The following is a 57,671-nucleotide window of genomic DNA, read 5'->3' as shown; positions in this document are numbered from 1 at the left end:
CCCCAGGATCTCCCTGGATACATCATTTATATAGATGATCCTGTGTGGATTTAATTGTATTATATAGAGAAGGTTGGGATTTAATTTGTGGACTTTTTCCAAAAAATTTAATTGCTCCCTGAGGTTTTCCCCCTTTGGATCATTAGATGAAGTATGGTTTTCTTCCATAAAACTGAAATGCGAAATATTTAAAGCTGTTATCCTATAGAGATTATCTCAAAAAATCTGAAAAAATGAAGTAATAATCTTAAGGAAGATGTTCTGCGCAATTTAATGAATTCTAATAACGTAAAAGGAATTAAAGCAACCTGAAAACCTATTAAACAGTTACTTTAACTTGTTTTAAGAAATAGAAATTGCTGGAAAGAAGAAAATTTTAATAAAAAGAGCAGATGTGTACATTTGGAAAACTTCATTTGCTCATTGCTATTTTCCATAGATCTCACTATGCTATACATGCAGGTAAATGCTTAATCAAATTATTGTTTCCTGTATAATACCAGGTTTTGAGAAAGCAATTTATTTCCAATTAATAGCAGGAAGAAATTTGTGCATTCGCTCCAAAACAATCATTCCCAGATAAATGAAATTTTATGGCTCTAATTACAAATTATTAGTATCAACCAATAATTATTATCAAAAATTGGTAAGATAAATTACATATTTTATGTAAATTTAATGCTAATTACCATATTGTTGCCCCGCCGATATTCAATCCCGAAGTGATGAAAAAATTGGGGTTATATATCTTCCTTCTTTTGCTTTCTACGAAGGCCGGGCTTGCTCAGGAAATTTTTCAGACAAATAATGCAAGGATAACCTTCTTCTCCTCAGCACCAATCGAAGACATAAAGGCTGTTAGCAAAGAAGGTATTTCAGTTTACGATCCAGGTACGGGAGAAATAATTTTTAAGGTGCGCATGAGAAGCTTTGAATTCGCAAAGGAGCTCATGCGCGAACATTTTAATGAAAATTATATTGAATCCCATAAGTATCCTGTAGCGATATTTCGAGGAATTATCTCTCCTGTGCCGGGTATTGATTCGCCGGGGGATTACCAGGTCATTTTTAAAGGGGAACTTGATATTCATGGCAGGAGCAGGCCCCGGGAGATCCCGGGGAATATCATCATCCAGGATGATCAACTTCAACTAAGAACCGAATTCTTTGTGGCCAACAAAGACCACGAGATTAAGATCCCCGGCTAATGTTCAGGAACATTGCCGAGGTTATAAAAGTTACCGTGCACGCCAACTATAAAAGACGCAGCCCATGAGAGCATTAATCCTAATTTACGTGTTTTTAATTTGCATGTCGCTAAAGTCACAAAGTCTGGATTCCCTAATGCTGGAGATCAACCCGGCACAGGAGGAAGTTGTTATGGCTACCTTTAAGAGCCCTAAACTCGTGTTGCTCCAAACTAATGAAACGCAAAAAAAATACGCATTAACTTTTTGGATAGGACATAGGTTTGGGGATATTGGAGGCGAATTTGGCGGTTCCCATACCTTATATGGGCTCGATGCCGCTACAGATATTCACCTTGGTCTGGATTACGGTATTACCAACGATTTTACAGTAGGAATAGGCAGGAGTAGATTTAATGAAACCTATCATGTTCTGGCAAAATTCAGGCTTTTGAAACAAAAGGAGGAAGGTATGCCTTTATCGGTTACCTTATTCGGGCAAAGTGGCTGGATCACGAGGAAAGAAAATTTTCAAAATGAATTTCCAGCAGAAACTGACAGGATCACACATTTCCTGCAGGTGATCCTTGCAAGGAAATTCTCACCTTCCCTTTCCCTTATGCTTAACCCGGGATATCTTATAAGGCCGGTGGTTACCGATGCCTTTGATCAAAACAATTTCCTGGTTATAGGAATGGGTGGCAGGCTTAAGATCACCAAACGCTTTTCCCTTATAGCAGATTATACCCTGGTGAATGGTCTTGACAGGCCGGAAGATACTGAATTTACCTATTACAATCCGCTAGGGATAGGCCTGGAGATTGAGACCGGGGGGCACGTCTTCAGTCTTAATTTCCAAAATGCCACTTATATCACCGAAAATAATTTTATTCCCTACACTCAAAAATCATGGGAAGACGGCGGGGTCAGATTCGGATTTACCATTTCACGAAACTTTTATCTGGGCCCAAAGAATGGTCCTTCCGGTACGGGAGGATACTGAGAACGTTCTACTTGAATAGAACATTTTAACCTTTAATTCATTAGTCATGGATAGAAAAACGTTTATCAGAAAAACATCGGCAGGGATCATTGTGGGTATTCCCATGATGTCAATGTTAGGTTGTTCCTCTTCAGATGATGGCGGTGGACCCAATCCCGGCCCAAACCCAAACCCGAACCCTAATCCTAACCCGCAGGCCAACTGTGTGGAGAACGGAACACAAAGCAGTATTAGTGCAAACCACGGCCATAACCTTACCGTCTCCAAGGAGGATGTAGAGGCGGCTGAAGAGAAAACCTATACCCTTAGCCAGGCAAGTACAGATAATCATATACATGAGATCACAATTTCTGCCGACCAATTTAATACCCTTAAAGGCAATAATTCAATTTCTGTTACTTCCACAAATCAGGCAGGTCATACCCATAGTGTATCAGTCTCCTGTGCGTAAATTGTGCAGACCGGGCTTGGGGTCCATAGCCCGGTTTTTCTTTTTAAATAGAGAATAAATTGATGGGCAGGAAAAAAGTCATTTCCGCAAAATTCATTAGTAAAATTGGCTTAGAATATTTTTATTTTTTGGAAACTAATTTTGATTAAATTGTCATAGTTAAAATTCTAAGCTTGAAATCACTCCTTATCTCAATAATATTCTTTGGTTGGTTCTACCCGGCTTTTAGCCAGCAGGTACAATTGCTCACTGTTGATAAGCTAAATGAGCGGCTGGAGCAGGGCAGGGATACTACGTATGTCATCAATTTCTGGGCGACCTGGTGTGCGCCTTGTATAAAAGAACTTCCATACTTTGAAAAATTGCAGCAGGAAAAATCCAGCGAAAAACTTAGAGTTCTGCTTGTAAGTGTGGATTTTAAATCCCAACTGGAGAAGAGGGTAATTCCTTTTGTTGCGAGACATGATCTTAAGAATGAGACCTTTTTGCTGGATGAGCGGGACCAACAGGTGTATATAGACAGGATCAATAAGGATTGGAGTGGGGCTATCCCTGCCACCTTATTCGTTAAGGGAGGAAAAAAGAGGTTTGTTGAAAAGGAATTCACCTATAATCAATTACTTTCAGAATATAACAATTTCAAATAACAAGCTAACACTATGAAAACTTCAGTACTATTTGCATTTCTGTTTTGCAGCCTTCTGGCAACGGCACAGGTTACTACCCTTGAACCTGGGGATACCGCTCCAACTTTCAGCTTAAAGAATATCGACGGTAAAAAGGTCTCACCAGATGATTTTCCAAATGCCAAAGGTTTTATCCTGGTCTTTACGGCCAACACCTGTCCTTACGCGATCGCTTATGAAAAGCGCCTGGTGGAGCTCAATGAGAAGTTTTCCAGGCTGGGATATCCTGTGATCGCCATTAATCCAAATCCGCAGAAGCTTTCCGCAGGAGACAGTTTTGAAAAGATGCAGGAAAAAGCAAAAGAAGCTAATTTTTCCTTCCCGTACCTGCTGGACGAGGGGCAAACCATTACCAATCATTATGGAGCACGGGTAACCCCTCATATCTTTCTGCTTCAAAAGAAGGAAGATAATTTGAAGATCGTTTATACGGGAGCCATAGATAATGATACCGAGGATAAAAATCCAGATAAGATCAAGTATGTGGAGAATGCTATCGCCGCTCTTGAAAGTGGGAAGAATATTGAGGTTGCTTCTACAAAGGCCATTGGTTGTACCGTTAAACGTCCTGCTGCAGATTAGTACTTAGATGTACTTTAAATTCCAGGTATTCGTGGTTTTTAATAAAAAAAACTCCCGTAGAAATTCTTTCTCTACGGGAGTTCTGGTTTTATTAAAGGTGATATTTCTTATGGTGCATTGGCTCCAACATCACCCTGGGCAACAATCACATCAAGAGCATCTGCGCTTAGGTGTACATTGATATACCCGTTATATTCCAACAGGTCTCCATATGTGATATCATTACCTTCATCATCCATTCCTACCTGGGTCATACTCATTCCTGTATCACCATCTACAGGGGTAAGTGAAATAGCAATATCTCCTCCTGTAGCTGCATCATTTTCATGAATATGCGCAGGATGTGACCCTCCCTGTGGTGTACCTGTCAATTCCAAAGATATAAGAGTGGTGCTATTCCTTCTCTCCATAAAAGTGGCCGTACCACTTATACCGGGAACATCTGTTTCCTGCAGGTTATACGTGACAGCCTCTCCCGTAAGTTCATTTTGTCCTATGTCGCCCTGGGCAACGATGGTTCCAAGATCCTCTGCACTTAAATGTACATTGATATATCCATTTACATTCATTACATCATCATAGCCAAAAGCAGTATCATCATCAAGAGCAGCTACATTGGTCATACTCATCCCGGTAGTACCGTTTACCGGGTTAAAGCTGAAGATAATATCCCCACCTTCTGCCGCAGTATTTGCATGAATGTGAGCAGGGTGCATTCCCCCCTCTGGAGTGTTTTCAAGCTGCAGGGTAGCAAGGGCTTCCCCGTTCATTCTTTCTTCAAACGTAGCTGTACCGCTAATTCCCGGAACGGCCACCTCATTAAGATCGTACACCCTGGATTCCCCGGTTAATTCATTTTGTCCTATATCTCCCTGGGCTACAATAGTTCCAAGATCATCGGCGCTAAGGTGTACATTTATATATCCGTCCACCGCAAGGACATCATCATACCCAAATGCAGTTCCATCATCAAGTGCCGTCACATTGGTCATGCTCATACCGCTGGTTCCATTAACCGGATTAAAGGAGAAAATGATGTCTCCACCTTCTACTGCAGTATTTGCGTGAATGTGTGCAGGATGACTTCCACCATTGGGTGTGTTTTCCAGTTGCAAAGTTGCCAGGGCATCTCCGTTCCTTCTTTCTGCAAAAGTTGCTGTACCGCTTATTCCTTCAACGGCAACTTCATTAAGATCATAAACTTTGGTCTCACCTGTAAGTTCATTCTCACCTATATCTCCCTGGGCAACGATTGTTCCCAGATCATCTGCACTAAGGTGCACATTGATATATCCATTTACATCCAATACATCCTCATACATAAAAGCGGTCCCGTCATCCAGCATGGCCACATTGGTCTTGCTCATCCCGGTTGCTCCATCAACAGGATTAAAACTAAAAATGATATCACCACCTTCAACCGCAGCGTTGGCGTGAATATGGGCAGGGTGCATTCCATCCTCCGGAGTGTTTTGTAATTCAAGGGTGGCCAGTGCTTCCCCGTTCTTTCTTTGTTCAAAAGTGGCAGTACCATTAATTCCTTCAACAGCTGCTTCATTGAGAACATATGTTTTGCTTTCTCCAGTAAGTTCATTTTCCCCTATGTCTCCCTGGGCTACAATAACTCCAAGTTGATCTTCACTTAAATGAACATTGATATATCCATCAAAATCAAGTAACTCCTCGTAGCTTATTGGTGTACCATCATCAAGGGTAGTCACAGTAACTGTACTTTCTCCTGTAGCTCCATCAACTGTTCCCAGGCTCAGGGCAATATCACCACCCTCTGCCGCAGTGTTATTGTGAATATGGGCGGGATGGCTACCATTTGCAGGTGTGCCGTCGATCATAAGATCAATGGTAACAGAATTATCTGAATTTTTAATAAAAGTGGCAGTTCCTGAAATGCCGGGCTCTGCGACTGAACTTAGCTGGTAAGTTGTTGACTCCCCGGTAGGTTGCGGGACAATAATCCCATCGTCATCAGACGTGCTGCAGGAAGGCAGCAGGGCACTCACAAAAATTGCAATAAAGATTCGGTGTAAAATTTTCATTATAAATAACTTGTTTAAGGTTTATAGGAGATAAAACTATATGAACTTAAAAGCGACGTCACCATGTTTAACATAGTTTTTGTTTTGTTAAACAAGAGAATGTTAAAATTTTTAAACGAAATAAATGAATATTGTGCAGTACAGGAATACGATCACTTTGCCTATGGGGCGTTCTGTTGGGCTCCTTGAATCTGGGGCCTGGGCTAAAACCGGAATATTTAAAATGATTATTCAGATTCTTTTAAGCTGAAAATTTCTCAATTATCTTTAAATCCCAAACCACCCATATGTCGAGGTTAAAATGACTTTGATTCTATATAAAAGGGACAGCTTAAAATGATCTCTTTATAATGCACAGGCAAAAGCAAAAGCCACCGGCATCCCATAGGCGCCGGTGGCTTTTTTCTTTAAGGCAGTATTAGGCTGTATAGCCTTATCACGGCATATACCTGGTTATCCTCGTGTTAACCACCCTCTCCTGCTGGCAGTTGCCATAGCATAAGGAGTGATCCAGAATAAACCGAATGTGTAGAAAATACTATAGGAGTAGATCCAAAATGCCTCGGTTATATTATACTTCTTAGCATAGAAAAATGCCGGAAGACTGGAAAAGATAAGGATGCTTAAGAGAGTTGAACATATAAACAATACCGGGTGGGCGATAAGTAATATGATCATCATTAGAATAAGAGGGTACGCTGTTATCATTCCCATCCACTGGTTAACCAATAAAAGCCTGGTACCTGCTCTTGAACCGTTCCTGAAAGGTTTAAAGGCAAATTTTGTCATCATTAGGTTCTCCCTAACATTACTTCTTTCCCAACGGGTAAACATCTTATGTAAGCTGCTGTATTTTTCCGGAATATTGGTAAGCACATAGGCGTTTCGCTGGAAGAGGACATGGAAGCCCTGTTTCAGGATCATATTGGTCATCGCACGGTCCTCTCCAATATCTGTTGGCTGTCCCATAAAAGTTTGGTTCATCCATTCTTCAAGACAGTTCATTACCGCATTTCTTCTATAAGCCGCCAGCGCACCTGGAGTACATAATACAGATCCCATAACGCTTTGAGCAGATCTTATGAACTCAAAGCTAAATACAAAGCTCACATTAAGCATACGTGGAATAATGGCTTTTTGATTGTTGAGTACCCTTACGTTACCTGCCACTGCACCACAATTTTCATTGGTAATAAAAGGGGAAACAAGGTTACGCAATGTATCGACCTCCACAATGGAATCACTGTCTACAGTCACGAAAACCTCACCTTTACCCAATTTGAATCCACGGTAAAGCGCATGTCTCTTCCCCATGTTCTTAGGTTGCTGAAAAATGGAAACCCTGTCTCCAAGTTCTTCCTTGGCTTTTTCCATCCAGGCCCAGGTATCATCTTTACTACCATCATTAATGGCTATCAATTCCAATTTTTCTGCAGGGTAACTGCTGTTCACCAAACTCTTTAAAGTAGAGTAAACCAATTTACCTTCATTATATGCCGGGACGATCACGGTACAGGTTGGTAGTTCCTCATCTGTAACAGAAGACACCGGCTTATAGCGGAAAAATTGTCTGGCAATAAAGGCTAAAAACCCAAGACGGAATAACAACAGGAAAATCCCTGTGATAAGAAGTATCATTCCCCCAATTGTATCCATCCTGTTCAGGTTCATTTCCTGGTACTGTGGCTGCAACAAATAAAAAGCATAAGCTGCCCCTATAAGTAGCATAAATGTACCCACCAGTATGGAGACGTGTCTTTTGGTAAATGTTGCTTTGCTGTAATTGCCGGAAACCTGTTCTTCCCCGGTATCCATTGTAGGTTTGTTTTCGAAAGCTGTATTATTCCCGCCCAGTTTATTATCTGCTGAAGCTGCAGCGGGGAATTTAAGATCTTGTGTTATCATATTTTTTCTTGTTTTAAAACTAACTCTGGTGTTGCCTTTTCATAAAGCAGAACAAACTAGTTCTATGAGTTTGCAGATACCAATTATTGTACCGCTGTAGAGGGAAGCTGATAATGAGATACAATCAGATTCTATATGTGGAGAAAATTGTGGTGCACGCATAATAAGTGTAGATGTGTTCTACACTTTAGGAGAGGAATAGTGGGGATTGGGGTGTTTTTTAGAAGCAAGAAGCAAGAAGCAAGAAACAAGACCACAGAAAAGAGAGAAGAGAGAAGAGAGAAGAGAGAAGAGAAATTAGAATCCTGGGACACTATAAAAGACATAAACAACCACAGAATTCCAGGAGGTTGGCTATGCGATTTTTAAGGGTTGACTTTCCTCTTTCCACTCTCCTCTTTCCACTTTTTTTCAAACCTACAACCTACAACCTACAACCTACAACTTTTTTTAACCCACAACCCACAACCGACAACCGACAACAGACAACCAACCTCACTTCCACCACTTCCTCGTAAGGAACTTTTCTGCTTCAATGATGATGAAAACCAGCAAACCGGCAAGTCCGGGGTAGAGCCAGTAGATAAGCGGAAGCTGCCGGGTGTCGAAGAAGTTGTTCATAAAGGGAGTGTAAACAAAGAATATCTGAAGCAGCGTGAGGACCCCCACGGCATAGAACACATATTTATTCCTGAAAAAATCCTTACTTATCGCGGGGCCTTTCATCCTTCGGCAGTTGAAGAGGTAGAACAGCTGGCAGCACACCAGGGTATTTACCGCTACAGTCCTGGAGCCCACCAGGTCGAGCCCCGTTTCCTGCATATAATAGAAAACACCAAGCGTAAGGGCTCCAATGAGCAGGGAAACCAATATGATCCTCCATACAAAATGTTTGCCCAGGATGGGCTGGTCATTGGGGCGGGGTGGCCTTTTCATGACATTTTTCTCCATGGGTTCAAAGGAAATGGCAAGAGCCAAAGTGACGGCAGTTACCATATTTACCCACAGGATCTGGGCAGGGGTGATGGGCATCACGATGCCCAGGAACACTGCCGCCATAAGCACCAGGGATTCGGCACCATTGGTGGGTAAAATGAAGAATAGTGCCTTTTTAATATTGTCATAGACTGTCCTTCCTTCCTTGATGGCATTTACAATGGTGGCAAAATTATCATCGGCCAGCACCATTTCAGATGCATCTTTGGAAACCTCTGTCCCCTTGATCCCCATGGCGATGCCAATATTTGCTTTTTTAAGTGCCGGGGCATCATTCACACCATCCCCTGTCATCGCGCAAAGAAGTCCGTTGGCCTGTAGTGCCTTGACCAGTCTCAGTTTGTGTTCGGGGGTGGTACGGGCGTAGATGCCGTGACTGCGAACGATCTCTTTTAGTTTCTCATCGCTCATTTCCTCAATTTCCTGGCCGGTGATGGCATTCTCGCTTTCCTCAATACCTATTTCCCTTCCTATGGCAGTAGCAGTGAGTGCATGGTCCCCGGTGATCATTTTCACTTTGACCCCTGCCGTCTTACATTCCTCAATGGCTTTAGCAACCTCTTCCCTGGGTGGGTCAATTATCCCAATTACTCCCAGGAATATAAAATCATTCTCCTCCAGCGGGAGGTTTATTTCATTCAGCTGCTCTTCTGCAGGACGAAAAGCAGCACCCAGGATGCGTTGCCCCCTTGAGGCGATCTCATCCATTTTCTCCTCCCATTGCTTGCGGTCTATTTCTTTATTACCATCAGCGGTGAGATTATGGGAACATTTTTTCATCACCTGTTCCGGCGCGCCGGTCATGAAAATGAATTTTTGGTCGTCCAGTTTATTAAGGGTCGCCATGAACTTATAAGAAGACTCAAAAGGGATTGTATCGAGGCGCTCGGGGGTGAATTCCTCAAAACCGGCCTTGAAAGATAAGCTTAACAAGGCAGCCTCTGTGGGGGCACCGGTAGCTTCCCAGTTGCCCTCGTCATTTTTCGAGATCTCAGAATTATTGGAAGCGCGAAGACATTGCATAAACCTTGTAAAGACCTTGTCCTCCTTGATATTGATTTCTTTTCCCTCAATTTTTATTTCTCCCCGCGGCTCATAACCTGTGCCTTCAATATTATAGACTTTCTCTTGTGTGACCACAGTTTTGGCAGTCATCTCGTTCCTGGTAAGCGTGCCTGTCTTATCTGAACAGATCACATTAACAGCTCCCAGGGTTTCTACGGAAGGTAATTTCCTAATGATCGCCTTTCTTTTAGCCATTTGCTGTACTCCAATAGCCAGCGTTATTGTCATAATGGCCGGTAATCCCTCCGGAATTGCCGCTACCACCAGGCCTATTGATGCAAGGAATAATTCAGAAATAGTATAATCCCTGAAGAAATATCCAAAAGCGAAAAAAGCAGCGGTAATTCCCAGTATCACGAATGAAAGCCATTTACTGAAGTCTTCAATTTGCTGTAGCAGGGGAGTGGTGATCTTTTGCACCCCGCTTACCATCTTGTTGATCTTGCCAATCTCTGTCCTGCCTCCGGTTTCTACCACAACAGCCCTGGCTTTTCCAAAAACAATTGTGGTGCCGGAAAATGCCATACCTGTCTGGTCTCCCAGGAGTGTATTCTCATCTACCGGTTTTGTGTCCTTTTCTACAGCCTGGGCTTCCCCGGTAAGCGGGGATTCCTCAACCTGCAGGTCCTTTTCCTCCACAATGCGAACATCTGCCGGGACCTTGTCGCCAGATTTTAATAAGACCACATCCCCGGGCACCAGGTCTACCGCCTCGATCTCTTTTTGTTTTCCATCCCGCACCACTATAGCGTGGAGCGAGAGCATATTTCTTATGCCTGCAAGGGCTTCCTCTGCCTTCCCCTCCTGTACATAGCCTATGACAGCATTTAGCACCACCACCAGCAGGATCACCCAGGTATCTATCCAGTGGTCCATAAGCGCAGTGATAACAGCAGCAATGATGAGGATATATATAAGCAGATTATTGAACTGAAGCAAAAACCGCATGAGTTCAGATTGTTTCTTCTCCTGCGGCAATTCATTCCTGCCGTACTCCTCTTTTCTATTAGAAATTTCCTCCTTGGTAAGTCCTTTTTTAATATCGGTGCCTAAGCGCTCTTTGATTTCCTCCACAGTTAGCGCGTGCCAGGTGGGGCCGGTGGAAGTTTGTGAAGCCTTTTCCATAGAAATTGAATTCTTTAATAAATTATCCGGGGAGGGAATAGATTAATTCTCATATTGACACAATCTTTTTCTTTCCCTTAAATTTACAGATAATTAGGGAGATTTTTAAATAAAGTGAAGTGGTACAGGAACATAGATAAAGTTTCAAAAAGTATAGGAAATGAAAGAATTTGAAAATAAAAAAGTGATCCTATGGGATTTCGACGGGGTGATCCTGGATTCTATGCAAGTGAGGGAAAAGGGCTTCAGGGAGGTATTGGCAAATTATCCACAGGAACAGGTGGAAAAGCTGCTGGAGTATCATAACCAAAACGGCGGACTTTCCCGCTATGTGAAATTCAGGTATTTTTTGGAGGAGATCCTTCAGGAGGAGACCAATGATGAAAAAGTTGCCGGGATGGCCGGGGAATTTTCAGAAATCATGAGAAAGGAACTTACAACCAAAGATAATCTTATCGCTGAGGTGCTGGATTTTATAGAAGCTCAACATACCCGTTTTGAGATGCACATCGTATCGGGGTCAGATGGGGATGAACTTCGATACCTGACTTCACAACTGGGAATTTCCGGGTACTTTAATAGCATAGAAGGCTCTCCCACGCCAAAGATCTCGCTGGTAAGGGATATCCTGCAAAAGCATAAGTATAATCGGGATGAGGTTTGCCTTATAGGAGACAGTATCAATGATTACGACGCAGCGCATGAAAACCGCATAGATTTCTTCGGATATAATAACCCACACCTGAAAGCAAAAGGCCTGGCTTATATCGAGGCTTTTAGCTGATTTAACTAAGATCTATCTATTTTCGGAATGCAGGTATATTTGTCTTAAAGCAAACAACCTGAAAACCTTCCTCTAAAAAGCGAAACCAATCCCAATATTGGCAATAAAGCCGGTGAACAGGAGATCAAAAGGTGCTTCGATCTCAAACTCCTCTGTCTGGGTTTCCCTGCTGCCATCAGGGAAAACAACATCAACGTTTAAGGATTTGGGAAGGGTATTGAACATATAACCCACTTCTGGACGAAAATAAAAGAGTCCGCCCCACCTCGCACCCAGCTTAACATTAAAAGAATTATGCCCCTGGTCGATCATTCCGATACCTCTTTTTTGCGAGTCCTCACTATGCGCCATATCGGCCAAAGTTCCGTCCAACCTAATCATTCCATAGCTAAAAGAACCATATAAACCTTTACCGGGTTTGAAGAAGTAATAGTTAATTCCTATTTCTATGTACCTTAATTGAAGCTGGTCACTATCATCAACATTATAATTTTCTTCATTTGAAGGTTCCAGCCAGGAAGATTTAATCATACTATAATCCAGGTTTACGGCCAGCCTGTTATTCAGTAAAGGTGTCACATATTCCAGGTTTCCTCCAACGAGGTTAGGAAAGCCAAGCTTGGCTCCAATTCGAAATGGCCTTAACTTATAAGGTTTTGAATCTTGAGTTGAGGCCATTTCGCTTGCCTGGGAATAACCGGTGGTGGGAAATGAGAACAAAATAATAACAATAGCAGCTGCAATGAATTTTTTCATAATTCAGGTTTTAGGTTGGTTAGTAAGAAGGTTTCTTGTGAATTGTAAACAGGTAGGGATTTTATAAAAATAGAGGCTTGAAGGGTTTATTGATATACTTGATTTCAGGTATTTTTTGATGATAAAAGCAACTCCCTGCATCCTGATAAGGCATACATTTTCAACCGGCCCATGAAGACGGAAAAGAAAGGTTAAATGCGGTAAAAAAAGCAAGGCCTCCTATTTTGTGTTTTTTTATAGGCACTCCAGGAAAAATTATCCCTTTCTACAGAATGCTAAAATTAATTATTTGATGCTGATAGTCAGCAATTTATGCTAAATTTATAAGTAGCAAATCAGGGAACTATGAAAAATGTAAGTTTGATTTTGATGATGTTGCCGTTTTTATTTTTCTCTTGTAAAAATAACCAACCGGCGGAAGAAGATGTTGTGAACCAGGCAAAAGTAAGTTCCAAATACTCCTGTGCACCACCTACTGTAGATATTGAATGGTATCGAAAAGACAATATTGCACCTTTGCTTGACGGCCTTGATGTCCTTAATTATCCAATTACCACCGGCAATTCCAAAGCTCAGGAATATTTCAATCAGGGCCTGGTGCTGTCCTATGGTTTTAATCATGCCGAGGCAGCGAGATCGTTCTATTATGCAACAAAACTGGACCCCGAATGTGCTATGTGCCATTGGGGTTTTGCCTATGTGCTGGGGCCAAATTATAACGCCGGGATGGAACCAGATAATTATGAAAGAGCATATGAAGCCATACAGACTGCTATCAAAGTTTCAGATAATGCGACAAATAAGGATAGGGATTTGATAAATGCCCTGGCGCAACGGTACGTGGCAGAACCTGTTGAAGATCTCCGGCAACTTGACGTTGTGTATTCCCAGGCTATGGAAGACCTTTATAAGAAATATAATAATGATCCGGAAATAGCAGCACTGTATGCAGAATCTGTAATGAACCTTTATCCCTGGAACCTTTATGATAACGAGGGCAACCCGAAAGAATGGACCCCCAAGGTGATCACCTTGCTGGAAAATGTGATGAAAGAGTATCCCGACCATCCGGGTGCCCATCATTTTTATATTCATGCTACTGAAGCTTCAAAGACACCGGAGCGGGGCCTTTTAAGTGCCAGGAAATTTGACGAGGGCCTGGTTCCCGGTGCCGGGCATCTCATACATATGCCGTCCCATACCTATATACAAACCGGAGATTATCACAAAGGAAGCCTGGCCAATCTAAGGGCTGTTGAAGTAGACAGTGCCTATATCACCGCCTGCCATGCCCAGGGGGCATATCCCCTGGTTTATTATCCGCATAATTATCATTTTCTCGCAGCTACCGCAACCCTGGAAGGTAACAGCGACTGGGCCTTAATGGGGGCCAATAAGCTTGCAGAGCGTATTCATCCCGATATTATGAAGGAACCGGGGTGGTCAACCCTGCAGCACTATTACATGATTCCATATTTTGTAGAGGTAAAGTTTGGTGAGTGGGATAAGATCCTTGCCAGAAGTTTGGAGGATTCCCTTTTGTACCCAATGGCAATTTCCCATTACGCACGTGGTATGGCTTACCTGGGGAAAAAAGATACGCAGAAGGCAAAAACTGAGTTAAACACCCTGCAGATCCTTGCAGCGGATGAACGCCTGAAAGATATGACGATCTGGGAAATTAATTCTATGCAAACAATTGTGGATATTGCCAGTAATATTTTAAAAGCCGAGATCCTTGCTTCTGAAGGAAATTATGAGGAGAGTATAGATCTTCTTAATGAAACTGTGGCACTGGAAGACGGACTTAACTTTCAGGAACCACCAGACTGGTTTTTCTCTGTACGCCATAATTTAGGAGCAGTACAAATAGAAGCCGGGCATTTTGCCGATGCCATTAAAACCTTCGAGGATGATTTAAAGGTTTTGCCAAGAAATGGCTGGGCGCAGCACGGGATGAAACTGGCTTACCAAAAGATGGACAACCCCGACAAAGTGAGGCAATTGGAATCCCAGTTGAAAGAATCCTGGGCCACTGCAGATGTTGCTATAGAATCCTCACGTATAAAATAGATTATCCCTTGTTATGCTATTTTCTGGCAGGAGAGAGCTTCAGGAAAAAGCACGACCATAAGGTACCTCCAAAAGTTACCTGTAGCTGCTCCGGGTCTCTTGATCTCTGGAACAGGCACTCCCGTCCATTCAGATTAGGTGAGTTTCTTCCCCGTTGAGAATACTTTAGGGAAGTTGGTTTTAGTTGTTTTTAAGGGAAAACACCTATGTTTCAGCCAGGATTTTAATGCTAATTTCAATTATTCTTCGAAGATGATTTAACCCCAGATTATTTGATCTTCATTTTTACAATCTTTACCCTCCGCCATTGTAAAAAGTCCCCTTTTATCTTTCTATAGTTCAAAAGCAACTTTATTCAATTAATGTATCATGAAAAATTTACATAAGTTTTCATTGTGTTTTGTATTCATGGGTTTATTGGCTATCTCCTGTAGTGAAGAGGACAAAACTCACGTGAGTAATGAGAAAGCTACCATTTCCTTTGGTGCGGTATTGAACGATTTGTTGGCCAACAGGGCAGCAAATAAACAGGAGATAATGGATTTGCCTGCCTGTACCAATGATGAGCCTTCCTATGTTCAGGTCATCCTTTTACAGGGTGAAAATGAGATTGTTGGAGCTGCCGGTAACCCGTTCCGAATAGACCTGGTAACAGGGCAGATCTTTACTGAAGAGGTTCCGGAACTTGAACTGGAACCGAGAACATATACTCTGGACCATTTTGCAGTTTATAATGCCGCCGGCGGTCTTATCTGGCTGGCACCGAGGGGTGGGGCCCTGGCCGCCTTCGTCGAAAATCCCTTACCTCTTACAATTGAACCAAGCGCAGGGGTTAAGAAATATGTAGATGTGCCTGTAATTTGTTACGATGACCGGGATGTAAATGAATATGGTTATTTATTCTTTGAACTTAATCCAACCGAAGCCTATGAATTTTGTTTTTTTGCAAATTATTGTAATGATACCGGCAGGCATTTCCCCGGTTATTATTCAGTAGATATCTGGCTTGGAAGTGATGACAGCGGTACACTTTTATATTCAGGCCTGGAAAACAGCGTCTCCACCCAGGGTGAAGATCCTGCAGCCCAGCCCTTATGTATTGCCTTGCCAAACATAGCTTCCTATGCCGGCAATGAAGACTATATCTATTATGAGATCACTTTGCTCGACTGGCCAGGCGTCTACGGCGATGTTGATAATACCGTTATAACAGGAACCCTGAGCCGGGATGATATTGAGGCTAATTTTGATGGTGAGAATGCTGTTGAATACGAGCATATTAGGTTTGGATGCGATATGGAGAATACCGCGCAGTTTGATTCCGGGTTTGTCACTACCTGGATGGACCTGGTCGTTGAGATGCACAGGACTACCTATTTCAATCCTCAAAGTGCCAAGCACTTTGCCTATTCCGGACTCGCCCTTTATGAAGCAGTGGTTCCCGGAATGTCGTCTTACCAGTCTGTGTTTCCTCAGTTAAGTGGAGAAAACATTGAGTTCGAAGGTAACAGGGACGACCTTTACTGGCCGGCCAGTGCAAATGCGGCTCTTGCGCAATTGGCAAGAAACATACTACAGGATTTTCCTCAGCCTTCCAATCTCGCGGCTATAGATGAAATGGAAGCTTCTTTTAATGAGGATTTTATGGCAATGGTTTCTGAGGAAAAATTACAACGGTCTATTGCTTTTGGACAGCAGGTAGCAAACCAGGTTCACAACTGGAGCACCACAGATAATCTTTTCGCAGTCTGCGACCCTTATGTTCCAGCCGAAGCTCCCGGTACGTGGGTGCCCACCCTACCTGCACAACCGGCAGGCGCCTGCCTGGGAGGTGCAAGATCCTTTATAACAAATATTGCAGCAAGCGTTTTGCCCGGCCCACCACCTGCTTATTCTGAAGATCCCGAATCTCAATTCTATCAAATGAATGAATTGATCTATGAAATAAGCCAGAATTTAACTGATGAGGATCAACGAATTATTGCAGCATGGAGGGATACCCCAGGGACAAAGCTTAACGGCCCTACCCATGTTACTAAACTGACTGCAGATCTTATTGAAAGTGAAAACCTGAATCTTGCAGAGGCTTCTGTACTTTTAGCAAAACAGGGAATTGCAATTTTTGATGCTATTATAGCTACTATGAATGCTAAATATGAATATACCCTGTTATGGCCCAATACCTACATTCAGGAGGTTTTAGGTCATGCTACCTGGAATAGTATTTACCCTACACCACCACATCCTTCCTATCCTGCAATAGCCACTAGTGTGGCGGCTGCAACAATTGAAGTTCTTGAGGATTTCTTTGGGGAGGATTATGCTCTTGAAGATACCACCCAGGAAGATTTATTTGGAATCTTCTATTATGACTCATTGGATGCTTTAATAGATGACGTAAAACTAAGTCGAACCCATAGCGGATTAAATTATGAAATCTCGGTAGATGTTGGGGAAGAGGTTGGAAGAGCAGTAGGGGAGGCAGTGAATTCCCTTAATTTCAAAAATTAAAACCAGGCGGCCCCGTAATGGGGCCGTTTTTTATCCCTGAAGGTTTTATAGAGCTGTTCTCACCTCTTAACTCTCACCGGTTCCAACAGGTCCTAAAATCTTCAGGTTTAATAATTCCTCATCGGGGGCAGGGGACTTCTATTCACATTTTGCACAATTTGATTCGCCAACAAGATCTCCATGCTCATCAATTTCATATTTGCAGCATTCATTGAATTTTTGCTTTAACAACTCCTTTGCCCGCCTCACCCTGGCCTTGAGATTTGCCAGGCTTATTTCCAGGGTATCTGCCGCTTCCTGTTGTTTTTTTCCGCAGATGTATACCAATTCTATGGCCTCCTTGTAAATGCCGGGCAACTCATTTATGAACCGGTCAAAACAACATACTTCCTCATAAATTTCAGTTTCGCCGGGATGTTTTATACCTGTCTTTTCTACATACAACGATTCCTTATCAAAGAAATTCGCGATCTCATTACGTGCAATACTGTAAGCCCATGCCCTGATTTTAGAATGATCCTTAAGCCGTTCAAGGTTCCTGTGGATCTTCAGGAAAGTGTTCTGAAAGATATCACCGGCATCTCCGGGTTCCTTCACTCTTTTCAGAATAAAGAAATAGAGCTCGTCCTTATAGGTATCCCATATTTTTTGAGTTTCCTCCATATACAAAAATAAGGAAAGGTTAGCTTAACGGCTAACCTTTGAATTATTTAACAACAACTGCATTTATCGCATTCGCATCTTGAACAGGGGCAGTTATTTTCCCTGCAATTACTGCAGCTGCAGTTAGGGCATTCACAATTGGTGCATTTACAAGTATTCATAATAATTGAATTTAAAGTTTATTAAGTAGACCGGGAAAAGTTGAAAAGGATACATTTTTTTTAAAAATTTTCATGAAGCGGAAAGGAAAGGTTTTAAAAAGATTGTCCAGGTAGCTTTAAAATTAATTAGAGAGCCAGATGTCGTTAATTTGGAAGTGGCTTTTTGGGCTTGATCAAACGGGGATTGGGTGGATCATTAAATCCTAATTCATTATTTCGTTCTTGTCACTACTTCACTGGGTTTTCTTTTCATTTTGATGCAGATAAAAACAATATTCATTTCTATACTTTTTTATCATTTCAACACTTTCTTAATTATATTTGTCCTTCAAAAATTTCAATTACCTCATAATGAAGACCAACTTTTTTGCTTTTATTTTTCTTCTATTCATCTCCTGCGGCAATGACGACCAGCCGGTGGATTATGTTAGTTTGAACGATCAACAAATACAGGAATATCTTGCAGCCAATGACCTTGAGGCAGAGAGAAGTTCTACAGGACTTTATTATATCATTGAGGAGGAAGGTGCAGGGGTACAGCCCACTTCAAATGACCGTGTTCGTGTTGCTTATAAAGGTTATTTCTTGAATGGAGATGTGTTTGACCAAAGTTCTTCTGAAGGTGTTTCCTTTAATCTACAGCAGGTTATTAGCGGCTGGACAGAGGGTATCACCTATTTTAAAGAGGGCGGTAAAGGAATGCTTCTCATTCCATCACACCTGGCTTACGGCCCGCAGAACTACAGGGGTATCCCCGGAGGTTCTGTTTTGATCTTTGAGATCGAGCTACTCGAAGTCGTAAGCATGTAATTCCCGGGGTTAAGAAACGCATTACTCTTTTTTCCTGCTAATCTTATTTTTAGCTGGACAAAAAGGTGTTCGGGCCTAATCTCAGTTTGTTTATAAAAGCCTTTTGTTCTGCAGCTTAAAGACCTTACATTCTTGTTTCTGAACGCAAAGCGGGTCGCAGGCAGTGTTTTTACTTAAGTCATTATCTGCCAAGTTTTTTTTCTGTCGTAAGTTTCTCTTATACTTTATTTTAGCCCCGATAGATTTATTTTTGTAAAGTGAACTTTACATTCAAATTTTTGTTGTAGGTTTGTAAAGTACACATTACAAAATGTAAACTATTAATTACAATAATTATGAAAAGTCAACGCAGAAAAAATCTTTATCAGCTTGCCGCCTGGACCTGGAGTTGGGTGGCCACAATGGCTCTTGCCACCTTTGGCCCCGAATATATCTGGGATCATCACCCTGTTCTTACTGCTTTGGCAGTAACGGTAAACCTTGCCAATGGTATCCTTATGCTCATTGCAAACAGGAACCTGTTCAATAATTTTGATGAACTGGAGCGTAAGATCCACCTTGAATCCCTGGCCCTTACCCTTGGCCTGGCAGTGGTTGTGGGTTTGTTCTATTCCCTGCTGGATACTACGAATCTTATAAGCTCTGATGCTGAGATCTCTTACCTCGTAATATTTATTGGGATTACCTACCTCATTTGCATGACAATAAACACAAGGAGATACGCATGAAGAATAAATTGAAAATATTACGTGCAGAAAGAAACTATACACAGGAAGACCTGGCAGAAATAATAGGGGTTTCCAGGCAGGCGATAAATGCCATTGAAAAAGAAAAATTTGATCCCAGCTTACCTACAGCTTTTAGGTTGTCCAAACTTTTTCAACTGCCCATAGAAGAGATCTTTTATTTTGATAAAAATTGATCCAGCGCAATAATGAATTATTGATTTTGGCAATGAAAGTGATCCTGCTTCATTCAGGAGACATCCCGTACCCGCTAACCTGGAATAAAAAAACCGGCCTTAGCCGGTGAAATCTGTGCAGATGCAGTTTATACTCCATCTGCTCTGCTTTATCTAAGAAATTTATTTGTCTTCAAACATGCGACGTGCAAACCTGAAATTAAGTCGAAACTTTGGTTGGGTCTCTACAGGTTTAGGAACCTTTTTCCCCAGTAAGCTATAGAGCATTTTCATTTCCTCCTCGGGAAGTTCCTTGGCCATAAATGCGTGATTCGAATCCATATTCATTTAATTTATATTTCCGAAGAAATTTTAATACCCCAATACTACAGATGGATTTTCCATTGCTACAGGCCGGCTCCCAATTAAGCAGCCATACACCAATTATCTATTCCTTTACTGCGGTCATAAAAATAAAAAAACCTTCAGTTAAAATACTCTCAAAACAATCATAAACATTTGAGAAATAAACTGTCTTTTACTCAGAAGGTTAAGGGTTAGTTTTTGCCTGTGTTGAAAACTTTTTCTTCTAAAATCAATAACTGATGTGGAAAGTCTTCCGATTTACAACTACTAAATTCCTATTTAGAACCCCCAAAAATTGGTAACATCTCCCAAAGTTGTAATGAATCCTGAATAAAATCGAAAGCCCAAATAAGTTCAAACCCAATTGGAATATGAAGTAAGAAGACTTCAAAACGCTTACTACTGCTTTAACTATTTTTAGAGGCGTAAGGTTTGGAAACCACACACCACAGGGGCCGCCGGGCAAATGCTGCCCATAAAAGGGTATGCTCAAAAGGTTTCCACATCTTTATCCTAACCTAATTCTACTGCAGTATATCCGGGAAACATATATACCCAATTTGAGTAGGTATCTGGAAACTGAAATCCTTGGAAGAATGAGGCAGCAGAAGCCGGCGGTGGATTTAATATTTCATAGTAAGATAAAGTCCATATTGGTCCTGGTCAAATCTTGGGATGAAGACAAAACTATTTTTCTTTTTGAGAAAAGGGTTCCATTTAATTATGGGATCAAATAGATAGATCAAATTTGTAACTAAAATACCTATGCCTGCACCTACAATCACATCTGAGATCCAATGGGTATTATTGATAACGCGAAATGCTCCCGTCGCGGCAGCAATCCCAAAACCGCTATATGCAAGGAAAGGGCTGGTATCTTTGAATTCCTGATATAGAACACCGGCATTGGCGAAAGCAAAGGAAGTATGGGCAGAGGGAAAAGACTCTGTCACCTGCCCGGGACGTTTTTTAGGAATCCAGTTTTTTAACCGAAAGGTTATAAAATCTGTTACTACAATAGCCAGAGCCAGGTTTTTTGTTTGATCAAACCAGTGGTTTTTGGATTTCACCCCCAGGGCATCTGCTGTGTACATTTGTACGATAGGAACATACCTTGCGTAGTCACCAAATTTGAACTCATAATTTTCTCCTACAGCTCCCCTTACATCTGTCTGGAATTCTTTTTCAAAATCCTTTCCGCTTAAAATGCTGCCTCCCAAAATAAGGGTTGCCGGAACTATCATTTTTTGCAGCACTCTTTTCCCACCGAAAGGTTTAGCAATTGTTGTATCCTTTACAGTTTGGGCAGTAGTACTGAAAGTAATTAAATTCAGAAATATAAAAATCCAATAAATAAGCCAGTACTTCCTTTTGTTTTTCCTCATATTTGAAAAATCCATTTTTTCAAATTTAAAACTTTTGCACTTTAAACCTATCTATCCTGTCTTAGAAAAAGAGGAATGCGTCACACAGTATAAAGTCTCATAGTGAAGAGTCCAGAAGGCTTTAAAACGATTATTACTGCAGAGACACGAGGTCTGGGAACCTCACATAGCATGGTCCGCTGGGCAAAGTCTTCCCGCTTTGCCTTCAGAAATCCTTGAAAATCTGGCAACTCCCCAAAGCCTCCAAACGTTACCTAGTTAGAACAGCATACAGAAATGTTCTACACATAATTAAGATAAAGTCCGGAGACTTTAAAACGCTCACAACTCCGTTCAGCCTTCCCGGAGGCGTGATTTCCAACAGATCTCACAAAGTATTCTCTTTATTGCCCGGCCGTAGCCTGGTCAATTACCTCAATAGCCTTTTCCAGTACTTCGTCTCTACCGTCATTAATTCCCCGTATACCTGGTTTAATTTCAATATCGGGAACTATCCCAATACGCTGGGTTTCGCGGCCATCTGGGTAGAAGACTCCAATACCCGAAATATAGGTTGTGAACCCTCCTAAAAACGAGATGTCGCTAATGTTTCCATCGGCTCCCGCTGTTTGGCTGCCTATGGTGGTTACGTTTGGTGCAGTTTGTAAGGCCATGGCGGTAAACTCGGCATGGCTTTGAGTGGTTTCATTCACCAATAGAATTATTTTTCCTGTGTATGGATTTTTGTTCCTCCCGCCGGCTGTCAAAGGTTTTGTCCAGGTAAATTTCCCTGGATAATCAAGATCTGGGGCTGTGAATTTCACAAAGGGATGACTGCCGTCGTTGAGTTCATTGCTAAGAGCATACAGGGTTCCTTTGGGATAATTTCTAATATCAAAAATTATGGCACGGGTATCTCTTAAATCCTTCATCATTCGTTTTACATCACCCGGTTCCAGCAGCCCCATATTCACATAGCCAATATTTTTTTCTAGAATTTCCCATTTTTTTGTTGGAGGTGCCTCCATTTTAAAGTCCCTTCTGTAATAACGTGCGACTTCTTTTTTAATGGTATTCCCATCCCGTAGTATTTCGATCTCTACGGCAGGGGAGCTCCCATTTAAAAGGGAAATATGTAAATCCCTGTATTTTGCCGGCTGATTGGAGCCGGTCATGTATTTTTCATTTTTTGCTATAAGGTCTTCTACCGGGACCCCATTTACTGCGACCAAAATATCGCCCTTTTGCCAGTCATCTTTTGCTGCAAGGGAATCATCGAAAAAACTGGATACCACCGTTTGTCCCTCTATCATTTTGATCACCACCGGGGCCCAGTAATAGCCATAGTACTGGTTGGTTTCCTGTGTAATGAACCAGGCGTGGGAATCATTGGTCCTTGTTGCCAGCTCCAGCATGGCCATATGGTAATCCCGCTCTGATCCCGGGGATAAAAATTTAGGCAGCATTTGTTCCAGCGCCTTGTCCCAGTCCATGTCTGTTTGATATTTATATGGGAAAAAATATTCCACCAGGTTCCAGTACCTAAATAGTGCCAACAGCCTTAGGTCTCTATTCGTCCAGTCAAAATTGGGATAATCCTTTTCATTTTGTACCTGAATATTACCTACACCTTCAACGATTTTGACATAATGCTGCCCGTCCTGCACCCGGTTCTTTTCGATGTGCCTTAACTTTGAACTGAGCTCATTGCTGAAGGAACTGGAATCTATCCAGGTGAGATCAAAATTCTTATCGAAACCTTCTGCAGTTGTGACTTCGAGACAACTCAGGCATTTTTCCACCTCTCCAAGGCTGTCAATCCAGTTACTGAAAACTGCTGAAAGTTCCTCGTCACTCTTTGTTTTTTCCACTTTTTCCATGACAATAAAAAGCTGCTCCTCCCAGTCAAATTTTCCCTTTGCGACGTGTGGATGGTAATATTTTAGAAAACCCCAGATCTTTGCGGTTGCCACTAGTTTTTCATTTTCTGAAGGTGGTGCCTGGGCCACAGAGGTTTCGCATGAAAGCAGTACGGGAAATAAGAACAGAAGGAGAAGGGGGAGTTTCTTCATTTGGGTGGTTTTATCGGTGTGTAATTTAGGACTAATTTTAATATTGAAACGTAAGATATTCCTGATAATCCTCGCTTCATAATATCCCCTGCCAGGGCAAAGTCTTCAGGCATTGAACTTCTAAATTTTCTTGAATATTCGGCACATTCCATACGTCTCCAGATGTTAAAGCGAATGGTAAAAATCGAAGGCCTAAAAAGGTTCAGGCCTAATTGCAACAAGAGTCAGAAGAACTAAGGATCATTACTAATTCTTTCGGGATTCACGGGGTTTCAGGAGATCTCACCCGGCAGGGTGAGGCAGATACAGCACAGGATGGTGATTTTTTTAACTCCCCCTTTGGGGGTTGGGGGGCTTTTTGCTTACTTTTAAGACCAAACCACATCTCAAACTTCAGTTATGATCAAAAACTTCCTCTTGTCAATGTTTACCTTCGTGGTAATCTTTCTGTATGTTCCTTCACTTTCAGCACAAAACGATGTCTTTCAGCAACTGGAAGAAATAGCCATCGTGGAGGAAAAGGTGATGATGCCCATGCGGGATGGAATTCGCCTGGCGACAGATATCTACCGCCCCAAGACCGATAAAAAAGTACCAATCATCTTTTCGCGTACCCCATATAATTTCAATACCTGGCAGGATGGGGAGAAGAGAACCCGTACTGCTGCCCAGGCCCTGGAGGCAGTGAAGCGCGGTTATGCCTATGTAGTCCAAAATGAAAGAGGCCGCTATTTTTCTGAAGGGGAATGGGATATTTTGGGAGTGCCGTTGACAGATGGTTATGATGCCTTCAGCTGGATGAAAGACCAGGACTGGTCCAACGGAAAGATAGGGACTATAGGATGTTCCTCAACAGCTGAATGGCAAATGGCCGTGGGAGCACTGGACCATCCTTCCCATGCTGCTATGGTGCCGCAAGCTTTTGGCGCCGGAGTGGGGACTGTTGGTGATTTTCACGAGCAGGGAAACTGGTACAGGGGAGGCGTGGAGCAACTTTTGTTCTTCTCCTGGCTTTACGGTGTGGAGCACGATAAATTCAAGCCTCGTATCCCCGAGGGTGCCACGCAGGAGGACCTTATCAGGATCTCCAGGTTCTATGACCTCGCGCCAAAGAATCCGACGGTGGATATGGCCCAGGCCTTAAATCACCTTCCTATTCAGGACATCCTTAAGAATATTAACGGAAAGAAGGAGATCTTTGATAAAATGGTGAGGCGTAAGCCCAATGATCCGGCCTGGTTCGAAGGCGGACTCTATCACGACACCATGGAGCTTAACGTTCCCGGATTTTGGTTCGTTTCCTGGTATGATGTCTCTGTAGGCCCAAATATCGCATTGTTCAACCACCTTAGAGAGACCAGCGACAAAAAAGATGACCAGTACCTGGTGATCGCTCCCACACTGCATTGTGGTTTTACCCGTGCTACTGAATATACCGTGGTGGGCGAGCTTAGTGTAGGGGATGCAAGATTGGACTATGAGGAACAAATCTATTCCTGGTTCGACCTCTGGCTGAAGGATGAGCAGAATGATTTTAAAGAAAAAACACCCAGAGTACAATATTATACCATGGGAAGCAATGAGTGGCAGGCTTCAGAAACCTGGCCCCCGGCAAAAGCGAAAATGACGACTTATTATCTCAACAGCGACGGGAATGCCAATTCCCCGGGGAATGGAAAATTATCAACTAAAAAACCCGGAAGGCAATCTGTTGCAGATAGCTTTACTTATGACCCAATGAACCCGGTGCCTTCTTTGGGAGGGAATGTTTGCTGTACAGGTAACGCCGTTCAGGGCGGGGCCTTTGATCAACAGGAGCAGGAAAAAAGGGAGGATATCCTCGTGTATACCACAGAGCCGTTAAAGGAGGGAGTTGAAGTATCAGGCTTTATAGAGGCCACCCTGTTTGTTTCTTCAGATGCGCGGGATACAGATTTTACCATCAAACTCATAGACGTGCATCCGGACGGGAAGGCGTTTAATTTAGATGAGACCATCCAGCGGGCGCGATACCGTGAGGGATATGATAAGGAGGTTTTTATGGAAGACGGAGAGGTATATGAGCTCAGCTTGTCCCCCATGTCCACCAGTAACTATTTCAAAAAAGGGCACAGCATTCGTGTAGAGATCTCCAGCAGCAATTTCCCCCGCTTTGCAAGGAATCTCAATACAGGTGGTGATAATTATGATGAAAGTGAAGGGGTTCTTGCAAATAATAAAGTTCATCATTCGGGAAAACATGCTTCCTTTATAAAATTGCCTATGTTGAAGAAATAATTCCCGGGGCAGTTGAAAACAGCGGTACAACCCCAGATGGTAGATGCTGAAACCCGTTCAGCATGAAGTGCCGAGTTTATTTGCTCCCCCTCCGGGGGTTGGGGGGCTGAGGGTTCATCTTTTCTGAAAACTATAAACCAGCCGTAAATCCACAAACTCTGCCACGTGCCGGTGGGCCAGCAGGTTAAAGCCTGCACTAAAGTTTCGGTTTATGCGGTACTGCAGCCCCCAGCGGTGAAAGAGTTGGTCGTAATATGGGGTTTGGTCAAAAACATAAACCCCCAGCCGCTGACTGAATTGAAATCTTCCCAGCAAAAATTCGTGACCCAGCATAACACTCGCTTTCACAGGACTGGCATCAATGCCATCCCTACGAAGGTCGGCTTCCAGTTCCTCATCCTGGTACGCTTCCGCACCCAGCGTTACCATGTTTAGCCTTCCCACCTGCTTTCCGGCCTGCAAAGCGAGTCCGCCAAGGGCGTACCTTATGCGTTCCCCTTCCTCATCGTAACCGCGGCGCATCGTCCCCAGCAAAGCAATATCGTACCGCAGCCCCTTGTTTTTCCAGGCATCTTCACTTATCCTGGGGCCGGTGTAAAAAGGGCGGGAGGTAGGCTGGTAGCTTACTGCCAGGCCTGCTGTGGGCCAGTTGATGCCTTTGTTGGGCTGGCGGGTGCCGCCGTTGGAAACGTGTTGGTAGTTTATAGTGGGATTGATCCACCAATGATCTGTTAGCCTTATCCAGGCGCCAATACCAACTAACAGGTAAGCACTTAAATGCCTGCTGTAGGATTGGTTGGCAGGGTTGCTTTCACTGTCATATGGGTTTGTGAGATAAGAAAATCCACCTGCACCTTTAAAGGAAAAAAGCAGCCCATTCGTAATTCGGTAGGCGGGTTCCAGGAAATAAGCTGCCGTGGCACTTTCACCCAGGAGTTCAACATCATAATCATAGTAGGCCAGTAAAAGTCCCTGCCGGGGATAGCAAAGGCACAGGGCATAGGAATCGGCATCACTTCGCTGCCAGCCAATAATAGCTTCTATCCCTGTGGGACGGGCTCCACTGGTATTTTGGACCTCTTCAGAATGGGCGAAGATAGTACCATGCTGCACTCCAAGGCCATAGGAGATAAGTGCCTTCTGCCTAGAAGTATCCACCGCTGCCTCCTGTTGTGCCACAGCCTGCGGTGTGATAAAGAAAGTCATTAAAGCAATCCAAATACAAAGCTGCAGGTGTACTCTTTTATTAAAATTCTCAAAGCCATTCTCGAATCTCACACCCATTATCCTGCCGCAAAGAGCTCCCTTAACGATCCTGAAATAAGTCGGTAAGCTCTTTTGTATCATTTTGGGGTTTATTTTTTCTGAAGATTTGATCTTGCTTTGTTTTCGGTTTAAATAGCTTAAGCTTAATTCCGGAGAATAAAAATAACAAAAAGGAAAGGATTATGGCAATTGGGTAAAGCAGTAGGACGGAACAGTTGCGAGGTTGCAACAAATCATGAAAAAAACCTGAATTCACCAGGCTTTAATTGTAATATAAAACGAATGAGGTATTTGTGAGGCCGAAATTATCGTCGCAGATCGGAAGTTTGCACAAGTGAAATAATAGGAGAGGAGATGGGAATGGTCAGGAGGTCAGCCGTACGCACTGTAGGAACCTTTCTGTCCTACTTAAGAATATTTTTCCTCCCGGGGATTAGCTGTAATATGCTGCTCTTTCATATCAAAATAAAGCCATACCATCCTGTCAAGGAACCATAATTTACCTGTATACACCAATATGCTTCCTAACACCGTTAGCCAAAGGTCCAGTTCAAAAACTCCAAAGACCACAATCCCACTCCCAATAGTGGCAACAGCACTAAGTATCTTTGGCACTATACGATGATGGAGGGGAATGGGAACATTTTTTCTATTAATCCAGAACCTTTCGCCCATAACTGACCTGGAGGCCCAGTTATTGGTGTTTTTTGGTTTATCAAAAAGCTGCGGATTCAACCAGGTCCACAATATAGCCAGGCCAATAGGAATGAGGGAATACCAGCCTATCCATATCCTGCTCCAAAAAGCCAGAATGAGCAACGGGAGGGAAAGGTTCCTTGTCCAAACGCTCCAGGGATTGGCATGTCGTTGCCAGTTTTCCTCTGTTAAATTGAAGAGACCGGCGATTTTTTTCTCAAAACTCATAATGGAAGAAAGATGATTGAATTTATTTATTCCCGTCCGCAGGGTGGATGGCTTTTCCCTTTGGGGGTGGGTGGCTACTTCCCTATAACCACATTCCATGGCCTCACCTGCCATTCGGTGATCAAACCATTCTTTACATAAGGATCATTTTTTGCAAAATCCTCTGCTGCTTCCGCGCTGTCACTTTTAAAAATAAGGAGTGCCCCGTCTGCAGGATCGGCCAAAGCTCCCGCCATTATTAAATTACCCGATTCATAGGCAGCTGTAGCCAATTTTAAATGTTCTTCCCGGTAAGCAGCACGTTTTTCTATGTAATCTTTAACAGTGGTGTAAAAAAGAGCGTAGTACATAGGTTTTTATTTTAGAGTTAAATCATCTTTATTAAAATCGGGGAGTTAAATATAGTGATTCGTTGGAAGTCGTTAGTCGTTAGTCTTTAGTCGTTAGTGGGGGGGCTGTTTTTTGTTTACCGTTTACCGTTTACCGTTAGATTCCTTAATTCTTCCGAAGTTAGTTCAGTTAGCTTCTGGGTAGAGATTGGTTATTTGGAAAATGATAATTAAAATGGGAGTGAGTTTGTTGGAATTTGGAATTTGGACATTTGGAATTTGGATATTTCAACACTCCCTCAATCCATGAAATCAAACCAGGCAAAAAAAAATTATTATTCTTCCTTAAGAATACTTAAGGCTACAACATAACACCTCCTGACTATCCACTTCTATGTTGTAAACCAAGTTCCAGAAGCTAAAAATTTCATAAATTTAAGTCATAAATCCGAAGAGAAATTGAGCTCTGCTGGAGAGCAACTCAACAGCAATAGGGTTTATGACGATGAAAAAAGTAGAGCCCCTTCTTGTTAAGGGGTTTTACAATTATTCAATGTCGGGTATGGCTAAGAAAACTCACGGTCTTCATAGCTTACCTGGGGTGCCCGGATGTTGTAATTCTATAAAACAGCCTTCTATGAGCAGTCGATTTATCGCTGCAGTGTCTTGTTCAGCATTAAAGAATAATGAGCCGTAGTCTCTCCGATAACAGTCGCAAAATCGCTGCAGTGGAAAGTGAACGGTCTCATTGGATTGAAATTTTATAGAGATTATACAACTTCTAATTTATATAGTTCTTTGTTCTTTAGAACAAATCGTATTCTTCTTAATAGCTTTTTTGCAATTCTAATGATTGCTTTATTTGGCATTAGACCTTTGTGACATAATTCGGCATATCTGCAAGCTAATGCAGGATCCTTTTGAACCGCTATCCAGGAAGCCTCTATTAAAAGTGGTCTTAAAATAACCTGAGCTCTTGAGGTAATTTCGCCAACACTTTCTTTTTCTCCAGAGGATTTTGTGGAAGGAACAAAGCCTATAAAACTGCAAAGTTGATCAAAAGTTTTAAACCGATTCATATTCTCTAATTCAGTTAAAAAGGCCATAGCTATTACCAGTCCGATTCCTGGTACACTCCGAAGCAGTTTCACATCTTGTTCATATCTGCTGGTTCTGGAGAGTTCAGTTATTTGTTTTGTAATGCATTTTTTTTTCTCAGCTAGTCGCTCATAATCCTCCAGCAATCCATTTAAAGTTAGCCGTAGAGACAAACTCAAGTCAATTTCTTTTAACCAATTTATCAATCTTTTCGGCCACCTCCCTTCTGGGATATCTTCTGGTACTTTGAGGCCATTTAAATTGATAAACGATCTTATTCTGTTTTTTGTTCTGGATAATTCCTTTACAACAGTATTTCTATACCTGCAGAGACTTCTGTCCTGGGAGGGAACATAGATGGGAGTAAGATCTCTATTCTGCAAGGATTTTGCAATTTTTCTACTGTCCCTTACATCTGTCTTCTGAACCTTCTCTTTAATGGTCGTAGGGATATCAGCTGCATTGACCACAATAGAATTAATCCCTAATTTAAGAAGTTGATAATGAGGCCAAAATCCAGCAAATCCAGCTTCATAGGCACTAAAATAGTTTCCTCCGGGAAATTTCTTGTCCAAATAATGCCGGAGAGTCTCTGGACTTGCAGGTGCATTAAAGGTTTTGGAAAATAGCCCCATCATTGTCGTAATATTCCAGCTCTTTTTATGAGTGTCAATGCCCACAAAAATATCTTTGCCCGTATAGTCTAATTTTGTAACTTGCTTTTGCATAAGTTTCAGTTTTAGAGTTAGTTATCACCTTTAAATTACTCTACTTTTCTGAAACTTGTGCTTTTTTATACAAACATAGGACCTCTCCACTTTCCTCTCCCACTTTTTTCAACCGACAACTGACAACTGACAACGGACAACCGACAACCGACAACCTTCTGTTTTACAGTATTTTATGGGTGAAAATACCTATATGTGCTTTTGTTAAGTTATTTTAATTTTAGAAAGATCTTTTTGATCACCCTTCCCTACAAATTTTTTAACCCCGTCAAGTTCCCCCTTTCCTAATCTGAGGCATTTATAATTTCTTATAAGGAGAGATATGCAGTTTATATTAATCAAACCAAAATTCATTTTATTATGAAAAAATTTCACTTGTATTTATTTGCACTCACACTATGTGTGTTGGGAGTTTCCTGTAGTACGGAAGAGGACGTTGCGGTAAACGTTACAGAAAAGGCCACCCTATCATTTGGTTCCCTTTTACAGGACCTTGAAGCCAACCGGCAGGCATACAAACAGTCTCTGCAGGATCTTCCTGCCTGTACAGATGATGATCCTTATTATGTGCGCATCATCCTTTCTCAGGATGGCTCCAATGTAGTGGGAACCCAACAGGAGCCTTTCAGGGTAGACCTGGTGACCAATCAAAATTTTACTAAAGAGGTACCGGAGCTGGAATTAACTCCAGGAACGTATTCCCTGGATTATTTCGGGGTGTACAATGAGGCCGGGGAACTTATATGGCTCGCACCAAATGGCGGGGTTTTTACCGAATTCTTTGATAATCCCCTCCCACTTTTAATAGATCTCAATGCCGGTGTTAAAAAATATGTGGAGGTACCGGTGATATGTTTTGATGACAGGTTTGTGAATGAATATGGTTATTTGTTCTTTGATCTCTCACCAACACGCGCAATAGAATTTTGCATCTTTGGTAACTATTGCGACGAAACAGGCAGGCATTATCCGGCAGCCTTTAGTGTAGATGTATGGTCTTACAGCAATGGCCAGACCGGTGCACAATTATATGCAGGGGTAAGCAATACTGTTACCCTTAATGATGCAGGAGATTATGCGGGTACCCCCGTTTGCCTTGCCTTACCAGATACAGAGGGTACAGATGAATATTATTTCGAGATCACATTGCTCAATTCTGATGCTTACGGGAATGTTACTGAAGAAGTAATACGATCTGGAGTAATTACAGATGAGGATGTAAGGGATCTTTTCGATGGCCCGGATGCGACAGATTACTACCACTTCAGGGAAGGAAACTGCAACCTGGATGATTCTCCCGAAATCTTCGATGAGGGTGATGGAGGAAACGGTAATGGCGGGGGAGAATGTGATCCAAACGATCCCAATGCCGACTGTGACAATGACGGGGTTACCAACAGTGTAGACGAGTGTCCCGATACTGAACCAGGGATAGCAGTTGATGCCAGAGGTTGTGAAAGTGTGCAGGTTCCTGGACGGGATATCGTTGTATTCAATGATAATAATATATTCCTTAACCAATTAATGGAGGATCCAGATAATGTACGGCTGGTACAAAATCTTGTGAACTTTACCACCACGGGCTCAAGGAATAATGGAAATGTTGTAATGATGGACCGCGGCCGGGGTGCCAATTGTTTTTCCAATGGAGAATGTAATAATACCAACTGGGGCACGATGCTAAATGTAATGACCAATGCAGGATTTACAATTCAGGATGTGTTCTCTACAGGAGGCGATCTTACCAATATACCTTCAGATGTTAAAGTTATATTCCTTGTAATGCCTACAGTAAGTTATACTATAGCTGAAATTAACGAGTTAAAAAGTTTTGCTTCTGAAGGGGGCAGGATCATTTTTGTAGGAGAGCATGAAATGTTCTACTTCCATATAAGCGTGCAAAATGAGTTCCTGGCCAATATGGGAGCCGTTCTCTTTAATACAGGAGGTGCAATAGATTGCGGTATTAATATACTTCCTTCAGCATCAAACAGGGAGCATCCAATAATGGAAGGTATAGATGATCTTACTATTGCCTGTGCCTCTGTTATAGAACCTGGGCCAAATGATTTTGCCTTGTTCTATGACACCACAAACACCCACGTACTGGCAGGAGTGGCAAAAATAGATGTAACGCCAATTGCGCAATTAAGTCCGGTGGTATGGACCAAACGAGCCAAAGCTCCGGTAGAGGATATGCCCAATCCAAATTCCTCTACAGGGTATTAAAAATTTATTTTAAAAATTCTTCAAAACCGTCTGCAAAGGCGGTTTTGTTGTTTTAAAGATTGTGCTGTGAAAAAAGAGGGTTGGATGCCACAATAGGAGAAACCATTTAAATTCCCAGATAGATCACCTGCTAGAAATCTCTTCCTGGACTTTTAAATTGGTGTTTTAAAAATCAACGGTATTAGCCTAAATTAGTGAAAAAAAATTTTTAGGATGCCGGTAATAAAATTGGATACCCATATTAAAGCGAACAGGTACATTGTTTTTGACCTTGCCAGAAGTATTGACCTACAGTCAAAATATGTTACCAGCTCCAACGAAAAAGCAGTAGCAGGAAGGACCAGCGGATTGATCAACCTGGGTGAAACCGTAACCTACAGGGGAAAACACCTGGGGGTAAGGCAACATCTTACCTCTAAAATAACAGAGATTGACAGGCCACATCTCTTTGTGGATGAAATGCAAAAAGGTGCTTTTAAAAGTCTGAGGCATGAGCATCATTTCATTGCTGCAAAGGATGGAACCTTAATGAAAGATGTGTTTATTTTTGAGGCACCGCTTGGAGTTCTGGGAAAAATTGCAAGCCAATTGGTCCTTAAATCATATATGACCAATTTTCTGAAAAACCGAAATAAGGTCATTAAGGATTTTGCGGAAAGTGGGAGGTGGAAGGAGGTTTTGCCCGAAGATGAGGAGTTGTATTATGATTGATCCCGTTGTTTCCTACAGATTTTCGGAAGGATTCTATTGCGCCCTTTCAGGGCATGATATGGATTTGGTTCTTTTTCGAGGGGCTGCACCCCTCGCTGATGTATTGCGCCCTTTCAGGGCTTGATATGGATTTGATTCTTTTTCGAGGGGCTTCACCTCTCGCTGATGGATGGCGCCCTTTCAGGGCTTGGATTTGCATGGGATTCGAAGATCGAGGGGCTGCACCCCTCGCTGATTGATTGCGCCCTTTCAGGGCTTGATATGGTGAGGGTTCATTTTTCGAGGGGCTGCACCCCTCGCTGATTGATTGCGCCCTTTCAGGGCTTGATATGGTGAGGGTTCATTTTTCGAGGGGCTGCATCCCTTGCTGGGGGAATTTCGCCCTTTCAGGGCTTGATTTGCATTGGATTCGAAGATCGAGGGGCTGCACCCCTCGCTGATTGATTGCGCCCTTTCAGGGCTTGATATGGTGAGGGTTCATTTTTCGAGGGGCTGCACCCCTCGCTGATGGATTGCGCCCTTTCAGGGCTTGATATGCATGGGATTCGAAGATCGAGGGGCTGCACCCCTCGCTGATTGATTTCGCCCTTTCAGGGCTTAAGATGGATTTGGTTCTTTTTCGAGGGGCTGAATCCCTCGCTGATGTATTACGCCCTTTCAGGGCTTGATTTGTATGTGGTTCTTTTTTCGAGGGGCTGCACCCCTCGCTGATGTATTGCGCCCTTTCAGGGCTTGATATGGATTTGATTCTTTTTCCGAGGGGCTGCACCCCTCGCTGATGGATGCCGCCCTTTCAGGGCTTGATAAAAGGGGATTCGAAGATCGAGGGGCTGCACCCCTCGCTGATGTATTGCGCCCTTTCAGGGCTTGATTTGTATGTGGTTCTTTTTTCGAGGGGCTGCACCCCTCGCTGATTGATTTCGCCCTTTCAGGGCTTGATTTGTATGTGGTTCTTTTTTCGAGGGGCTGCATCACTTGCTGATTGATTGCGCCCTTTCAGGGCTTGGATTTGCATGGGATTCGAAGATCGAGGGGCTGCACCCCTCGCTGATGTATTGCGCCCTTTCAGGGCTTGATATGGATTTGATTCTTTTTCGAGGGGCTTCACCTCTCGCTGATGGATGGCGCCCTTTCAGGGTTCTAAGTTAATTCGGGTGATATTAACAATAGCACCCGCATCAAAGCCCTGAAGGGGCGAAATATATCAGCCTCCCCTGAAGGGGGAGGAATTAAAACCGGATATAAATGAAAGCCCTGAAGGGGCGCAATTAGGTTGTTTCGATATTAATCCCAAACATATTTTTCGTCATAGTCCACATTATAATTATTTAAAAAGGTGAGATATTCTTCCTGAAATGTTCTTTTGCGATGATGATCAAATTGATTGGTGATGTATGTACTCACTTTATCAACTTCAGAAGGGTTTACTGAGAAAGCTCCGTATCCATTCTGCCAATAGAAATTTTCATATTCCAACCCTTTTGTTTTTATCCATTTTGAGGAATGAGATTTTAACTCTTCAATTAATTTCATCAAAGCTATTTTTTTAGATAAAAGACAAAGTATGTGCACGTGGTCATTGTGTCCTCCAATTATAAGCGCATGGCAATCAAGCTTTTTGCAAATACCACCCAGATAGCGGTGAAGCTCTTCTTCCACAGATGGTTTAATTAGCGGTTCACGATGTTTTGTGCTGAAAATTAGGTGTAAATAATTCTTCACCAGAGTTTGTCCCATTGCTAAAAATTTTATTTCGCCCCTTCAGGAATTCTTAATATTTTTATTTAACCTCGTTTAGTCATTAGGCTATTACAGAGATTAATATAGCTATTTTATCTGTATTGCGCCCTTTCAGGGCTTGAATTGTATGTGGTTCTTTTTCCAGGGGCTGCATCCCTTGCTGGGGGAATTTCGCCCTTTCAGGGCTTGATATGGTGAGGGTTCATTTTTCGAGGGGCTGCACCCCTCGCTGATGTATTGCGCCCTTTCAGGGCTTGATTTGTATGTGGTTCTTTTTTCGAGGGGCTGCACACCTCGCTGATTGATTTCGCCCTTTCAGGGCTTGATTTGTATGTGGTTCTTTTTTCGAGGGGCTGCATCACTTGCTGATTGATTGCACCCTTTCAGGGCTTGATTTCATGGGATTCGAAGATCGAGGGGCTGCATCACTTGCTGATTGATTGCGCCCTTTCAGGGCTTGATATGGATTTGGTTCTTTTTTCGAGGGGGGGTGGATTTGAATTTTTTTTTTTGAATTCTTAAATTATTCCGCAGAGGGTGAATGGTCTATTTTTTAGGACCTATAATATAAAGTCCAGGTTCTCGATTCTGGCAGCGGTAGCGGTCCAGACTTTTTAACCGGACAACAATCAATAGAAATACAGATAAAAAATGAATACTCCTCCCGGTTCTCGACATCAGTTTTATTCAGGTCTTAGCGGCTTGCAGTTGCCTGTTCCCAAATACTTATTTCCGCCGGAATTTAAAAATGCCAGCAGGTTGACTTATTACGCCTCTTACTTTAACAGTATTGAATTTAATAGTACGTTCTATAAAATTCCGCAGCCGGCAACAGTGGGTAAATGGTCTGCAATGGTACCTGAAGGTTTCAGGTTCACTTTTAAACTGTGGAAAGAAATAACACACAGCAAAGGATTCAATTTCAATAAAGAAGATGTAGTTGCTTTTTTTAATTCCATCAATGCTGTCAAAGAAAAGAAAGGATGTTTGCTTATTCAGTTTCCCCCTTCTATAGGGAGGGAATATGCCAGGCAATTAGGAAATTTGTTAAGCTGTATTAATGATATAGATCCTGCAAATGAATGGAAGGTTGCGGTAGAGTTTCGAAACACCTCCTGGTATCATGAGGATGTCTATGACTTGCTGAATTTTTACAAAGCGACAATGGTCATTCAGGACATCCCAAAGTCGGCCACCCCGCTAATAAATCAAAAATCGGGTTTTTTGTATCTTCGATTTCATGGCCCCACAGGGAATTACCGGGAAAGCTATTCCGAAGAATTTCTAAAGGAATACGCAGCTCTTATAAATGCGTGGAGAGAAGAAGGAAAGACGGTATTTGCATATTTTAATAACACAATGGGGGATGCATTTGATAATTTAACCACGCTTAACCGATTTGTTCAATAACCAATAAAAAAAACGTGATGAAATTCAGCAACACAAAACTTAATTTTCTTCACTCCAGTTAAAGCTTATGCCAGAGGGCCTTCCATAGTATTAGTTAAAGAAGCGGTCGCAAAATTTGCAGGCGAAAAGATCATTGCCGTAGACGGTTATGATAAAATTGACCAGGAAAGGTTGCCTGGTAAAAAGATAACTGAGTTTAAAAGTTGGGGAAAGCATTTTCTCATTTGCTTCGGGGGCTTTACAATAAAGGTTCATTTCCTAATGTTTGGCAGTTATACAATAGACGAAAAAAAGCCCGACAGGAAAATAAAACTCCATCTCAAATTCAGGCACGGGGAGATTAATTTTTATGCCTGTTCACTCAAATATCTTGAAGGGGATATTGACAAGCATTACGACTGGAGCGTCGATGTGATGAATGAGCATTGGGATAAAAAGAAGGCAAAGGCTAAATTAAAAGCAATCCCTAATGCGCTTATTTGCGATGCACTTCTGGATCAGGATATCTTCGCGGGAGTTGGAAACATTATCAAAAATGAAGTACTTTATCGGGTTAGGGTGCATCCGGAATCGACCATAGGAGAAATACCAAATACAAAACTCAACAAAATTATAGGCGAAACCCGTAATTACAGTTTTGATTTTTTGGAATGGAAGAGAGCGTACGAGTTAAAAAAACATTGGCTAGCGCATACAAAAAAGGAGTGCTTAAGATGCGATCTTCCAATAATTAAGAAACAAACCGGAACGAAAAAACGCAGGAGTTTTATCTGTACCAATTGTCAGGTTTTATATAAATAGGTGTGGGATAAAAAGCAGATGGTTGGGATCTATGGGTAGAGAAATGATAACTCAAAGGAGACATTGTGCCTTTAGTACAGAATATAAACCTTACGATATGGCGTATCCCAGGAAACAAGAGATTTATATTCTTTACCATTATAAACATATAATTCCTGAAGGGAGGAAAAATTTTCCCTCACTATGACAATACTAATAAAACCTCACAGTGTGCCAGGCTATGAGGTTTCTTGTTTTGAGAAGGATTATGTATACCACGCTTCACTTCCATAGAACCGGACTGTTCCTTTAATAAATATTATTTTCTGCAGGCCAGTTGCAGAAATAAGATCTCCGGTACTTTGTAATATTCGGTTTTGTTAGGTGCTAAAAGAGTCACTAAATTCCTTCAGCTACATCCTCAAATAAGTCAGGTGAATCTCCTAAATTGCAATTCCCTTCCCGGAAGTGGTAATAATCCACATTGTTATCCCCATCATAAAGTGACCTTACATCCTCATCTGTAATAACCCCGCTTCTTATTAATGAATTTGATTCCCCAAAGCCCTGCAGGGAGATCTCGAAATAATATTCATCCTGTCCGGGGGTATCGGGCAGCGCCAAACACAAGGGAATAGCATAGGTGACAGATATTTCATTTTCAAAATCATCCTCTATTACAATGGCATTTTGCAATTCTTCATACAGAACGGCTCCTTTTGGAGCAGCCTCAATCCCGCTAAAATTCCAGACACTTACACTGTAGCTTACTGCATCTATATGCCTGCCTGTTTCATCACAGTAATTTCCGAAAATACAGAACTTGATCGCCTCGTTGGTTTGCAGGTCAAAGAAGAGGTAGCCGTAGAGGTTTACGAGCCGGTCGTCAAAACAAATGACATCTACAGGAACATACTTTTTTGTGCCCGCGCGAAGGTCGATCTCGAGCGGCAGGGGAGAATCCACCATCCCGGCAAAATTGATCTCTCCGTCTTCTTCCCTGGGCGCGATCCAGATCACCTCCTGGTTTTCATCCAGTACCCTAAAGTATTCGAGGTGGTAAATACCCTCGTTCAGTTCCAGTTCTGCCCGCTCTGCTGTAAAGTAATTTCCCTGGCTGTCGCGGTGGACTTTGATCCTTAGCGGTTCCTGAAAGGTCCCTGCAACCGGTACTTCTAGATGGGTTACCACCACTTCTACAAATGCCGGTGCTTCCTCACTACATTGGGGGATATTTCCCAACTGCTGTTTATCTGCTTCCCTGCCAGGGAGTAGATCATTTAATACCGCTGCAAAGGAAAGGGTGGCCTTTCCCGGGGCTGCTTCTTTCAAGGTTTCCTCCTCATGGCTACAAGAGAATAATAAGAAAAGAAAGCATGACATCCAAGTAGTAAAAATTGCATTTCTCATAATATTTGGTTTAGAATGGTTAATTCACCTGCTGAAGGTCCTGAGGCAGAAATCAAGCTCCTAACGTTCATAAAAATGGGGAGGATTGTAAGGAACTACAAAGCTTCGGAATCTTATTATCTGAAATTTAGGGATTATGGATACATATGGGTTATGGGGATATTTGGGTATTTTCTGGTAGGGTCTCTATTTCTTGCTGAAGGATTTCAAGGTTTTTCATTGCTGCGGAAGGTTGGAAGATAAAAGAGTATGGACCGTTGCGCTGCTGGAATCTGGATGAAATCTTATATACTTAAAAATGTATCGAGACCTCTCGCGTGGTTCTAACTCCCAAGAGGTCTCGATACAAATTTCTTGTCCCTGCCGGTAGAAAAAATTCGCTGCCATTGATGTGTTTTTACAAACTTGTAAATCAACCAATTACAAATACAATTTAATAGCCATTTTAGGATTTCAAATTCCTAAACGTCAATCTCCTACGCGAGGTAATTTATTACCGCAGGTCTCGAACTGACGCTTTAAGGTTATTGGAAACTTTATTCATTTTTGTATTCTTTTCCTTTTTCTGGAATAAAAGAATCTCCATTTTTATCCTTGAACTTCCAGTTTATAGTTTTCAAAGTACCATCACCTGCTCCTTTAGCCACCGAAATATGAAGATGGGGTCCGGAAGATTTCCCGGAATTACCAGATTTTCCAATAGCCTGCCCTTCGGTAACAGTATCACCCAGACTTACAGTGGCTCCATCTTTTGTTAGGTGGAGGTATTGCGAGTAAGTTTTATCGGTATGAAGGATCCTTATATAATTCAATTTTGAATTATCATTGGTATTATTAGGATATGAATCTTCAAGATCTACTACTTTTCCAGCTCTTGCGGCACAAATAACGGTATCCAGAGGCATTAAAAAATCAACGGCATGTTGGTTTTGAGCATTATTATGGGTAGAAGTTCCACTAAAGGTTTGAGATACCTCAAACTTCTTATTCTTCTTATATGGAAGGGCGAATAAAGTGCCATCACTTGAAGCAGCAGAATCCCCTATGGAAAAATTCCTGGATACTTTATAGGACGGTTGCACCCCGGGATCTTTCATTTTAAGTTTGGCAATATGTTTATCAGATTCCCCGGGAGCCAAAAGAACCGGTTTCCCTGAAATATCCCCGGGTTCAGATTCCATATTGACCAAATCTGAGAAACTGACATATATTTCAATATAATCTTCTGTGGCGTTCGAAGCAGAAAATATAATTTTATCTTTGGTTACCTCTTCCTTAAATGTGATTTTTTGATGATATCTGGGATTTGAAGTATGCTCAAATTTGGATTCTACAGTTTGCGGTGTAAAAGAATATGTAGATGCCGCCACTGCAGAATTTCCTCCACCAACTCCTTTATCCAGGATCTCTCCAAGCTGATTAATAAGCTCGCCCTGTGACTGGCCTGCTGAACCCCATACCGAGCTCAACGCCGCGGGATTATCTGTATAATTAGATGAAGTTTTGCCTTTTGAAGACGAGTTTGCCGGAGGATTGGGACTTGATGGGGTTTCGCCTTTCTCCGTACCACCGGTTTTATTTTTATCAAAATAGTTTATTTTGGCGCCATCCTTCGAAGCATTTTTACCTGCAGCTTCCTTATCGCCATCTAACGGTACCCCGGTGTAAGCTGTCAACGCCGCTTTTGCCAAATCTCCAATTACCTTGGCTCTTTCTACCTGTGCCTGTAAATGTGTTGACATATTTGTTCCAGCTTGTTGACCGGCTGCGGTAGCGGCTTGTGTGGTAGCCTGTAAAGCTGCCTGAGCCAAACCAATAGTGGCAGAGAGGCCACTCATATCCCTAAACATATTTCCATTTTGAATAGCAGCTAAAATTCCCGCCATTCCGGTCGGATCTGGGAGGGTGGTGGGAGCCTGCATATTAATAATGGGATTACTCAATTGCCCCGGGGTAACATTTTCCTGGGTGGCGCGGCTGCCTGTTTGGATAGCTGCTATTTCTGCAGGTTGGATTGGAATAGGTGAATCCTGCCAGTTCCAGAACCTTGTGATATCGAGTTTTTCAGCACAATTGAAACGGCCTAACACGGCTTCGGCAAACACACCACCACTTGAAAGGGGAACAATATCCTGTTTTTTAATACCTTTCTTTACATTCCTTTCTTTTAGCCATTTTTCCCATTCAGCATCCAGGGTAGTATCAATTGTCATTTTAAAGACAAGATAATTTCCAACATATCCTATTGGTTTTGGATCTACCAATTGAGAAACCGGAATATTTTTGTTGCTTACTTTATAGGTATAGCCTGCTAATAAAGCTGCCATTTGAGCAGTATCCAGGGATCTAAAAATTGCGAGGCTATAGTGCAGCTTGTTGCCGTTTAAATGCTCTTTTAGGTTTTTATTTATGCCTGCATTATTCACTACCACAATGATAGTTTCATTGGAACCCTTGTTCACGGTGACAGTTGGTAATTCCAGTGGAAAAATGACTCCGTTTTTGCTTAGCGTAAGGGTTACTTTCCCCAGGATATCCTTATCTGGATGGCTACCTTTAACAGAGATCTTTGTAATATTTGAAACTGAAATTTCTGTCGTTAGTGATTCTACGATTGTTCCATTTTTCAAGTAAATTTTAATAGAAAGTTTTTCATCGTTGGTCATTGCTTCTTTAATCAAAGCATCAACAGGGATAAAAATTGAACTTGACTTTGGCCTTATAATAGAAATGTCAAACATGTTCGAGATGTGAGACAATTGAGATTCTGACCACAGGCCATCCAGGATCTGTTGTGCTATTGGTTTTTTAAAGGAAATTTTTGGTTTGTCATTAGTTTCAGGATCATCTGCAGAGATTCTTCTTGAGATATGGGAGGTGCCGGCAGACATTACTGCAGTACTTAAAATCCCGGTAGATATAGCATTAATAAGTGCCGGGTTTAAATTAGGATATTTTTTAAGATCCTTTCCGGGCGCAAACTCAACCACCTCATAATTCATCAAAAGCTGTCTAATATCCCTGCTTAATGCACTTCTAAGGAGGGTGAGCCTGAATTTTTCTATGATCTCTTCCTTTGAAAAGTCAATTAATTTTAGTGGAATATATAGACATTTTTCGGCCTTGTTCAATTCCACTTCCACCCTGTAAACCTGTACCACTTCATAATACTGGATCGTTAAGGCATGCATGTGGTTATAATTGGTGATGACGCGTGAACTTACTTGTTCGTGTTCAGATTGTGATACTTCTTTTACTACAGATGCCCTTCTGGATCTGGTAGAATGCGCATGTTGATGGGTCCTGTCATTAATGTGTTGAGCCATGGACGCTGCCACTTCCCGCTGCCCCCAGGAAGAGGAAAAACTTGTAGCCGCGGCAGAATTCTCTGCATACGCTTCAGAATATCCACCAGATCCTCCTCCAAAGATGGCTCCAAGCAAACCGGAGTCCCCCGCTTCACTAATTCCCACCTGTAGGCTTGTTGAAGAGGAGGAGGATTCAGAGAAACCTTGTTGCGCTTCAGTAGCCACTGCATTGGTCACTTCATTGATGGACCTTGCATGTCTGGTTTCATTAGTCAATTCATCCTGCTCTGTTATACTTTCAGTTTGGGAAGCCCGGGTTTTTCTGGACCAGTCAATAACCACAATACGTGTACTCTCTCCCGGCGCAAGTGCTGTACTATGTAATAATTGACCCAGGGTCACCCCCTGCATGAACCAGGATTGATTAAAAGTTAAAAGAGCTCCTGTTGCGATTTTTTCGAACCCGGTCATATTGGTGACTTTCCCAATATCAATGGGAGAAAAATTATCACTGGTTAAGTCTATAGAAGTACCTTTTGAATGGATTTCATCCAAAAGAAGAGTAGTAAATTGAACACGCTCGGTGGGATATTCTCCGGTTTTTGGAATGAGATCTGTAGGTGCTTCGGGATCAAAGCCCACTTGGGATTCGGGAAAATATACTGAATTCAGGATCTTAACCGCAGCGGTAAAAGGTGGAAAAATAGCAAGGTCCCTTACTGTTTCCACGTTTAAAGTCTGTTTAAAATCCTGAATTTCATTCTGTTCTATTAGATCCAGGACCTCTATACCTGCAAAGGGTAATTCTGCAAGGGGGGTAATATTATTTTTTACCATATCACTGGCAGCCTGTCCATGTAAATGAAAAGGATTTTTAATATTTTCATCCACCTTTGAAATGGAAACGGCGTCGTTGAATAGTTTGGAGGAGGAAAGGTCGAATACAGAGAAAATTTCCTTTGTTTTTAGAAGCTTCTCCATTTTAGTGGTCACTCCCATTAAAACAATAGGACTTGATTGTAGGATTTCCTGTGGTTGGAGGGTGTGGTATTCAGTTTTGATTAAATTAATTATAGGACTCATGGGAATACGATTTTGTGGGATGGCGTCAAATGAAATAAAAACAAACTTTCCGGTAGAAAAAGAAAGGATAAAGTGCCATTGCACTTAGGCTATGTGACTTCGGGTAGCTGATACAAGCGTACGTATATAGGCTACACCAATAACTACTTAATGAAAAGCTTTTTTAAGGCTTAAGAGAGCAGGACTAGTTGATCTTACCTGCTTCCTTCCATCGAAAAAATATTACCGGCTATGAAGGTAATTTTATAGGAACTATAATTAATTAAAATTATTTAAAATAGTTTGACCGGGATGTACTTATTTTCACCTATAATTGCCCGGGATCATTTCATCATATTCCTCCCTAAACAATAGGAACCGTAGGGAATTCCCGATTCCAAGGGTAAATCATGGGAAGCAAAAAAAAACAAGCTCTGCAAAAATCCTCGCTGCGAAGTCTCCTGTCTTTGAGCCAATCCAAACATGTTGATCTCGCAGCACATCCCAACGTCTCCTCACGTTTGGAAGAATTTTGATTAAGAGGGAAAAACCGTTTCCAGGTTCTAATAAAATGAAGGTGAGGTCAAGAGACTTCAGGAAGATTTAGTATTATATTATATTTTATTTTAGGAAGAGTAAGGTCCTGAAAGTCTGGGACTGAAGGAGGCGCTGTTATAGGAGACCTCACGCAGCGGGAAGAAAAAGAAAATGTGAATCTAGAGCATGAAAACATCTCGCATAATAGTCTGTACTAATTGCGCCCTTTCAGGGCTTGATATGGTGAGGGTTCATTTTTCGAGGGGCTGCACCCCTCGCTGATGTATGACGCCCTTTCAGGGCTTGAGAGGAGCGGTATTTGAAAACATGCTCAGTAGGAAGCTAATTTATTTTCCCAGGACGTTAGATGCTGAAACAAGTCCAGCATGACGGGGGGAGGTTTCGCTAGATTTGGGTGACCTTCCTCGCCACCGTCACCCTGAGACCTGCGGTAAAAAAATTACCTAGCGTAGGAGATTGACGTTTAGGAATTTGAAATCCTAAAAGAGCTATTAAAATTTTATTTTTAATGTACTGATTTACAGATTTTTACAAAACACGTCAATGGTAAATTTTTCCAGGGTCTAACGTGAAAGGAGGCTTTGGTGGAGAATTGGGCAAAGAAGGGATGCTAAGGCAACGCTTTTGTTTTATCGGGAGCGGTATTTCAGAACAGGTGCAGTATGAAGATAAATCTCCTGAATAGGACGCCAGATGCTGAAACAAGTCCAGCATGACATGGCTAGTTTATTTTAATTATGTATTTCTAAATATACAAAAACCAAAAGCTCCTTCCCTTTTTTCAAGGGAAGGTGGATTGAGCGGCTAAAATTATTTTATTAAGCAAATCATCCTACCGCTCAAGACGGAAGGGTTCTGGGGGAGTAGGAGTAGAGTTATACCGTAATTTTTATTGGTAGTAGAAACGGGCTTAAGTGGCAACAGCAGGTGAAAGCGGTGGTACTCCCCCAGACACCAGATGCTGAAACAAGTCCAGCATGACGTGGCTAGTTTGTTGGTGCCTAAAAACAAGAAGTTTTTTACTCCCCCTTTGGGGGCTGGGGGATTTTAACTTCTCAAGTTGTTTCATGACCTCTTCAGCTTCAAAGGCTTTTTGATCGCTTAATTTCCTGTTGCTGGTGGAGAGGTCAAAGGACTCCTTTTGCAGCTGCTGGTACTTCTCCTGTAATTTTTCCTTTTCTGTTTTCTTTTTGAATAATCCGAACATAGTCTTGTAGTTTTAAAGTGAATGAATTTTTCTACAAGATACAGAATGTTTAATGAATCGGTGTAATAATTAAACAAAATTAATTATTGCTGAAGGTATTTTTTTCATCTCTGCTTAAAGATTTCTGTTTTGCAGTCTCTGCATGACGTTTCGTGGATTAGAAAAAATCTGGGTTTCAGAGTGTATTTTGGAATTTGGATTTTGTTGCTTGGAATTTGGAATTAGGTGCCTGGAATCATTGTTGTCCGGAAAAAGAGTCTGGACCGCTCCGCTGCTAGAATATAGAACCTAGACTAAAATCTGAGCGCCTGGAAAATAGTTTCTTACATTCTGCTAAATAACTTGAAATTCCCTAAACTATTTAAATCCAAAACTACCCCCTGGTCGAGGTTGATATGTCCTTTGACTATATATAGAAAGGGTTAATAGAAATTTTACATATTTTAATCGGACAACATTGGCCTGGAATTTGGAATTTCCCTGATTGTGAGTTAGAACAAACACCTTAAAAGTCTATATTCTATAAGCGATACCGGTCTAGCCTCTATTTTTATAAAATGTGTTAAAATATCAATCCTTTACCGCTAAACTTTCTTTAAATAATCGGCTGAAAAAAATGCATCTCCTAACTTGCTGTTGAATTTCAAATGTAAACAGACATGAAAAGGACAATTTTATTATTTTCCGCAGCATTCATCTTTTTAACCGGGCTCCAGTCCTGTAAAGACGAAAACAGGGATTCCAGGAGTTTGGATAATGATGCTACAGAAAAGGTCATGGGCGACCGGGAAACCAAAGAACTGGAAGATACAGATGTGGTAGCTTCCGGCACCTATACCGGCACGGCCAGGATAGTGGATCGCGAACAGAACGAGATCTACCTCGACCTGGATGATAACAGGACCCTTGAATTATACACTTCCAACGACACTCAATTTATGCGAAACGGGGAGCAGGTGGATTTTGACGCCCTCCAGCAGGGACAACGGCTTGAAGTGGAAGTGGAGAGAGAGGGAGAATCTTTAAAACCCAAAATGGTACGGATTTTACATTCGCAGTAAATATTTTTATATACAGTAAATAAAAAAGCGGGAGGCAATTTTTAACCTCCCGCCTTTTTTGGCTTTTACAATGCTGTCTATCGTTTTGCCATCCTGGCGCAGTTTTTCTTTTTTTAAGTTTTTATTTATATCACTAAGCCTCCTGCCGAAAATCTCCAACTGACGAATGATCCGAATTAATTCCTGAACAGTGGAAACTGAGGATTTCTCATCACCTCTGCTGACAGCAATGCGAAAAAATTGTACGCACAATATTTTGTACATATATTTGTACTATATAAAATCCGATATTATGCAAATAACAACTGTTTCCGATTTTAGAAAGGATATGAAAACTTATTTAGACAGGGTTGTGAAAAACTTTGAAACTCTGATTATAAATCGAGGTAAGGATTCTGGAATTGTCGTGATGTCGCTACAGGAATACAATTCCTTAATGGCAACAAATCACGAATTGTCCTCCCGAAAGAATGAGTTACGACTGGATTCTGCAATTAATAAACTAAAAAACGGAAAGACTTTCAACAAGGACTTAATCGATAATTAGATGATGGCTATTTCGGAGTGACCGTGCCACTGATTTCGGTTCAAACAGTGCCACTTTGAAAGATACTGCAATTATATAAAAAATTAATGTTACTCGTTTTTTAAAACTCCTTTTCTTAATGATTCTCCTTTGAGATCTATCCTGTGAGATGAGTTTACAATTCTGTCCAGGATCGCATCAGCAATAGTTCCTTCTCCAATAATATCGTACCATGCAGATACCGGTATTTGAGAGGATAGTATAGTAGATGTTTTATTGTAGCGGTCATCTATAATATCCATTAAGGTCTCTCTTGCGTGATTATCGAAGGCCTGAAGTCCAAAGTCATCAAGGATGAGTAGATCTGCTTTAAGAAGTTTATTGAGTTCTTTAAGATAGGTTCCATCAACTTTACAAAGTTTAAATTTTTTAAAAAGGCGGGCTGTATTTGAGTATACAGTTTTATACCCCATAAGGCAAGCCTGGTGGCCTAAAGCCTGGGCTAAATAGCTTTTACCAACACCGGAGGCACCGGTGAGAATAACATTTTCTCTTCTGCTTATAAAGTCCAAGGATCCCAGGCGTACAAACATATTCTTATCCAGATTACGACTGGAGGTGTAGTTCACTTCAGCAAGACTTGCTTTCTGCCTAAAGTTTGCTTGTTTAAAAAGACGGTCAATCTTTCGGTTCTCGCGATCCTCCCATTCGTGGTCTGCCAGTAGTGCCAGGTATTCATCGGCAGTAATATCGTTTAGTTGATTGTTGTTCACGTACTGATGATGTAGCTGGGCCATAGCACCCAATCGCATTTGTTTTAATTTTTCAATAGTTTGATTGTTATTCATATTTCTGATTTAAATGAGTTTTACTTGTAAGCAGCAGCACCCCTAATGTTTTGATGGGATGGAATATGGGTCTTATCTTCTTCAAGGTCCTGGTAAAAGAGGGAGCTTTGGTCGAGGTTGTTTTCTAATATCTTTTTGATCCGCTTGTATGAAGCCGCATCTGCCTGCAAAGCTCTTTTACACGCATTGTCAAGCCTCTGGGAACTGTAGGACTTGTGAAGCATGATAAGCCCCATCACCCGTTTGTAACCTGTTTCAGGATAGTCACTGTCAGCAAGGATCTTTTCTACACAGCTCACTACGTTAGCCCCATGCGCAGCGGCTTTGTTTTTAAAGTATTCAGGACTCCAGGAGGTATATCCTTTATGGGTGCTACTTAAGTGTTCTGTATTTGTGGTGTAGGTTCCCTTAACAGGATTTCGCTGATGCAGGGCAATTCGAACGTGGTTATAATAAACCTCTACCACACTTTTTGTATAATGGATCAGAGTCTTTTTGCCGATGTATCGGTAAGGAACGCTATAATAACTTTTATCTGGAGAGAAGTATACATATCCCATCTTCTGAACCTTTGCACGTTTATAATCCTTGATCTCATAGGCAGATGTAGGCAAGGGTTTTAGGTATTCCCGCTCTATGGATTGAAAGAGTTCCCTGCGGCTGGCTTCCTTTCGCTGGAACAGTAAATTATTATAGGTAACAAGCAGGCGTTTTATCTCCCGGTTTAGATCTTTTAAGGAGAAGAAGGTCATCTCCCGCAAGGGATAATAAATCCGTTGATAGACCAGGTGGACTGCATTCTCCACCAGAGCTTTATCCTGTGGAGCATAGCTGCGGGTGGGATTGATCACACAGTTATAATGGCGGGCAAAGTCTTTAAAGCTTCGGTTGATCTCCGGCTCATATTTACTTGCCCTGGTCACTGCAGATTTTAAGTTATCTGATACAATGGCTTTAGGCACACCTCCATAAAAATGTAATGCATTACCGCAAGAAGTGATAAGATCCTCCCGTTTCTGGCTTTGACTAGCCTCTACGTAAGTATACTGGCTGTTAGGAAGGATAGCAATAAATACTTCTACGGGAATAAGTTCTCCAGTGTCTTTATCAACGATATGCAGTTTTTTGCCCGTATAATCAATGTACATCTCATTACCTGCTTCGTGCTCAAGTTTCATAGAACCTTTGACCTTAGCATATTTACGCCGGTAATGCTCCATAAACTGCGTGTAGCTATAAGGCTGGGAAGCATGTTGTGCATATTCCTGATAATGGTATAAAAACGTAAAACCAGGATGATTCCGGGCCTTATTGACCCCTTCAAAGTAGAGCATCAGTTCATCATGCCGCTCATTATCAATAGTGGTATGTGAAGGAAAAAGCGCATCCAGGCGTGCATTATCAAAGGATAGTAGTTCTTTAAAAGAATAGTCACTGGCCTTAAAAAGCTTCATGTAGCTGTTGACAGTGTTTCGGGAGATGCCCAGAGTAGCACCGATTTTACGGTTACTAAAACCATCCAGTTTTAAGGTAATAATTTGTTTTAAGTCCATCGGATCAAGGGTGTTGGCCATATCTTATTACATTTTTTGCAACAAGATATTACTTGATCTTCCAAAGTGGCACAAAACGAACCGATACGACTGGCACAAAACGAACCGTTATGGTTCCTTGAATTCCGGAAGTGGCACAAATCAAACCGAAATGACTGGCACAATTTGAACCGTTATGATTTTCATTGCTGCCAAAAAGTGGCACAAATCAAACCGAAATGCCTGGCACTAACCGACCGAAATCACTGGCACAATTCGAACCGAAATAGCCAGATGAAGTATATATTTGTTGACGAGTCCTGGGAGGATTATTTATACTGGCAAAAAACGGATAAGAAAAAACTAAAGAAAATTAACGAACTTCTAAAAGACATTGCTCGCCACCCTTTTGATGGACCTGGAAAACCGGAACCTTTAAAACATAAATACGCCGGATTTTGGTCAAGACGAATTGATAGTGAACACAGATTGATCTATCAATATAAAGAAGAAGAAATTTTAATCGCGAAATGCAGATTTCATTATGATTAGCAAAGTACTGCTGTCAATGGGGTAAAAGGATTCTCGTCAGCTCGAGCCAGGACACGAGGGAGTTTGGAACTACCAACCTGTTCTCGATTCATTTTTTCCTTCCGCTATCGCTGCAGTAAAAAACACTCGAACTGACGTGCAGTGGTTTTTTAAATAATTATCTTCTAAATATCATCAGCCCTCGTTGGCTGAGGTCGTCGTCACGGATTGCAAATCCGCGCCAACGGGTTCGCTTTTTTCAACTACAACCGACAACTGACAACTGACAACCGACAACCGACAACAGACAACAGACAACAGACAACCCACAACCTACAACCCACAACCCACAACCCACAACCCACAACCCACAACCCACAACCTACAACCTACAACCTACAACCTACAACCTACAACCGACAACCGACAACCAACAACCCCTCACGCCTCCAAAGGCCAATCCCCATACTGCCCCTCGGCCTGTTCGATCACCTCTTTCAGTAAATTGTCCAGTTCAGAAAATGGCACTTTGCCGCGTAATTCTTTTTTAACAGCTAAGCGAATGGCGGCTCTCGCGTCTTCTTTTTTGGTCCAGTCGAGCTGGAGGTTTTTCTTTACCGAATCTACTACTTTGTGGACCAGATCCTGGATGGGGCCGGTTTGGTTAAGTAGCTTTTCGTTGGCTGATAAAAGGTCATAAAAAGCAAGCTCGTCCTCGGTTAAACCGAGTTGTTTTGTCCTGATGTCATCCTGCTGAAATTCATTGGCAATATCCAGCAGGTGCTTGATGGCGGCGATGGAATCCAATGAATTCCGGTGGTAGTTGCTCAGCACTTTTTCCAGCTCGTCTTTCAGCTTGCGCATCCGGCGGATGTTTTTTGGCATTCGCACCCGTATCTCGTCATTGATGATCCTGCGCAGCAATTCTACTTTGATGTTCTCGTCGCCTTTTTCCTTTACAATGGCCTGAAACCTGTCGTCTACTATGGAAATATCGATCTTATCCAGATTGTACATTTTTGCCAGGTCTACAATCTCCTGCGATTCCAGGGATTTGCTTATCAGGTCTTTTATCTTTTCATTCTTTTCCCTGCGCGGACCGGGAGGGAACTTGATCTTTCTTATGAGTTGCCTTATCTTCTGAATGATCGCCAGCTCTTCCTGTATCTCCCAAATTCGCTTATCTGAACTGGTCATTGCCACCAGTTCTGCCAGCTTCCGCTCTTCGAGCAAAAAGGCATCGGTCACAGGATCAGATTTCAGAAGATTGTTCACCACTCCGCTGGACCATTTCATCTTGTCCATATCGGTCATTGCATTGAGACCTTCCGCAGAAAATTCACCTATCAGATCCTTCACTTTCTCAAACTGCCTCAGGCAAAGTTTCACCGCTACTTCAAGATCCAGCGTGGGTTTTCCTTCCCCACCGCCGGCGGTGTATTTTTTGGTGGCTTCGGCCAAAAAACCGGAAATGCCTATAAAATCCACTACGAGTCCGTTGGGCTTGTCTTTAAAGACTCTGTTCACCCTCGCTATGGCCTGCATCAGGTTATGGCCTTTCATTATCTTATCTACATACATCGTATGGGCGCAGGGGGCATCAAATCCCGTGAGCCACATATCGCGAACGATCACAATTTGTAACGGGTCCTCAGGCGTGCGGAAACGTTTTTTTATGGCTTCCATCGCATCTTTGGTTCGTATATGAGGATTCCAGGCCGGCGGATCTTTGCTAATGTTTCCGGTCATTATCACGACTATTTCAGGGCAAGCTTCCAGCGCGGTGAGGGCATTATACATTTTTACGCAGTTCTTTCGGCTCATACAAACGATCATCGCTTTGCCTTCCAGGCTTTCTGTCCTGGCCTTAAAATGGGTGAGGATGTCTTTGGCAACCCTTTCCACGCGGTCAGCAGCCCCGGCGGCATCTTCTATCGCGGCCCAAACGGCATTGTTCTCCTCGTCCTCATCTTCTTCCATTTCATCCAGCTCCTTATCATATTTGGCTTTGATGTTGAGCGGAACCATTTTTGGCTCGTAATAAATGGGCACCGTGGCACCGTCTTCCACGGCCTGTTTGATATCGTAGGTGTGAATGGTGGGGCCAAAAACCTGTTGGGTATCGGCATCTTTGCCATCTACGGGAGTTCCGGTGAAGCCTATAAAGGAGGCATTGGGCAGGGCGCGCCTTATGTTCTGCGCAAAGCCGCCGCTATGGAACCCGTACTGGGTGCGGTGGGCTTCATCTGCCATCACGATAAGGTTGAAACGTTCAGAAAGTACAGGGTGGGAGAGCTCTTTTCCCGAAGCCAGTTCTTTTAACCGAAATTTCTCAATGGTGGTAAAGATCACCCCGCCGCCATCGGTGCTCAGCAGGGCCCGCAGCTCATCTGTGGTGTCGGCGTGTTGTACGTGGCCTACCAGGTCTTTGCACAGCACAAAATTCTCATAGAGTTGCTGGTCCAGGTCATTGCGGTCTACCTGGATGAGGATGGTGGGATTTTTCATTTCGGGCATTTGCCTTAGGATCCCGGTAAGGATGGCCATCGAAATGCTTTTGCCAGATCCCTGCGTGTGCCAGATCACCCCCAGACGGCCGTCACCCGCGGGTTTTATATTTTCTACCGCAGAGTCCACCGCTTTTTTGATGCCCCAGTACTGGTGATATTTTGCGCCTTTCTTGATTATTTTCCCGTTGTGGTCTTCGTGGAAAATGAAGTTTTGCAGGTAATTTAATAAGGTTTTCTTCGGAAATAATCCCTTCAGCAAGGTTTCCAGCTGAAGTTCCTGTTGCTGCTGAAGGTCATCCCCGTGTACACTTTTCCACGGAGCAAACCACTTTAGGGAGGAGTTGTACATCCCGTGCAGGGTTTCCAGCCCATCTGAAACTACCGTGATGGCATTGTAATCAAACAGCTGTGGAATATCCTGAAAGTAATGCCCAATTTGCCGATGCGCGTTTTCCACACCCACCTCGGGATCAAACATATTCTTGAATTCAAAAACAATGAGCGGAAGTCCGTTGATGAAGATGAGCAGATCTGTGCGCCGGCTGTTCTTGCCAACGATCTTCACTTCATCTGCACACACAAAAGTATTTTTCTCAGGTTCCTTGTAATTGATAGGGTAGAGGTGCCGGGCCTGTTCTTTGCCCGAAGCATCTTTCCAGGTAATGGAAATCCCCTGGGTCATTTTAAGATGAAAATCGCGGTTGCGGTGATCGAGATCCATTCCCTGGTGCTGCGTAAAAGCAGCCAGGGCTTCGTTAATGGCGGTTGCCGGAACGTCGGGATAGGAACTGACTAAAAATTCCCGTAGATCCTCCTCCAAAACCACCTTTTTGAGATCCCGCTGCAGGGAATTGCCAACTTTATAAGTGTACCCCAACTCCTGAAGGCACTCTATGGCAGCCTTTTGCACCGTGATCTCGATCATTTGTGTCATAAGACTTCTGTTAAGGTTTTCTCCACGTCTTTCACGCGGACTTCCCCGCTGATGAGTTTTGGCAATAAGGTGTCGCGGAGTTGGGTGAGGGTTTGGTTTTCTTCTTGATTTTGAAGAATTTTACTGAAAATAGATGTAGTCATTTCTGAAAATTTCTGAAGAGTTTCCTCATCAGGTTTAAGAATTTCAATATTTGAAAAGGTAGAGGTATTCATATTTAATGTTGCTGAACCACCACTCGCTTCATTTAGAAACCTTTCCTTTAATGAAATCATTGTTAAATATAAGTAATACCGATAAATTGTTTTCTCCGGAATTATGGAATTGATTTGTTGATTTGTATGTGACGGAAATGCATTAATGGTAACTAATCCTACGGTTGCAATACAACTAACATTAATACAACCCGAAGGCAATAATTTCTTTGCTTGAATTTGATTTCCTTTTTCAGATACTTTTTCTAATGTTTCAGTAAGAAATACATTACCGTGCATTTCAGGTATTTTTATAAAAGGGTAACCACCAATTTGAGTAAAGTTATCAGGATCTTTTTTAGATGGAGTTTTACCGCAGACAATTTTGCCAAATGCACTTATGGATTTCACCTCCCATCCCTTCGGAATTTCCCCCAATTCAGTAGCTACAAATTCCCCATCCTGAAACGGCCCAAAATCAACAAACCAGTGTTTGTATAAAGCCATAGCCATTTCTTCCAGGGTTTTGTTCATCTGGAGGTTGAGCTCGATCTTGTCTTGAATAGCTTTAAGAATGGAAACGATCTTATGCTGTTCCTCTATCTTTGGAAGTTTAATTTCCATTTTCTTAGCAGAACCAACATTAAAATGCTGTTGGACTGCTCCTACTAATTCCGAACTAATATAATTTCTGGCTATTGAGTTAAAGTAAAAACTTAGGAAGTGAGGATCTATTTTAGATTTATTAGGTGTTGCAATTACCAAATCAGAACAATTTAACTGAGGTATTCCTTCGGGTATTACACAAGCGGTACCAGGATTCCCGGTTCGCACGATAGCAACGTCATCTTTTTTTAAACTTGACTTCCTTATTTTCTCGTGAAATTTGGGAGAAATATATTTTAGGTTACCATAATCCAAACAAAATGGTTTGATATTTTGACTCCTCAGCATAGGGATGCCATTTTCAACATATTCCTGAGCCATTGATCCAACGAAGCCAACTGTAACTCTTGTTGTAAGATCTTCTAATTTATATGTTTTCCAGTTTTCTGGCATTAGTTATTGATTATAATTAGTAGTCAAAAATGCCATTTTTGACAGGTATTTAGCAGTTTATATTTTTCATTGTTGCCAAGCATTCTCACCTCATTTGTAAATTGAAACTAATACTTTTTCTATTTTCAGTTTTTGCCAGTTACCATTTCTAAAATCAGGTCTTGATCTGATGTTTCCTAATAAATGGGAGCTTTCGTTAAATCTATTGGCATTCCAGACTTTTTGCCTGGTTCTCCCATCTTTGTAGAAGATCGTAATATAGGCAGTTTTAGAGGACAGCAATCTTTCTTTAAATTCCTTTTCTGAAGGCGGATTTAATTGAATAGGTAAAATGTCATTTGAGTAAATTTCTCCTGAATAATTGTTGTTTTTAAATGCCCTTTCCTTTTCGGGAATTTGGGAATTTTTTTCGGAGATTTCGAGCCTAATGTTTTCTATAACTTTAGAGACCAAATTAATATCATATTCTGTCGATAGTTTCTTAATTATAAGATCCCACACAACTTCTTTAAAATCATTCGATAATATTTCTTTTTTTATCTCCTTTTCTGTTTCTCTTTCATTGATCTTCTTGAATGACCTTTTAGCAAAATCATACAATTCATTTTTATTGAAAGATTCTTTTGAAAACAGATCTACAAAATGTTTTCCTTTTTCGTTGTCACGTTTAAATTCAATATTTTCAATTAAAGTCGCATTTTCATTTATGTTTAGATTGCCGTCATAGAAGATTTGAATTTGTGGTCCGATTAAAATTCCAAAATCCAATTTGAATTGGCGCATATAAGTTGATAACTGCGTTTGATTTTGACTACTTAATGGAACCTTGGGCCTTTTGATTTCTACTACAAATAATTTTTCCCCTGTTTCACTTTGTTTTACTACGAAGTCCGGTCTTAGACTATTTTTAGTCGATCCTAATTGATAATTGGGTCTAATTTCAAAATCTCCAGAAAATTCATCCCAACCTAAGATTTCTAAACCTTTTTCTACAATTGGTTCAAACTCATTCTCTGGAATGTCTGTTTGAATTTTTTCAGAAAGGTAGTAGCAGAGTTTATTCCAATTTTCCATATTTGTGTTTAGCAGGTTTTTAAAAGGTAGTCAAAAATGACATTTTTGACAGATAATCTGCAATCGTGTTATTTCTTGTAAATAGTTCTTTTACATATTATTTAAGGACGGAGTCTATTATTTCTTCTGGCCAAACGACAAATTTACCATACGCACCTTCTTTTTGTTCTGCACCAAATTCATTTCCTTTTTTGGTATAAAACCAATCATCATCCTTTTTGTACATCAATTTCTTATCAACCAAAATTGAATTCACTTTTCGACTACTAAGTCCGGTTTTCTGAGAAAGCTCTTTAGTAGTTAAATATTTTGATTGCGAAAAATCCGAATTTGGTTTTTTTGTTTGATCTTTTTCATTCTTCTTGTCCTCTGCTTGTTTATCAACTTTTTTAACGGAAACTCTTATTTCTTCGCTAATGGTCAATAATCTTTGTGCTTCTGTATATATGTCATTATAAAGATCGGGGTCGGTATCTTTTGAAACGTAAATTCCCATTTCATCATTATTTTGTTGTGAAAATGAATATAGATTCATTGATGTAACAATAGCTTCACTTTCATTTAAGTAGCATTTGGCGTGTAAAGTTGAACATACACTTGTTCTAACACCGATCTGGCTTTCAAGCCAGTTACTTTCATCTAATTGGAGTTTACTTTCTCTGTAAACAATCCTTATATCCTTTTTTTGAATATTAAGGTTATGAATATGGTCTTTAATCCTGTTGTGGAATTGTAGATATGGACTTATCAATATTAAACGATCAGTCGTGTTTTTAATTAATTCTTCAAGATGATAAGAGACACCGGTCGTGTTCAGAAATTTTGACATATTTATTATATTTTGGTTTTTCCAAATTGTTTACAACAATGAGTTAATTGTATTTCTTCATTCTACAGTATTGGCACGATTACTTCAAATTGTGTTTTAAATGGACATATAGTCCTGTATCTTCCAAAAGATTTTTTAATTCCTTCCTTGAAATTCCCATTTCGTGAAAGATCAGACAAGTATTAATTATTTTAAGTTTTTCTGATATATTAAAAAGACTTAAATACTTCTTCATCAGCTCTGTTTGAAGCGGGTTACTGTGAGTTAAGTCATTTCGATACTTAAGCATTTTAGTCGAAAAAGCAGGAATGCTTTTAATTTTTAATAACCAATTATACGAATATGAAAGGCTTCTAATGGACTCAATATATCTTGTTTTATTGATTGAGTTTTTATGAATAAAATCTCTATGAAATGCTTCTAATGCTCTTGTGAGGTTTAGAAATTTATCTGATTCATATAAAGTTATATCTCTATATACGCTCATATGAGGTATCAATGTTGTTTCTAATTTTTTCTTATTTCTATACCAATTTGAAATAAAACTCTGAAATCGATCTTCTATTCGTTTGTATGGTAAAAGCATATTGGGAGGAAGAATTTGCTTTTCTTCTTTGCGGGAAGTTTTCTTAAGAAGGATTTTACACTTTTGGAGGTTATTTTTCTTCCCAATATTTAGGTAGCCAATTAATTCTTTATAATAAATTGGTCTTTGCGTTGCCAAACTTAAAAAGTTACTAAAATGATTTATATCATCTGATATTTTGTCAAACTGTCTCTTCTTTCCTGTTTTGAAAACTACATAAGCCGTTTGGGAAATTTTAGCTTCTTTTTGAACGAAATTTCGGGACGGTCCGTTTGCACTAAAACTAAAAGCAATATTAAGTTTGCCAACTTGATATTCTATTGTTGATGGGAGAATATATTCTATTCGATAACCATATTTTACCTTAGGAATAGGTTCTATTTTAAAAGCTCTTATGTTAAGCCATTCATCTAAATGAGAATAGCAAACCGAAACCTTATTGAATTGGATGTCTTTTTTAGAATTAAAAAAAACATATAAAAAAATAAAATTGCAGTAGTACTTATCTAAATCAGTTGAACCGTATTTTTTATGTACTATAAATGAATTGTATAATGTTACAATTTTACCATTTTCAAGTTCTCCCCATATTATTTCTTCTTCATCTTCACTGTTATTAAAACTTCCAAAAAGATCGAGATATGTACCTTGGCTTTCGCTATAATTTAATGTTCCGAAAACTTTTGAATCTTTATTAGAGGGTAAATAAAACTCTCCTTTTAGCTGAAATTCATCATTCATTTGTTAAAAAAATTTGTGTGAACGTCCTTTATAAACAGTGTGAGCTCGCTGGCGTGATTATCCGCAGGACAAATCGCAGAGATAGCGTGCACTGTGTTTCGATCCAAAACTGATTAAAAACAAATTATAGGTAATACTTTACTTTGTTTTCACGTATAAAAAGCTCTTATCGGAGCTGTTATATCCGAAATGAGCAACCACTTCTCCGTCTGATGCTGTGGTCAAACATTTTCTATCTCGTGAAGTTCCGTTACTGGTTTTGTGAACTTTCCATCCTCTACTTTTTTTAGTGTATTGTGCATTATAACTGGTATCGCAAAATCTCCCATCCGAAACGATTGTTAACCGGGGGTTTACAAGATTTACGAAATCCTCATTATACCCGGATTCTCTCCCGTGATGTGGAGCAACCAGTATATCTGCATTTTTTATCTTATTCCGAAAATCATCCTTCGCCAATAATTCATCAAAGGAGCATTTTTCATTATCTCCTGGAATAACTATTTTAATATTGGCATATTCTATAACTGTGATAATACTGTGATTATTAAAATTATTGTGATTACAAGAAGAAGGAGTATATGATTTGATTTGAAGTCCCCCCAATTTTCGGGATTTGCTACACTATCACTTGAACCAGCTTCGATAGACTGATTATATCTGTTGTTAATCTCACAATATTTTTCAAATTTCT

44 protein-coding genes and 1 pseudogene (2 of these 45 only partly in view) are annotated in these 57,671 nt (G+C 41.3%); 20 read left to right on the top strand and 25 right to left on the bottom strand.

Annotation, left to right across the window (positions count from 1 at the left end):
* Positions 1 to 168, bottom strand: partial view of a PAS domain-containing protein gene (locus tag FHG64_RS02995; RefSeq protein ID WP_139065012.1) — the start only. Its footprint begins 5,157 nt before the window's first position; the window shows 168 of its 5,325 coding nt (coding positions 1-168); it begins with the start codon at positions 166 to 168; the stop codon falls past the left edge of the window.
* A 557-nt stretch (positions 169 to 725) separates the two neighbouring features.
* Here FHG64_RS02995 and FHG64_RS02990 point away from each other — a divergent pair.
* The 5 genes from FHG64_RS02990 (at position 726) to FHG64_RS02970 (ending at position 3,909) form a co-directional block, all read left to right on the top strand.
* Positions 726 to 1,208 (top strand): YceI family protein, encoded by a 483-nt coding sequence (locus FHG64_RS02990; RefSeq protein ID WP_139065011.1) that lies wholly within the window; start codon positions 726 to 728, stop codon positions 1,206 to 1,208.
* Positions 1,209 to 1,272: 64 nt separating this feature from the next.
* On the top strand, positions 1,273 to 2,190 hold the full coding sequence (locus FHG64_RS02985; RefSeq protein WP_139065010.1) for a DUF5777 family beta-barrel protein: 918 nt from the start codon (positions 1,273 to 1,275) through the stop codon (positions 2,188 to 2,190).
* 46 nt (positions 2,191 to 2,236) lie between these two features.
* Complete coding sequence (locus tag FHG64_RS02980; RefSeq protein WP_139065009.1) at positions 2,237 to 2,641, top strand: hypothetical protein; 405 nt, start codon at positions 2,237 to 2,239, stop codon at positions 2,639 to 2,641.
* A 173-nt stretch (positions 2,642 to 2,814) separates the two neighbouring features.
* Positions 2,815 to 3,288 carry a TlpA disulfide reductase family protein gene (locus FHG64_RS02975; RefSeq protein ID WP_246054257.1) on the top strand — a complete coding sequence of 158 codons (474 nt, stop codon included), beginning with the start codon at positions 2,815 to 2,817 and terminating at the stop codon, positions 3,286 to 3,288.
* Between the two features lie 12 nt (positions 3,289 to 3,300).
* On the top strand, positions 3,301 to 3,909 hold the full coding sequence (locus FHG64_RS02970; RefSeq protein WP_139065007.1) for a thioredoxin family protein: 609 nt from the start codon (positions 3,301 to 3,303) through the stop codon (positions 3,907 to 3,909).
* Between the two features lie 107 nt (positions 3,910 to 4,016).
* On the opposite strand, the gene FHG64_RS19390 is transcribed toward FHG64_RS02970, so the two are convergent.
* The 3 genes from FHG64_RS19390 to FHG64_RS02955 form a co-directional block, all read right to left on the bottom strand.
* Positions 4,017 to 5,963: a CHRD domain-containing protein gene (locus FHG64_RS19390; RefSeq protein WP_218937547.1), complete on the bottom strand. Its 1,947-nt coding sequence runs from the start codon at positions 5,961 to 5,963 to the stop codon at positions 4,017 to 4,019.
* Between the two features lie 453 nt (positions 5,964 to 6,416).
* Positions 6,417 to 7,868: a glycosyltransferase family 2 protein gene (locus FHG64_RS02960; RefSeq protein WP_139065006.1), complete on the bottom strand. Its 1,452-nt coding sequence runs from the start codon at positions 7,866 to 7,868 to the stop codon at positions 6,417 to 6,419.
* 495 nt (positions 7,869 to 8,363) lie between these two features.
* A complete protein-coding gene (locus tag FHG64_RS02955; RefSeq protein ID WP_139065005.1) occupies positions 8,364 to 11,054 on the bottom strand; it encodes a cation-transporting P-type ATPase in 2,691 nt (896 codons plus the stop codon).
* A gap of 160 nt (positions 11,055 to 11,214) precedes the next feature.
* Here FHG64_RS02955 and FHG64_RS02950 point away from each other — a divergent pair, with 160 nt between their 5' ends.
* Positions 11,215 to 11,838, top strand: a complete 624-nt coding sequence (locus FHG64_RS02950; protein ID WP_139065004.1) for an HAD family hydrolase — start codon at positions 11,215 to 11,217, stop codon at positions 11,836 to 11,838.
* Between the two features lie 72 nt (positions 11,839 to 11,910).
* Here FHG64_RS02950 and FHG64_RS02945 read toward each other — a convergent pair whose 3' ends face one another.
* Positions 11,911 to 12,594: a hypothetical protein gene (locus tag FHG64_RS02945; RefSeq protein WP_139065003.1), complete on the bottom strand. Its 684-nt coding sequence runs from the start codon at positions 12,592 to 12,594 to the stop codon at positions 11,911 to 11,913.
* 345 nt (positions 12,595 to 12,939) lie between these two features.
* On the opposite strand from FHG64_RS02945, the gene FHG64_RS02940 reads away from it, so the two are divergent.
* Both FHG64_RS02940 and FHG64_RS02935 read left to right on the top strand, forming a co-directional pair.
* Positions 12,940 to 14,667 carry a tetratricopeptide repeat protein gene (locus FHG64_RS02940; protein WP_139065002.1) on the top strand — a complete coding sequence of 576 codons (1,728 nt, stop codon included), beginning with the start codon at positions 12,940 to 12,942 and terminating at the stop codon, positions 14,665 to 14,667.
* Between the two features lie 369 nt (positions 14,668 to 15,036).
* Entirely contained in the window at positions 15,037 to 17,178 is a 2,142-nt protein-coding gene (locus FHG64_RS02935) for a vanadium-dependent haloperoxidase (protein ID WP_139065001.1), read from the top strand.
* Positions 17,179 to 17,316: 138 nt separating this feature from the next.
* Here FHG64_RS02935 and FHG64_RS02930 read toward each other — a convergent pair whose 3' ends face one another.
* The gene (locus FHG64_RS02930) at positions 17,317 to 17,841 is read right to left on the bottom strand and encodes a sigma-70 family RNA polymerase sigma factor (RefSeq protein ID WP_139065000.1); all 525 of its coding nucleotides are present in this window, start codon (positions 17,839 to 17,841) and stop codon (positions 17,317 to 17,319) included.
* A gap of 512 nt (positions 17,842 to 18,353) precedes the next feature.
* Here FHG64_RS02930 and FHG64_RS02925 point away from each other — a divergent pair.
* From FHG64_RS02925 to FHG64_RS02915, 3 genes are all read left to right on the top strand, one after another.
* Positions 18,354 to 18,812, top strand: a complete 459-nt coding sequence (locus tag FHG64_RS02925) for an FKBP-type peptidyl-prolyl cis-trans isomerase (protein WP_139064999.1) — start codon at positions 18,354 to 18,356, stop codon at positions 18,810 to 18,812.
* A 335-nt stretch (positions 18,813 to 19,147) separates the two neighbouring features.
* Positions 19,148 to 19,540, top strand: coding sequence for a hypothetical protein (locus FHG64_RS02920; protein ID WP_139064998.1), 393 nt, complete (start codon positions 19,148 to 19,150; stop codon positions 19,538 to 19,540).
* Positions 19,537 to 19,734: a helix-turn-helix transcriptional regulator gene (locus tag FHG64_RS02915; protein ID WP_139064997.1), complete on the top strand. Its 198-nt coding sequence runs from the start codon at positions 19,537 to 19,539 to the stop codon at positions 19,732 to 19,734. The genes FHG64_RS02920 and FHG64_RS02915 overlap by 4 nt, the downstream gene beginning before the upstream one ends.
* A 162-nt stretch (positions 19,735 to 19,896) precedes the next feature.
* On the opposite strand, the gene FHG64_RS19100 is transcribed toward FHG64_RS02915, so the two are convergent.
* From FHG64_RS19100 to FHG64_RS02905, 3 genes are all read right to left on the bottom strand, one after another.
* Positions 19,897 to 20,055, bottom strand: a complete 159-nt coding sequence (locus FHG64_RS19100; RefSeq protein WP_168191306.1) for a hypothetical protein — start codon at positions 20,053 to 20,055, stop codon at positions 19,897 to 19,899.
* Between the two features lie 647 nt (positions 20,056 to 20,702).
* Complete coding sequence (locus FHG64_RS02910) at positions 20,703 to 21,464, bottom strand: phosphatase PAP2 family protein (protein WP_139064996.1); 762 nt, start codon at positions 21,462 to 21,464, stop codon at positions 20,703 to 20,705.
* 383 nt (positions 21,465 to 21,847) lie between these two features.
* Positions 21,848 to 23,515, bottom strand: a complete 1,668-nt coding sequence (locus FHG64_RS02905; RefSeq protein ID WP_139064995.1) for a S41 family peptidase — start codon at positions 23,513 to 23,515, stop codon at positions 21,848 to 21,850.
* Between the two features lie 399 nt (positions 23,516 to 23,914).
* On the opposite strand from FHG64_RS02905, the gene FHG64_RS02900 reads away from it, so the two are divergent.
* Positions 23,915 to 25,792, top strand: coding sequence for a CocE/NonD family hydrolase (locus FHG64_RS02900; RefSeq protein ID WP_139064994.1), 1,878 nt, complete (start codon positions 23,915 to 23,917; stop codon positions 25,790 to 25,792).
* Between the two features lie 114 nt (positions 25,793 to 25,906).
* Here FHG64_RS02900 and FHG64_RS02895 read toward each other — a convergent pair whose 3' ends face one another.
* From FHG64_RS02895 to FHG64_RS02880, 4 genes are all read right to left on the bottom strand, one after another.
* Positions 25,907 to 27,139 (bottom strand): acyloxyacyl hydrolase, encoded by a 1,233-nt coding sequence (locus FHG64_RS02895; RefSeq protein WP_139064993.1) that lies wholly within the window; start codon positions 27,137 to 27,139, stop codon positions 25,907 to 25,909.
* Positions 27,140 to 27,466: 327 nt separating this feature from the next.
* Entirely contained in the window at positions 27,467 to 28,096 is a 630-nt protein-coding gene (locus FHG64_RS02890; protein ID WP_218937545.1) for a DUF6653 family protein, read from the bottom strand.
* On the bottom strand, positions 28,057 to 28,332 hold the full coding sequence (locus tag FHG64_RS02885; RefSeq protein ID WP_139064992.1) for a YciI-like protein: 276 nt from the start codon (positions 28,330 to 28,332) through the stop codon (positions 28,057 to 28,059). Before FHG64_RS02885 ends, FHG64_RS02890 begins: the two co-directional genes overlap by 40 nt.
* Before the next feature lie 749 nt (positions 28,333 to 29,081).
* Positions 29,082 to 30,137, bottom strand: a complete 1,056-nt coding sequence (locus FHG64_RS02880) for an IS110 family RNA-guided transposase (RefSeq protein ID WP_139064991.1) — start codon at positions 30,135 to 30,137, stop codon at positions 29,082 to 29,084.
* A 360-nt stretch (positions 30,138 to 30,497) separates the two neighbouring features.
* On the opposite strand from FHG64_RS02880, the gene FHG64_RS19295 reads away from it, so the two are divergent.
* On the top strand, positions 30,498 to 32,366 hold the full coding sequence (locus tag FHG64_RS19295) for a hypothetical protein (protein WP_174760398.1): 1,869 nt from the start codon (positions 30,498 to 30,500) through the stop codon (positions 32,364 to 32,366).
* A 213-nt stretch (positions 32,367 to 32,579) separates the two neighbouring features.
* A complete protein-coding gene (locus FHG64_RS02870; RefSeq protein ID WP_139064990.1) occupies positions 32,580 to 33,077 on the top strand; it encodes an SRPBCC family protein in 498 nt (165 codons plus the stop codon).
* Between the two features lie 1,284 nt (positions 33,078 to 34,361).
* Here the strand turns inward: FHG64_RS02870 and tnpA are convergent.
* Positions 34,362 to 34,814 (bottom strand): IS200/IS605 family transposase, encoded by a 453-nt coding sequence (gene tnpA / locus FHG64_RS02865; protein WP_139064989.1) that lies wholly within the window; start codon positions 34,812 to 34,814, stop codon positions 34,362 to 34,364.
* A gap of 654 nt (positions 34,815 to 35,468) precedes the next feature.
* On the opposite strand from tnpA, the gene FHG64_RS02860 reads away from it, so the two are divergent.
* Together FHG64_RS02860 and FHG64_RS02855 are read left to right on the top strand one after the other, a co-directional pair.
* Positions 35,469 to 36,227: a DUF72 domain-containing protein gene (locus FHG64_RS02860; RefSeq protein WP_139064988.1), complete on the top strand. Its 759-nt coding sequence runs from the start codon at positions 35,469 to 35,471 to the stop codon at positions 36,225 to 36,227.
* A gap of 171 nt (positions 36,228 to 36,398) precedes the next feature.
* Positions 36,399 to 37,028, top strand: coding sequence for a DNA-formamidopyrimidine glycosylase family protein (locus tag FHG64_RS02855; RefSeq protein ID WP_246054256.1), 630 nt, complete (start codon positions 36,399 to 36,401; stop codon positions 37,026 to 37,028).
* Between the two features lie 378 nt (positions 37,029 to 37,406).
* Here the strand turns inward: FHG64_RS02855 and FHG64_RS02850 are convergent, their stop codons facing one another.
* A complete protein-coding gene (locus FHG64_RS02850; protein WP_168191305.1) occupies positions 37,407 to 38,339 on the bottom strand; it encodes a hypothetical protein in 933 nt (310 codons plus the stop codon).
* A 93-nt stretch (positions 38,340 to 38,432) separates the two neighbouring features.
* On the opposite strand from FHG64_RS02850, the gene FHG64_RS02845 reads away from it, so the two are divergent.
* Positions 38,433 to 38,660: a hypothetical protein gene (locus FHG64_RS02845; RefSeq protein ID WP_139064985.1), complete on the top strand. Its 228-nt coding sequence runs from the start codon at positions 38,433 to 38,435 to the stop codon at positions 38,658 to 38,660.
* Between the two features lie 293 nt (positions 38,661 to 38,953).
* Here the strand turns inward: FHG64_RS02845 and FHG64_RS02840 are convergent, their stop codons facing one another.
* Both FHG64_RS02840 and FHG64_RS19500 read right to left on the bottom strand, forming a co-directional pair.
* A complete protein-coding gene (locus FHG64_RS02840; RefSeq protein WP_139064984.1) occupies positions 38,954 to 42,808 on the bottom strand; it encodes a M23 family metallopeptidase in 3,855 nt (1,284 codons plus the stop codon).
* A 1,582-nt stretch (positions 42,809 to 44,390) separates the two neighbouring features.
* Positions 44,391 to 44,552, bottom strand: a pseudogene (locus FHG64_RS19500) (Lacal_2735 family protein); the annotation flags it as partial.
* Positions 44,553 to 45,211: 659 nt separating this feature from the next.
* Here FHG64_RS19500 and FHG64_RS02830 point away from each other — a divergent pair.
* Positions 45,212 to 45,613 carry a hypothetical protein gene (locus FHG64_RS02830; RefSeq protein ID WP_246054254.1) on the top strand — a complete coding sequence of 134 codons (402 nt, stop codon included), beginning with the start codon at positions 45,212 to 45,214 and terminating at the stop codon, positions 45,611 to 45,613.
* A gap of 292 nt (positions 45,614 to 45,905) precedes the next feature.
* Positions 45,906 to 46,160: a type II toxin-antitoxin system Phd/YefM family antitoxin gene (locus FHG64_RS02825; protein WP_139064982.1), complete on the top strand. Its 255-nt coding sequence runs from the start codon at positions 45,906 to 45,908 to the stop codon at positions 46,158 to 46,160.
* Positions 46,161 to 46,249: 89 nt separating this feature from the next.
* Here FHG64_RS02825 and istB read toward each other — a convergent pair whose 3' ends face one another.
* On the bottom strand, positions 46,250 to 46,987 hold the full coding sequence (gene istB / locus FHG64_RS02820) for an IS21-like element helper ATPase IstB (protein WP_139064981.1): 738 nt from the start codon (positions 46,985 to 46,987) through the stop codon (positions 46,250 to 46,252).
* A gap of 20 nt (positions 46,988 to 47,007) precedes the next feature.
* Positions 47,008 to 48,561 carry an IS21 family transposase gene (istA, locus tag FHG64_RS02815; RefSeq protein WP_139064980.1) on the bottom strand — a complete coding sequence of 518 codons (1,554 nt, stop codon included), beginning with the start codon at positions 48,559 to 48,561 and terminating at the stop codon, positions 47,008 to 47,010.
* Positions 48,562 to 48,813: 252 nt separating this feature from the next.
* On the opposite strand from istA, the gene FHG64_RS02810 reads away from it, so the two are divergent.
* Positions 48,814 to 49,071 carry a Txe/YoeB family addiction module toxin gene (locus FHG64_RS02810; RefSeq protein ID WP_139067877.1) on the top strand — a complete coding sequence of 86 codons (258 nt, stop codon included), beginning with the start codon at positions 48,814 to 48,816 and terminating at the stop codon, positions 49,069 to 49,071.
* 420 nt (positions 49,072 to 49,491) lie between these two features.
* On the opposite strand, the gene FHG64_RS02805 is transcribed toward FHG64_RS02810, so the two are convergent.
* From FHG64_RS02805 to FHG64_RS19385, 6 genes are all read right to left on the bottom strand, one after another.
* The gene (locus FHG64_RS02805) at positions 49,492 to 52,494 is read right to left on the bottom strand and encodes a type I restriction endonuclease subunit R (RefSeq protein ID WP_139064979.1); all 3,003 of its coding nucleotides are present in this window, start codon (positions 52,492 to 52,494) and stop codon (positions 49,492 to 49,494) included.
* Positions 52,491 to 53,747 (bottom strand): restriction endonuclease subunit S, encoded by a 1,257-nt coding sequence (locus tag FHG64_RS02800; RefSeq protein ID WP_139064978.1) that lies wholly within the window; start codon positions 53,745 to 53,747, stop codon positions 52,491 to 52,493. Before FHG64_RS02800 ends, FHG64_RS02805 begins: the two co-directional genes overlap by 4 nt.
* A gap of 90 nt (positions 53,748 to 53,837) precedes the next feature.
* Positions 53,838 to 54,821 carry a type I restriction enzyme HsdR N-terminal domain-containing protein gene (locus FHG64_RS02795; protein WP_139064977.1) on the bottom strand — a complete coding sequence of 328 codons (984 nt, stop codon included), beginning with the start codon at positions 54,819 to 54,821 and terminating at the stop codon, positions 53,838 to 53,840.
* Between the two features lie 97 nt (positions 54,822 to 54,918).
* Positions 54,919 to 55,650, bottom strand: a complete 732-nt coding sequence (locus FHG64_RS02790; RefSeq protein ID WP_139064976.1) for a phospholipase D family protein — start codon at positions 55,648 to 55,650, stop codon at positions 54,919 to 54,921.
* Between the two features lie 79 nt (positions 55,651 to 55,729).
* On the bottom strand, positions 55,730 to 56,977 hold the full coding sequence (locus FHG64_RS02785; RefSeq protein ID WP_139064975.1) for an ApeA N-terminal domain 1-containing protein: 1,248 nt from the start codon (positions 56,975 to 56,977) through the stop codon (positions 55,730 to 55,732).
* Between the two features lie 521 nt (positions 56,978 to 57,498).
* A protein-coding gene (locus FHG64_RS19385; RefSeq protein WP_218937544.1) for an MBL fold metallo-hydrolase crosses the window boundary here: on the bottom strand, positions 57,499 to 57,671 show its 3' portion. The gene runs 319 nt beyond the window's last position; only the last 173 of its 492 coding nucleotides appear in the window; its start codon lies off the right edge, out of view — the gene reads right to left on this strand; its stop codon occupies positions 57,499 to 57,501.

Source organism: Antarcticibacterium flavum (assembly GCF_006159205.1).
Taxonomy (GTDB): Bacteria; Bacteroidota; Bacteroidia; order Flavobacteriales; family Flavobacteriaceae; genus Gillisia; species Gillisia flava.
This window is presented reverse-complemented; position numbering and strand designations above follow the sequence as displayed.

What these genes read in the sequence shown, in the direction of transcription:
- FHG64_RS02990 (WP_139065011.1), top strand. Translation starts at nt 726, where the DNA reads ATGAAAAAATTGGGGTTATATATCTTCCTTCTTTTGCTTTCTACGAAG.
- FHG64_RS02985 (WP_139065010.1), top strand. Translation starts at nt 1,273, where the DNA reads ATGAGAGCATTAATCCTAATTTACGTGTTTTTAATTTGCATGTCGCTA.
- FHG64_RS02980 (WP_139065009.1), top strand. Translation starts at nt 2,237, where the DNA reads ATGGATAGAAAAACGTTTATCAGAAAAACATCGGCAGGGATCATTGTG.
- FHG64_RS02970 (WP_139065007.1), top strand. Translation starts at nt 3,301, where the DNA reads ATGAAAACTTCAGTACTATTTGCATTTCTGTTTTGCAGCCTTCTGGCA.
- FHG64_RS19390 (WP_218937547.1), bottom strand. Translation starts at nt 5,963, where the DNA reads ATGAAAATTTTACACCGAATCTTTATTGCAATTTTTGTGAGTGCCCTG.
- FHG64_RS02960 (WP_139065006.1), bottom strand. Translation starts at nt 7,868, where the DNA reads ATGATAACACAAGATCTTAAATTCCCCGCTGCAGCTTCAGCAGATAAT.
- FHG64_RS02955 (WP_139065005.1), bottom strand. Translation starts at nt 11,054, where the DNA reads ATGGAAAAGGCTTCACAAACTTCCACCGGCCCCACCTGGCACGCGCTA.
- FHG64_RS02950 (WP_139065004.1), top strand. Translation starts at nt 11,215, where the DNA reads ATGAAAGAATTTGAAAATAAAAAAGTGATCCTATGGGATTTCGACGGG.
- FHG64_RS02945 (WP_139065003.1), bottom strand. Translation starts at nt 12,594, where the DNA reads ATGAAAAAATTCATTGCAGCTGCTATTGTTATTATTTTGTTCTCATTT.
- FHG64_RS02940 (WP_139065002.1), top strand. Translation starts at nt 12,940, where the DNA reads ATGAAAAATGTAAGTTTGATTTTGATGATGTTGCCGTTTTTATTTTTC.
- FHG64_RS02935 (WP_139065001.1), top strand. Translation starts at nt 15,037, where the DNA reads ATGAAAAATTTACATAAGTTTTCATTGTGTTTTGTATTCATGGGTTTA.
- FHG64_RS02930 (WP_139065000.1), bottom strand. Translation starts at nt 17,841, where the DNA reads ATGGAGGAAACTCAAAAAATATGGGATACCTATAAGGACGAGCTCTAT.
- FHG64_RS02925 (WP_139064999.1), top strand. Translation starts at nt 18,354, where the DNA reads ATGAAGACCAACTTTTTTGCTTTTATTTTTCTTCTATTCATCTCCTGC.
- FHG64_RS02920 (WP_139064998.1), top strand. Translation starts at nt 19,148, where the DNA reads ATGAAAAGTCAACGCAGAAAAAATCTTTATCAGCTTGCCGCCTGGACC.
- FHG64_RS02915 (WP_139064997.1), top strand. Translation starts at nt 19,537, where the DNA reads ATGAAGAATAAATTGAAAATATTACGTGCAGAAAGAAACTATACACAG.
- FHG64_RS19100 (WP_168191306.1), bottom strand. Translation starts at nt 20,055, where the DNA reads ATGGATTCGAATCACGCATTTATGGCCAAGGAACTTCCCGAGGAGGAA.
- FHG64_RS02910 (WP_139064996.1), bottom strand. Translation starts at nt 21,464, where the DNA reads ATGAGGAAAAACAAAAGGAAGTACTGGCTTATTTATTGGATTTTTATA.
- FHG64_RS02905 (WP_139064995.1), bottom strand. Translation starts at nt 23,515, where the DNA reads ATGAAGAAACTCCCCCTTCTCCTTCTGTTCTTATTTCCCGTACTGCTT.
- FHG64_RS02900 (WP_139064994.1), top strand. Translation starts at nt 23,915, where the DNA reads ATGATCAAAAACTTCCTCTTGTCAATGTTTACCTTCGTGGTAATCTTT.
- FHG64_RS02895 (WP_139064993.1), bottom strand. Translation starts at nt 27,139, where the DNA reads ATGATACAAAAGAGCTTACCGACTTATTTCAGGATCGTTAAGGGAGCT.
- FHG64_RS02890 (WP_218937545.1), bottom strand. Translation starts at nt 28,096, where the DNA reads ATGGCAGGTGAGGCCATGGAATGTGGTTATAGGGAAGTAGCCACCCAC.
- FHG64_RS02885 (WP_139064992.1), bottom strand. Translation starts at nt 28,332, where the DNA reads ATGTACTACGCTCTTTTTTACACCACTGTTAAAGATTACATAGAAAAA.
- FHG64_RS02880 (WP_139064991.1), bottom strand. Translation starts at nt 30,137, where the DNA reads ATGCAAAAGCAAGTTACAAAATTAGACTATACGGGCAAAGATATTTTT.
- FHG64_RS19295 (WP_174760398.1), top strand. Translation starts at nt 30,498, where the DNA reads ATGAAAAAATTTCACTTGTATTTATTTGCACTCACACTATGTGTGTTG.
- FHG64_RS02870 (WP_139064990.1), top strand. Translation starts at nt 32,580, where the DNA reads ATGCCGGTAATAAAATTGGATACCCATATTAAAGCGAACAGGTACATT.
- tnpA (WP_139064989.1), bottom strand. Translation starts at nt 34,814, where the DNA reads ATGGGACAAACTCTGGTGAAGAATTATTTACACCTAATTTTCAGCACA.
- FHG64_RS02860 (WP_139064988.1), top strand. Translation starts at nt 35,469, where the DNA reads ATGAATACTCCTCCCGGTTCTCGACATCAGTTTTATTCAGGTCTTAGC.
- FHG64_RS02845 (WP_139064985.1), top strand. Translation starts at nt 38,433, where the DNA reads ATGGTTAATTCACCTGCTGAAGGTCCTGAGGCAGAAATCAAGCTCCTA.
- FHG64_RS02840 (WP_139064984.1), bottom strand. Translation starts at nt 42,808, where the DNA reads ATGAGTCCTATAATTAATTTAATCAAAACTGAATACCACACCCTCCAA.
- FHG64_RS02830 (WP_246054254.1), top strand. Translation starts at nt 45,212, where the DNA reads ATGAAAAGGACAATTTTATTATTTTCCGCAGCATTCATCTTTTTAACC.
- FHG64_RS02825 (WP_139064982.1), top strand. Translation starts at nt 45,906, where the DNA reads ATGCAAATAACAACTGTTTCCGATTTTAGAAAGGATATGAAAACTTAT.
- istB (WP_139064981.1), bottom strand. Translation starts at nt 46,987, where the DNA reads ATGAATAACAATCAAACTATTGAAAAATTAAAACAAATGCGATTGGGT.
- istA (WP_139064980.1), bottom strand. Translation starts at nt 48,561, where the DNA reads ATGGCCAACACCCTTGATCCGATGGACTTAAAACAAATTATTACCTTA.
- FHG64_RS02810 (WP_139067877.1), top strand. Translation starts at nt 48,814, where the DNA reads ATGAAGTATATATTTGTTGACGAGTCCTGGGAGGATTATTTATACTGG.
- FHG64_RS02805 (WP_139064979.1), bottom strand. Translation starts at nt 52,494, where the DNA reads ATGACACAAATGATCGAGATCACGGTGCAAAAGGCTGCCATAGAGTGC.
- FHG64_RS02800 (WP_139064978.1), bottom strand. Translation starts at nt 53,747, where the DNA reads ATGCCAGAAAACTGGAAAACATATAAATTAGAAGATCTTACAACAAGA.
- FHG64_RS02795 (WP_139064977.1), bottom strand. Translation starts at nt 54,821, where the DNA reads ATGGAAAATTGGAATAAACTCTGCTACTACCTTTCTGAAAAAATTCAA.
- FHG64_RS02790 (WP_139064976.1), bottom strand. Translation starts at nt 55,650, where the DNA reads ATGTCAAAATTTCTGAACACGACCGGTGTCTCTTATCATCTTGAAGAA.
- FHG64_RS02785 (WP_139064975.1), bottom strand. Translation starts at nt 56,977, where the DNA reads ATGAATGATGAATTTCAGCTAAAAGGAGAGTTTTATTTACCCTCTAAT.